Raw genomic sequence first — 55,839 nt, forward strand, 5'->3', positions numbered from 1 at the left:
AGATGCGCCGGCCCCGGGCGGCGAGATGGTCGGCCATCCGCGCGGTGAACCACGGCTGCCGGTCCGCGCCGTCCCACTCGTCGGTCGGGCACTCGTCGCCGCCGATCCCGATCAGCTCGGACGGGAACACGTCGCAGAGGTGGTCGAGCACGGCCCGGCAGAAGTTCATCGACTCCTCGCCCAGGTTGAGCACGTGCGACGAGATCCCCCAGCTGGTCCGGGTCGGCTGCGGACCCGCCCCGAGCGACGGGTAGGCCGCGATCGCCGCCTGCATGTGCCCCGGCATGTCCACCTCGGGCACCACCCGCACGTGCCGCTCCCCCGCGTACGCGACGATCTCGCGCAGGTCGCCGGTGGTGTAGAACCCGCCGTGGGGCCGCCCGTCGAACCTCGCGTGCTGCCGCGCACCGAGCATGCTCTCGGACCGCCACGCCCCGGCCTCGGTCAGCCGCGGCCACCCCGGCACCTCGAGCCGCCAGCCCTGATCGTCGGTGAGGTGCAGATGCAGCACGTTGAGCTTGTGGAACGCGGCCAGGTCGACGAACCGCAGCACGTCGGCGACCGGCATGTAGTGGCGGGCCACGTCGAGCATCACGCCCCGCCACCCGAACCGCGGCCGGTCCTCGACCGCGACGACCGGCACCGCCCAGCCGGTCGGCCCGGCCCGGCGCAACGCCGCCGGCGGCAACAGCTGGCGCAGCGTCTGGCATCCGTAGAAGACGCCGGCCGCCGACCCACCGGTGATCTCCAGCCCATGGATCGTGTACGCCTCGGGGGCCAGGCCGGGATCGACGCGGAGCTTGAGACCGCCCTCGCCGGCCGGAAACGGGCAGCGCAGCACGCCGCGCAGCCACTGCACCACCCCGGCCAGCTCGGCGGGAGAATCGACCGGGGTTTCCGGGCCGAGCCGCAACACCCCGGCGCCGGGCGTGACCGAGAGCGGCTGCGGAACTAGACCGGACACATCCATGATCACCAGGATAGGGTCGGCCTGGGAGGTGGCGTGACCTACGACCTGCTGCTGGCCGGTGGTGAGCCGTTCGACGTGGCCGTCGCCGGTGGTGTCATCGCCGCGACCGGGCCCGGCCTGCCCCGCGACGCCCGGCAGATCGTCGACGTCTCCGGCCGGCTTGTCACACCCGGACTGATCGACCTGCACACCCACGTCGGCCCCGGCTACTGGGGCATCGCGCCCGACCCCGTGGCCTGGCACACCGGCGTCACGACCTGGGTCGACGCCGGTTCCGCGGGCGCCTACACGCTCGACGGCCTGCGCCACGTCGCCGCCACGGCCGCCGTGCGGGTGCCGGTGCTGCTCAACATCGCCGCCCTCGGGCTGGCCGGGCGCACCGGCGAGAGCCGCGACCTGAGCAACTGCGACGTCCCGCTGGCCGTCGACACCGTGCAGGCCAACCGGGAGCTGATCCGCGGGATCAAGGTGCGGGTCGACCGCGACACCGTGGGCCGCAACGGCGTCGAACCGTTGCGCCGCGGCCTCGACGTCGGGGCGGCGTGCGACATCCCGGTGATGGTCCACATCGGCACCACGCCGCCCGCCCTCGACGAGGTTCTGGACCTGCTGCGGCCGGGCGACATCGTGACCCACAGCGCCAGCGGCATCGCGTCCCCGCTCGGCGCGGGGGTGCGCGCGGCGGTCGACCGGGGTGTGCTGCTCGACCTCGGCCATGGCTCCGGCGGTTTCGCCTTCGACGTGCTCGAACGCCAGCTCGACCTGGGTCTGGGCCCGCACACGATCTCGACCGACCTGCACTGCCGCTCGCAGTACGGCCCGGTCTTCGACCTGCCGACCACGATGGCCAAGGTGCTGGCGGCCGGGGTCCCGCTGGCCGAGGTGATCGAGATGGTCACCGCCCGCCCGGCCCGGGCCCTGGGCCTGCCCGGCGGCGCTCTGGAGGTCGGGGCTCCGGCTGACCTCGCCGTGTTCGAGGTGCGCAACGAGGAGCACCGGCTCGTCGACTCCCACCGGCAGACCCGGGTTTCCCCCGTACGGCTGATCAACGTCGCCACGTACGTCGGAGGAAGCCTTCTGCCGCCCGCCTGGCCGGCCGCTCCCCCGCCCTGGTCACCGCTGACCGCCGCCCAGCGCGACGCCCTCGCCCGCCGCGAATCCGCGCTGCGCGACCTGCTCAACACCCCGATCGTCGACGCCACCGGCCTCGAAGAACAGTTCCCACGCACCCCTTAGGAGAAAGCGACATGCCCAAGCGCGCCCTCAAGGCCGAGAAGGCGGCTCCGGCCGGCGGCCCCTACTCGCACGCCGTCATCGCCGGCGACTTCGTCTATCTGGCCGGCTCAGTTCCGGCCCTCCCCGACGGCACCCGGGTCACCGGCAGCTTCGCCGAGCAGGCGCACGCCGCCTTCCGCAACCTCGCCACCGTGGCCGAGGAGGCCGGCTCGAGCCTCGACCAGGCCGTGCGGGTCGGCGTCTACCTGCGCGACTTCGGTGACTTCGCCGAGATGAACGAGATCTACCAGGAATACATCAAGGGCCCGGACCTTCCCGTACGCACCACGCTGCCGGTGCCGCTGGTCGGCTTCGACATCGAGATCGACGCGGTCCTCTACACCGGCGCGTGACGGGTTTCTCCCCTGGGTAGCGCCCGCCGTCTGCTTTGATCGACATGGTGCTTCCCGTGCCGGTCGGGTAACACGTCCGAAACGTCGAGCTGCGAGCATCGCGGAGCGCTACCCAGGGGAGGTCCGTTGTTCCTCAGCCAGCACGAGCAGGAACGCCTGCTCATCCATGTCGCGGCCGATGTGGCCCGGCGCCGGCAGGAGCGGGGGCTGAAGCTCAACCATCCGGAGGCGACGGCCATCATCACCGCCTTCCTGCTCGAGGGGGCCCGCGACGGCCGTACGGTGGCCGACCTGATGGACGCCGGGCGCCGGGTGCTCACCCGCGACGACGTCATGGAGGGCGTGCCCGAGATGCTGGTCGAGGTGCAGGTCGAGGCCACGTTCCCGGACGGCACCAAGCTCGTCACCGTCCACGGGCCGATCTCATGATCCCCGGCGAGATCCTCTTCGGCGCCGGCGAGATCGAGATCAACCCGGGCCGCCCGGTCCTGACGATGACCGTCCGCAACACCGGCGACCGGCCCGTGCAGGTCGGGTCGCACTTCCACTTCGCCGAGTCGAACGAGGCCCTCGACTTCGACCGGCAGGCCGCGTGGGGTCACCGCCTGGCCGTTCCGGCCGGCACCTCCGTACGGTTCGAGCCCGGCATCCCGCGTGACGTGTCGCTCGTGGCGCTGGCCGGGGCGCGGATCGTTCCCGGGCTGCGGGGTCTGGCCGGTGGCCTGCTCGACGGCGGATCCCCTCCCTCGGCCGCGCCGGCTGAAGAGGCTCCGGCCGACGACACGCCCGAGAACGGGAGCCCGCGATGACCACGCTGGACCGTGGGCGTTACGCCGCCCTCTACGGCCCCACCACCGGCGACCGGATCCGGCTGGCCGACACCAACCTGCTGATCGAGGTCGAGGAGGACCGCAGCGCCGGTCCCCACCCCGGCGACGAGGTCGTGTTCGGCGGCGGCAAGGTGATCCGCGAGTCGATGGGGCAGTCCCGGGCCACCCGGGCCGAGGGCACCCCCGACACGGTGATCACCGGCGCGGTCGTGCTCGACCACTGGGGCATCGTCAAGGCCGACATCGGCATCCGCGACGGCCGGATCGTGGCCCTGGGCAAGGCCGGCAACCCCGACACGATGGACGGCGTGCACCCCGACCTGGTGATCGGGCCCGGCACCGAGATCATCGCCGGCAATGGCAAGATCCTCACCGCGGGCGCCATCGACAGCCACGTCCACCTGATCAGCCCGACCATCCTCGACACGGCGCTGGCGTCCGGCATCACGACCATCATCGGCGGCGGCACCGGGCCGGCCGAGGGCACCAAGGCGACCACCGTGACCCCGAACGCGTGGCACCTGGCCCGCATGCTCGAGGCGATCGACGCGTACCCGATCAATGTCCTGCTGCTCGGCAAGGGCAACACCATGTCGGCCGAGTCGATGTGGGAACAGCTGCGCGGCGGGGCCGGCGGGTTCAAGCTGCACGAGGACTGGGGCACGACTCCCGCCGTGATCGACGCGTGTCTGCAGGTGGCCGACGCGTCCGGCGTCCAGGTGGCGATCCACACCGACACGCTGAACGAGGCCGGCTTCGTCCAGGAGACGCTGCGCGCCATCGCGGGACGGTCGATCCACGCCTATCACACTGAGGGCGCGGGCGGCGGGCACGCGCCCGACATCATCACGGTGGCCGGGCAGCCCAACGTGCTGCCGTCGTCGACCAACCCGACCCGGCCGTACACCCGCAACACCCTCAGCGAGCACCTCGACATGCTGATGGTCTGCCACCACCTGAACTCGGCCGTGCCCGAAGACCTGGCGTTCGCCGAGAGCCGCATCCGCCCGTCCACCATGGCCGCCGAGGACCTGCTGCACGACCTCGGCGCGATCTCGATGATCGGCTCCGACTCGCAGGCGATGGGCCGGGTCGGCGAGGTGGTCCTGCGCACCTGGCAGACCGCGCACGTCATGAAGGCCCGCCGCGGCGCCCTGTCCGGCGACACCACGGCCGACAACAACCGGGCCAAGCGGTACGTCGCGAAGTACACGATCTGCCCCGCGATCGCGCACGGCATGGCGTCGCAGGTGGGTTCGGTCGAGCCGGGCAAGCTGGCCGACCTGGTGCTGTGGGAGCCGGCGTTCTTCGGCGTACGGCCGGCGCTCGTCCTCAAGGGCGGCATGATCGCCTCGGCCCAGATGGGCGACGCGAACGCCTCGATCCCCACCCCCCAGCCGATGCTGCCGCGCCCGATGTTCGGCGCCAAGGGCGCGGTCCCGTCCCAGACCTCGGTGGCGTTCGTGGCCGAGGCCGCGATCGACGCCCTGCTGGCCGACCGCATCGGCGTGAAGCGGGCGTTCGCTCCGGTCGAGAACACGCGCGAGGTTTCGAAGGCCGACATGCCCTGGAACGACGCCCTCCCGCACATCGAGGTCGAGCCCGACACCTTCGTGGTCCGCATCGACGGCGAGGTCATCGACCCCGACCCGGTGACGGAGCTCCCCATGGCCCAGCGCTACTTCCTCTTCTGACCATGCCCAGCGCCACCACCTCGACCTCACGCCTGCCCGGCGCACGCGCCACCACCCCGCCCGCGCGCCGTCCTTGCACCCAGCGCAGGGGCTCCCCTCACACTCCGTCCTCGGACGGCACCCACGATCTCCTCTCCGCGCGAGGCCCCCACAGCGTCCTTTCCGCGCGAGGCCCCCACAACTTCCTTTCCGCGCGAGGCCCCCACAACTTCCTTTCCGCGCGAGGCCCCCAGAACTTCCTTTCCTCGCCGGACATTTCCGGAATGTTTGATATGGGCGAAGGCGGGGCGCGATGAGCCTCGCCTCCCTTCTCGTGCTCGCGGATGGACGGCTGCCGTCCGGCGGGCACGCGCACTCCGGTGGCCTCGAAGCCCAGGTCTCGGCCGGGCGTGTGCGCGACCTCGATGCCGTCGCCGGGTTCCTGCGCGGGAAACTCGCGACCGCGGGACTCGTCGCGGCGGCGTTCGCGGCGGCCTCCTGCGCGCGACCCGGCGAGTGGGCCTCTTTAGATCAAGGGCTCGATTCCCGTACGCCCTCACCCGCGCTCCGCAAAGCCTCCCGCGCACAGGGCCGGGCGTTGCTGCGGGCCGCCCGCGCCATGTGGAGCCTCCCGCCCGTCGGCCGCGACCTGCACCAACCGGTCGCGCTCGGTGTGGTCGCCCACGCCGGCGGGCTCGGCCCCGAAGAGGCGGCCGTCGCCGCGGCGCACGGCACGACCAGCGGCGCGGCCTCGGCCGCCGTACGGCTGCTGGGTCTTGACCCCTATGCGGTGCACGGGCTGCTGGCCCGGCTCACCGCGGACTGTGACCGGATCGCGGCCGACGCCGCGGCCCGGGCCGAAAGCCCGGTCGACGATCTGCCGGCCGCGGGCGCTCCCCTGCTCGACATCGGCGCCGAGCTCCACGCCACCTGGGAGGTGCGTCTCTTTGCATCCTGAAAATCAGCATTCCGTCGCCGGTGGGGCTCTCCCCCACCCTTCGGACGGCTATGTCGCTCCGCACTCGCACGGCCCCGACGAGGTGCCGCACACCCACCCCGACCCGGGCGTCGACCCGCACGAACCGCTGAACTCCGGACCGCGGGCATTGCGGGTCGGCATCGGCGGCCCGGTTGGCTCGGGCAAGACCGCGCTGGTCGCGGCGCTGTGCCGGGCCCTGGGCGACGAGATGCGCCTGGCCGTGGTCACCAACGACATCTACACCACCGAGGACGCCGACTTCCTGCTCCGCAACGGGGTGCTGCCGGCCGACCGGGTGCGCGCGGTCGAGACCGGCTGCTGCCCGCACACGGCGATCCGCGACGACATCTCGGCCAACCTGGACGCCGTCGAGGACCTGGAGGCGGCGCTCGGCCCGCTCGACCTGGTGCTGGTCGAGAGCGGCGGCGACAACCTGACCGCCACATTCAGCAAGGGCCTGATCGACCAGCAGATCTTCGTGGTCGACGTGGCCGGCGGCGACAAGGTCCCGCGCAAGGGCGGCCCCGGCGTCACCACCGCCGACCTGCTCGTCATCAACAAGACCGACCTGGCCCCGATGGTGGGCGCCGACCTGTCGGTGATGGACCACGACGCCAAGGCCCGGCGCGGCGACCTGCCGACCGTGTTCCTGTCGCTGGTCGAGGACCGTACGGCCACACCGGTCGCCGACTGGATCCGCGGCCTCGTCGCGGCACGCGTCCCCGCCGCGTGAGAGCCCGTTCCCGGGTCGCCGCCGAGTCCGACGGACGCGGCGGCACCCGGCTGGCCGTCCTTCGCAGCGAGTCCCCGCTGCTGCTGCGCCGCACCGGCCCGCACACGGTCCACCTGGTCGGTGGCGGCGCCGGCCCCCTGCGCGGCGACGACCTGCGCCTGGACATCAGCGTCGCCCCCGGCGCAGCCTTGGAGATCCTGAGCGTGGCCGCTCAGCTCGCGCTCCCCGGCCAGGCCCACCTGCCCCAGTCCCGCCTGGAGATCCACGCGACGGTCGCTTCCGGCGGCACCCTGCGCTGGTGGCCCGAGCCGATGATCGCCGCCGCCGGCTGCAACCACCTGACCGTCACCCGGGTCGACGTAGCCGAGGGCGGCTCCCTGCTGTGGCGAGACGACCTGGTCTGCGGCCGCCACGGCGAGGACTCGGGCGACGTCCGCACCGACACCACCATCCGGTATGCGGGAAGCACCCTCTACCGCCACGAACTGTCCGTAGGCCCGCACGCCCCCGGCTGGTCAGGAGCCGCGGTGCTGGGCGACGGCCGCGCGATCGGCACCCTGATCTCCGCGCCCGGCGCCTTCCCCGCCACCGCCGGCCCCGGCGACTTCGCCGTCATGCCGCTGGCCGGCCCCGGAATGCTGGCCACCGCGGTCGCCCCCGACATCCGCGCCGTGCAGGCCGCCCTGGACCCCCTCGGCAAGCCCACCGCCACCCTGACCCACTGACACCCGCGAGGCCGACCCGAAAAGCTCAGAGTGCCGAGTTTCCGTGATGTCGCGGCGCGCCGTACCGTGGCCGATCATGAGCGCGGACAACTGGTTGGACGACACGAGGACCTCCTACGACACGGTCGCCGCCAACTACGCCGACCTGGTCCGCGACGCGCTCTCCGAGCTTGAGTACCTTCGCGCTGCTCTGACGCTGTTCGCTGACGGCGTCGTCGCTGCGGGAGGCGGACCGGTAGCGGACATCGGATGCGGGCCCGGACACGTCACCGCCCATCTACACGAACTCGGCCTCTCGCCCAGGCGGACTGTTGCAGTTGCTGTTCCACACCGGCGACCGGCCACGACTCAAGACCGAAGGCTACGGCGGCCACCCGATGAAGGTTTACGTTCATCGTCGGCAGCCGGACAAGGTGTCCGCCTGGCTGCGTGACACCGGCTTCGAGGTCGAGGCCCACCTCCTGTTCAACAATCCAGACGGCGAGGTCTCCCAGGCGGTTCTCTTCGCACGTCGCAAGCCCGGCGGATAGTTGGGGAAAGCACGAGGGCGGCGCGGTGGCCGCCCTCGCTCTATGTGGTGATCAAGCTGCTACTGCGATGGGCACTCCGTGTTCGTCGGTCAGCGCCAGCCGGGTGTGCAGGTTGCCCTGCTGGGCGACCCGGGCGAAGTACTCCGTGCGGCGGCGTTGCATGCAACCCTTGCGCGTACGCGGGCCCCCTGCGGCCACCGTCAGCAGTTCGGGCGCCAGCGAGCTGTTGAGGCCCTCGCGCAAGAGCTGGAGTGCCTCGGTCCGCAGCTGCGAGATGCGCGACTCGGTCACGCCCAGTCTTGCCGCCACGTCGCTGAGGGGCTGTTCCTGCAGGAACGACTCCGTCACCACCATGCGCAGCCGCTCCGGCAGCGCCTGGATGGCCTGGTGCAGATAGCCGAGGCGTTCCCGCTTGAGCAGCAGGTCCTCCGGCCCCTCCGACGTCTCCGGCACCATCTCCTCGGCCGCGCCCGTGGGGAAACCCTGCAGGCTGAGCAGGGCCGCCTTCTGCACGTCGTCCTCGACCGTGGCCAGTTCCGCCACGCCGATGCCGAGCAGCTCGGCCACCTCGGCGTCGGTCGGTGTCCGGCCCAGCGCCGCCGTCAGCTCCTGCCGGGCGGCCGCGCTTCGGCGGGCCCGGGCGCGCACCGAACGGCTTGCCCAGTCCTGACCGCGCAGCTCGTCGAGCAGCGCGCCCCGGATGCGAACCGCGGCGAACCGGTGGAACGGGATGCCGCGGGTCACGTCGAAGGATCGCGCCGCACCCAGCAGCGCGGCGAATCCGGCCGAGGACAGATCGTCCGCATGGACGTGACCCGGTACCCGGTTCAGAAGTTCCCGGACCAGATGGCCAACCATCGGCATGTGTTCGCGGACCAGGTCCTCGATGTCACGCGCGGACGGCGCGTCGTGGGTCGTGCCGATGGTGGCGGGGAGTTCGGTCGTGTCGGTCACGTAGTCCTCCTCGCTCATACGACCGGTTGGGTGAAAACCGGCTGACGAGGAAGACTTTTGCCGTCGAAAGGTGCGAAGGCGGCCGAACTCGGTTGCTTTTAGGGTGCTTTTCGCGAGAAAAGCTCAGGTTTCAAGCGCCTGCCGAAACAGGCACTAGTGGAACGCGGCGGCACGCCGAGGCTCCAGCACCTCGGTGAGTTCCGAGTGCACCCAATGCATGCGGCGGACCGCGTCATCCGGGTGGTCGCCGAACTCCTCGGCCACCTCGGCCGCGCAACCGTCGCTGCCGTGCAACAGAATCATGGCGGTCACAGCCCGCTCCACGACTTCGTGGCTGGGACACTGCGACGGCTGCAGGTCGGAGACGAACAGGGCCTCCGCCGCCAGATCCTTGACGATGCTGATCATGTCGTACTCCCCGATGGACGACTTGCTGTAGCGCTCTTGAGGATCTTGCCCGTTGCACGGCATTTCAGACCCATTGCACGCATCCAGTTCTGCTATCTCATCTTTTGCCCACGCACGTCCTCCGCCCGGCAGCCACGCCGGGCGAATCGGAGGAAAGTGCCGGATGCATCGGTTTCACAGTAACTCCGGATGCCGAGGCGTCGCGTCCGCTTTTGGCCGTTGACCTGTTCACCATCCGACCCGCGGACGCTCGCCGACCACGTCCGCTCGCCCCCGGCGTCTCAGAAGATGTCCGTACGAACAGAAAAAACAGGGCCGGCTCGTGTGAGCCGGCCCTGTCTTCCGTACGGATGTTTCTAAGGTTCGCAGTCCCCGGCGACCTCGTCGCAGTCATCCGGGATGTTGATCGTCGGCTTGACCGTGGTCGTCGGCGGGTCCACCACCGGCTCCGTCGTCGTCTCCGTGGTCGGCGTTGTCGGAGGCGTCGTCTCCGGGGTGCGCGGAGACGGATCCACCGGCCCGGTCGGCCCACCGTCAGGCGGGTCGGTCGTTGTGTCCGTCGTCGGACCGGTCGGTCCGCCAGGCGGGTCGGTCGTGGTGTCCGTCGTCGGGCCGGTCGGCCCACCGCTCGTCCCGCCGGGGGCCGGCGCCGTTGTCGGGGTGACGGTGATGAGCCCGTCGTCACCGATCGAGATGCCGGGGATCGGCGAGTCGGTCGGGCCCAGCCGCACCTTCCCGTTCCCCAGGTTCTCCACGAACTGCGAGGGAGCCCCAGGACTCGGCGACACGAAGGCGTCGCAGATGACGCCGTTGAGCTGGAACGCCATCGGCGGCGTGTTGCTGGCCTTGAAGCGACCGTTGATCGGCATCGTCACGGTCTGCAGCGGGTTGATCGGCTGATCGGCCGACACCGTGATGCCGCCGCCCTTGGGCCCGTCCTGGGTCAGCTGGGTTTCTCCGCCTCCGGAAAGCACCTGGTCGCCCGGCATGATGAACCAGAGCTTCCAGTCCTTGACCGGCGTGCTGTTGCGGTTGGCCACCATGACGTTGGCCTGGAAACGACCGTCTTTCTCGGCCCACACCGCATAGCTGACCACGCACTTGTTCGGGGTCAGCGGGGCAGCGATCGCGGGCTTGTTCGTTCCGCTGGGACCACTGGCCAGACTCCAGCCGTACGTTCCGAGGCCGAGCAGCGCCGCCGCGAGCGCCACGATCAAAACCCGCCGGGTCTTGGTCTGACCGACCCGAGTCCAGTTCGACCCCGTGGTGCGGCCCGGCTTCGACCCTTCCGCCGCGGGACCCTCGTTGCCGTAGGCCGGCCGCAACCCGCCCGAGCCCGCCGGAGCCGCGTTGTAGACCGGACCCGAAGGCAGGTCACCGAAGCGACTGTTACGGGCCGGAGCGACCGCCTCAGGCTCGGCCGACGCCGAAGAAACAGCCGCCCCCGAAGAAGCAGCACCCCCGGCGACAGCGCCGGCAGCGGCAGCACCGGCAGCCGCAGCCGCCGGAGGAACCGAGGCCGGCGAAACCGGAGCAGCGGCCGGCGAGACCGGCCCGGCGGCGGGCGAGACCGGAGCCGCCCCCGCACCGAGGATCTCGGCGTAGGCCTGCGGCGACGGCAGGATCGTCGTGTCCTCACCGCCGTCGGACCAGTCGGGGACATAGCCCCGCGCGGTCGCCGGCGCCCCCGACGCGAGCCCGGCCAGGATCTGCGCCAGCTCGGCGCTGGACGGCCGGTCGGCCGGACGCTTCTCGAGGCAGCGGCCCACCAGGGCGTCCACCTCGGCGGGCAACCCGTCGACGGCCGGCAGCGGCTCGGGCTCGGTGTATTGGTGCGCCCGCAGCAGAGCCGTCGTCGTGCCGACGTCCCACGGCAGTTGGCCGATCAGCGTGCGGTAGATGAGCAGACCCACCGCATAGACGTCGGTGGCCGGGCTCACCTGACCGCCCTCGAGCCGCTCGGGCGCGAGGTAGGCCGGCGTGCCGAGCAGGCTGCCGTCGGGGTCGATGTCGTTCTCACCGATCAGGGCCGAGATGCCGAAGTCGACGACCTTGGCCCCGGTCGGCGTGAGCATGACGTTGGCCGGGGTGACGTCGCGGTGCACGATGCCCCGCGAGTGTGCGGCGGCCAGCGCCGCGGCCACCTCGGCCGTTATCCGCACGGCGTGCTGCCAGGGCAGCTTGCGCACGCGCGCGAGCACGGCGGCGAGCGATTCGCCGTCGATGAGCTCCATGACGACGTACGGAACCGGCTCACCGTCGACGGTGGTCGCCTCGCCGTAGTCGTAGACATTCGTAATGTTCGGATGGCTGAGCCGAGCGGCAGCCTGAGCCTCCGCGCGGAGTCGGCGCCGGAACGCCGGGTCCGCGCTTGTCGACGGTGGCAGAACCTTCACCGCGACCTGGCGCCCGAGGACTTCGTCGAACCCTCGCCACACCACTGACATCCCGCCGGCGCCGAGCCGCTCGACCAGTCGATATCGACCGGCCAGCAGACTCGAACCCGGAAGGTCCGTCGTGCTCATGTGCCCCCACATGCGCGCTTCGAAGAAACACCGAGTTGCACCGCCATGCCCCTCGGCGTCGGGGATCGGCTTATAGCCGAACGTTCCCCATCGACGGAAGGGATGCTAGCCGATGATCGGCCCCCTCACGATCCCGCGCACACACGGTCTTACCTGCGGTTCATCACCGTGCGTTTCCGGACGGATCGCACTTGCGGCGGTCTCCCGTCCAGTACCCGAAAGTCGGATCTCCGACTGAATCCGGGAGGCATTCAACCGAGACACCCGGATATGCCCGCTTTATCGGAAGTTTCTTCAGAGACAACTTTCCCCGGGTCCAGCATGGACGGACCCACAGCTTGTCACCCCGCTGTCACACAGGGCGATAACGCGCAATAGTCGACAAAAGCTCGCCCTAGGACAACTGTTGAAGGATCTACCTGTGCAACCCCACCTGAACGGTCAGTCCCCTCGGCTGATCAGCCTATTCGGTGTGCCAATCTCCCCGGAGCGACCCTCAGGCATGGTAACCGGGGACGGAAACGCGGCCGTTCCCCATTAGCGATCTCCCCGGCGACCGTACGGCGGTGGGAGCGCGACCGGGCAGCGCCAGTGGCGCTTCCGCGGCGGAGACGGCACCAAGATCGGCAAGCAGCTCCATCACCGGCGCCAGCTTCTCGAAGATGACCAGAACCACATCGCCCGGCCGGGCCAGGCCCAGCGCCTCGGCGACGGCGTCCCGCGCGTCCTGGGCGTGCAGGGCGGTCAGCTTCGGCCGGCGCGCCCGCATCTCGCGCTCGACCAACGAGGACACCTCGCCCGGCATCCGCCCGCGGGGATCCTCGTCCTCATAGAGCACGACCCGGTCGACGCCGTCGGCGACCACCTGGGCGCAGGCGGCCAGCAGATCGTCGCGGCGGTCGCCGGGCAGGGTCAGCGCCGCCACACAGCGGTCCGGGCCCCAGAGCCGGTGCAGCGTACGCACGGTCGCGGCCAGCGCCGCCGGATTGTGTGCATAGTCGACGAACACGGAGATGTCGCCCAGGCGCACCAGGGTTCCACGGCCGGCGTTCTCCACGGCCGGGTCGAACTCGGCCAGACGCCGGCACACCGCTTCGTGGTCCGCGCCGACGGCCCGGGCCGCGGCCATCGCGGCGAGCGCGTTCGCCACGACGTGCGGCGCCGCTCCCCCGTACGCGCCGGGAAGCTCCGCCACCCGCAGCAGGGGCGTCCGCCGGGCCCCGGTCGCCTGCAGCACCCACCCGTCGTCCAGCAGATAGGCCGTGCCGCCTTTGGCCAGGTGCTCGACCACCACGGGCTGGTTCGCGTCGAGGCCGAACCACACCACCCGTTTGCGGTCGGCCCGCACCCGTGGCCGGTCGACCAGGGTCCGCACCCAGGGGTCGTCGGCGTTGAGCACGAGCGTCCCGCCGTCGCGCACCCGCTCGGCCACCAGCGCCTTCACGTGGGCCAGGTCCTCGATCGTGGCCAGGCCGTCCTGGCCCAGGTGGTCGGCCGTGATGTTGGTGAGCACCCCGACGTCGGACCAGTCGTAGCCCAGCCCGCGGTTGAGCAGCCCGCCGCGCGCCGTCTCGAGCACCGCCGCCTGCACGCCGGGGTCGCCGAGCACCATCTGCGCCGACAGCGGCCCGGTGGCGTCGGCCCGGAAGACCACGCGCCCGTCGATCCGTACGTCATCGGTCGTCGTCAGACCCACCCGCAGGCCGCTGCCGCCCAGCAGGTGGGCCGCCATCCGCACCACTGTCGTCTTGCCGTTGGTGCCGGTGACCGCGACGACCGGGATCCGCCCGTCGGAACCGGCCGGGAACATGGCGCGCACGATCGCGTCGCCCACGTCACGGGGACGACCGCTCACCGGGGCGAGGTGCATGCGCAGGCCGGGCACGGCGTTCACCTCGATCACCCCCGACGTGACCTCGGCGTCGCTCATGGCCGGGGGCACCGGCGCCGCGATGTCGGGCAGCCGCAGGTCGATGCCGGCGATGTCGAGCCCGAGCAGCGCGCTCACCCGCAGGCAGAGACGTTCCACCTCGGGATGCATCTGGTCGGTGACGTCGTGGCTGGTCGCGCCGGTGGAGAGGTTGCCGGTGCGCGCGAGCCAGACGGTCGCCCCGCCCGGCGGCACGCTGTCCCATCCGTAGCCCTGCTGGTTCACGACGGCCAGGTCGCCGGACACCCGGGTCAGCACCCGCGAGTGCCCGTCGCCCCGCCGCGGATCGGCGTTCACCTGCTCGATCAGCTCGGCCACGGTGTGCCGGCCGTCCCCGACGACGTGGGCGGCGATCCGTTCGGCGGCGGCGACGACCTCACCCGCCACCACCAGCACCCGGTAGTCGCGGCCGTCCAGGTGACGTTCGACGATCACGTCCTCGCCGGCCGCCCGGAACGCCTCCTCGACCTGCCCGGGCAGGCTCAGGTGCAGCGCCACGTTCTCGCCCTGCCGGCCGTGCCGGGGCTTGACCACCACCGGGGCGCCGAGCCGGTCGAACCAGCCCAGCGCGTCGTCCAGGGTCGCGGCGGCGCCGCCGGTGGGCATCGGCACGCCGGCCGCGGTGAGCAGCCGGCGGGTCACCTGCTTGTCGCCGGCGATGTCGATGCCGACGCCGCTGGTCCGGTCGGTCATCGCGGCCCAGGCCAGCCGCCGCCGGTTTCCCCAGCCCAGGCGCAGCAGGCTCAGGTCGTCGATGCGCTCGACCGGGATGCCGCGGCGCCGGGCGGCCGTGATGATGGCCCGGGTGCTCGGCCCGGCCGCCTCCCGTTCGGCGCGCGCCGCGAGTTCCTCGGAGGACCACGACGCCGTACGACCTCCAGCCACCGACAGCACGAGGCCGACCGCCGCCTGCAGCAGCTCACGCGGCACCCGCGAGCCGGGGGCCTCGTCCACCGGGCACTCGATGATCAGGTCGTAGCAGCCGGGATCACCGGCCGACACCGTGCGGCCGAAGCTGACGTCGCGCCCGATGAGCTGGGAGAGCTCGAGACAGACGTGCTCGGTGACGTGCCCGAAGTAGGTGCCGCCCCGCAGCCGGCTGACGAACCCGCCCGGTGCTCCGGCCGCGCAGTGGTGCTCGGCCAGGCCCGGCAGCACCCGCAGCAGCCGTTCGGGGAAGCCGGTGACGTCGGACGTCTCGACGCCGGTCAGTTCCTCCAGCCGCAGCCGGGCGACCACCGCGGGCCGGGAGAGATAGACGTTCGGCCCGCGCAGCCGGCGCAGGCTCTCGATCTTCATGACGCCTCGTTCGGGACGGCGCGGCGCCGGCGGCCCGCGGGGTGGATCGGCCCCCTGAGGTTAATCGGAACAATTAGGAAACATCCGGCTAATCGCCTTTGTCGGTCGGGAGCAGGTGGGTCACCTCGGCCGGACCCTCGGCCAGCGCCACCGCCCGGTTCTCGGCCTGCTCGTCGCTGCCGGTCAGACGACCCTCGTGCTGGCGCAGATGGTCCTCCCAGGTCGGCACCTGATAGACCTCGACGTATCGGATCGGGTCCTCGCCGTCGCGGAACAGGCCCCAGCGCGTGGCTCCGGTGCGCAGGCGCGTCAGCCGTACGGCGTCCATCGCCTCGGAGAAATCGGCCGCCTTCTCCTCCCGTACGCGATAGACCGCGGTCACCAGGATCGGCCCCTCGTCGAGATGCGGCTCCAGCATGATGTGCGGCTCGGACCAGTAGATCGCGGGACTGCGGTCGGCGTCGTCGTGCTCGTGCACCGGCAGCCAGAAGACGGTCGCCGTGCCCAGCAGCATGACGACGGCGGCCGCCACGAACGTCGCGGGCAGACCGGACACCTCGGCCACCTGACCCCACAGCAGCGCGCCCACGGCCTGGGCCCCGGCGAAGACGACCTGGTAGATGCCGAAGCCGCGGGCGCGCACCCAGTTCGGCAACAGCAGCTGCAGGCTCGCGTTCATCCGCGAGACCAGGCACATCCAGCCCGCACCGGCCGGCAAGAGCACGGCGGTGACCGCGACCTCGTCGGGCACCAGCGCCGTCACGAGCAGGGCGCCCGCATAGACCACGCCGGCCACGACGATCAGGCGGTTGGCCGGGAGCACCCGCCGGATGCGGGGCATCAGCAGGGCGCCGCCGATCGCGCCGACGCCGAGGGCGGCCAGCAGCACGCCGTAGCCGCTCGCGCCCAGCTCCAGCTCCTGGTGGGCGACGACCGGCAGCAGACCCCAGACGACACTGCCCGGCACGACGAAGAGGATCACGCGGATCAGCAGGCGGCGCACGTCGGGTGAGTAGCGGACGAACCGGCCACCGGCCCGGACGGCGGGACCGAAGCGCTCCGGATGGCTCGGGCCCTGGCGGGTGGGGCGGCGCCAGAAGAGAAGGGCGAGGGCGAAGACCCCGTACGAGAGAGCGTTGAGCCCGAACACGGCGGCCGGCCCGATGTGGGCGACGAGCAGGCCCGCCACCGCCGGACCGGCCGAGCGCGCCAGGTTGGTGTTGACCGCGCCCAGCGCCGAGGCGGCCGGGAGCTGGTCGCGCGGCACCACCTCGGGAATGACCGCCTGCCAGGTGGGCAGGGTGAGCGCCTGACCGACACCGAGCAGGAACGTGAAGACCAGAAGCAGCGGCGGCGGCACCATGTCGAGCACGGTCAGCGCGGTGAGCAGGGCGCCGGTCAGGAAGAGGGCGGTCTGCACGCCGAGCAGCAGCCGGCGGCGGTCGAGCACGTCGGCGATCGCCCCCGCGGGCAGGGCGAGCAGCAGCACCGGCAGCATGGTGACGGTCTGCACGAGGCTGGTCCAGGTGGCCGCGTCCGGCTCGTCGACGACCAGCCACTGCGCGCCGACGGTCTGCATCCAGGTGCCGACGTTGCCGGCCAGCACCGCGATCCAGAGCATCCGGAAGACGCGGCCCCGCAGCGGCGCCCAGGGTGAGTCCACCCCGGGAACTTACCGACGGCGCGCGCCCGGCCCGGGCTTAGGCAACACTTCCCTCAGCTCGCCCACGGCATGGCCGTCGTCGCAGGTGACGACCGCGTGGACGGGCGCGCCGCAGTCGCGGTGCGCGAAGACCAGCGGCGGCCCGGCCGGGTCGGCCAGGTGGCGGTCACCCCACTCGGCCAGGGCGATCAGCACCGGGTAGAGGTCGAAGCCCTTGTCGGTCAGCCGGTACTCGCTGCGGGCCCGGGCGCCCGGCTCCTGGTAGGGCACGCGGTGCAGCACGCCGTGGTCGACCAGCGTGGCCAGCCGGTTGGTGAGCACCTGGCGCGGGATATGGGTGCGCACCCGCATGTCGTCGAAGCGCCGGATGCCCGCGAACACCTCGCGCAGCACCACGATCGTCCACTTCTCGCCGAGGATCTCCATGGCCCGGCCGATGGTGCAGGCCTCGACCGACCACTGGAGCGCATCGGGCGCGGCGGGGGAACTCACGGGTCCGGCGGCGGAACTCATGTGAGAAAGGCTAGGTCCACTGGACAGACCCAGCAAGCCGATGCCAGGCTGAGTCCATGACCCAGACTCAGCAGGCGGGCGCCCGGACCCGCACCTTCAGCTGGACCGATCCCACGCTGCACGCCTCGATGATCGGCCGCAGCACGGGCCTGGAGCTGCTGCGGGCCATGGCCGACGGCTCCCTGCCGGCGCCCCCGATCATGGACCTGATCGACCTGGCCGCGATGGAGGTGACCGAGGGCTCGGTGACCCTGCGGCTCGACCCCCAGGAGTTCCACTACAACCCGCTCGGCACCATGCACGGTGGCGTGATCTCCACGCTGCTCGACACGGCCGCCGCCTGTTCGGTGCACAGCACGCTGCCGGCCGGCGTGGGCTACACCAGCCTGGATCTGAACGTGAAGTTCCTGCGCCCGGTGACCCTCAAGTCGGGTCGCCTGGCCTGCACCGGCAGCGTCCTGCAGAGCGGCCGCCGCACGGCCCTGGCCGAGGCCCGCCTGGTCGACGGATCGGGCCGCCTGGTGGCTCAGGCCATGTCGAGCTGCATGCTGTTTCCGCTGAAAGAAGACTAGGAACGGGCCAGCCGCTGGCGGCGGGCCTCCCGCTTCTCCTCGAACCGGGCGGCCTGCACCTCGAGCTCGTCCATGTGCGCGGCCAGCTCGTCGCGGGCCTTCTCACCGTCGCCCGAGAGGTCGGTGCGGGAGAGCACGTTCCACTGACGCAGCACCGGCTGCAGCACCTCGTCGCGGTGCTGGCGCAGGTCGTAGATGCCGGCCAGCGCGATCGACACCGCCTTGCGGCCGAAGCCCTCGATGTTCGCGCCCGGCATCTGGAACTTCGCCACCACGTCGGCCACTGCGCGCATCGCGTGGTCGGGGTCGAGGTCGAACGCCGCCGCCAGCAGGTTGCGGTAGAAGACCATGTGCAGGTTCTCGTCGGCCGCCACCCGGGCCAGCAACTGCTCGGCGATCGGGTCGCCGGTGGCCTTGCCCGTGTTGCGGTGCGAGATGCGGGTCGCGAGTTCCTGGAAGGCCACGTACGCGATGGAGTGCAGGATCTCGTCCGGGTGGTCGTTGGAGTATCCGGACTGCATGTGGGTCATGCGGGCCCGCTCCAGCTCGACCGGGTCGACCGCCCGGGTCACGGTCAGATAGTCGCGCAGGGCGATGCCGTGGCGCCCCTCCTCGGCCGTCCAGCGGTGCACCCACGTGCCCCACGCCCCGTCCCGGCCGAACAGCGTCGCGATCTCGTGGTGGTACGAGGGCAGGTTGTCCTCGGTCAGCAGGTTGACGATCAGCGCCGTCCGGGCCACCTCGGGCAGCGGGGAGTCCGACGGCCGCCACGCCTCGCCGCCGAGGAGACCGTCGAACGTCCGGCCCTCGCTCCACGGCACGTACTCGTGCGGGAACCACTCCTTGGCCAGCGACAGGTGGCGGTCGAGGTTCGTCGCGACGACCGGCTCGAGTTCGAGGAGCAGGGCGGTCTGGTCCAGCGGCATGACGATCACTCCCTACGGTGGCGTAACTTACGCCACCGTAGGGAAGACTACCGGCCGCGCCCGGGTCAGCCCGCGATCACGGGACGCAGGTCACCGGCCGGCGGTTCCCACGCGGCGGCGTCGGCCTCGACCTGATCGCCGGAGCGGATGTCCTTCACGGTGTCCGGCTCGCCCGGGAACCAGACGTACGGGATCCCGCGCCGGTCCGCGTACTGGATCTGCTTGCCGAACTTGGCCGCCGTCGGCGCGACCTCGGTCGGGATGCCGCGCTTGCGCAGGGCCCCGGCAATCCGGTCGCAGGCCGGACGCTGCTCCTCGTTGGGCAGCGCGACCAGCACGCAGGTCGGCACCGAACGGGAGATGTTGAGCGCGTTCTGCCCGAACAGCACGCCGAGCATGCGGGACACGCCGATCGAGTAACCGACGCCCGGGAACCGTTCGTTGCCACTGGTGGCCAGGTTGTCGTACCGGCCGCCGGAGCCGACCGAACCGAACCGCTCGTAGCCCTCGAGCAGCGTCTCGTAGACCGTGCCGGTGTAGTAGTCGAGGCCGCGGGCGATCTTCAGCTCGGCCGTGACCAGGCCCGGCGCGTGCTCGCGGGCCGTCTCGACCACCCGCAGCAGCTCGCCCAGGCCCTCGTCGAGCAGCGGGTCCTCGACGCCGAGCTTGCGGACGGCGTCCACGAAGGAGCCGTCCTCGGCCGAGATCGCGGCCAGTTCGAGGCAGGCGTCGGCCTGGGCCCGGGTCGCACCGACCGTCTCGATCAGCACCTCGGCCACCCGGGCCGGGCCGATCTTGTCGAGCTTGTCGACCGTACGCAGCACCTGAGCGGTGTCTTCCAGGCCGAGCCCGCGGTAGAAGCCCTCGCAGACCTTGCGGTTGTTGACCTGGATCCGCACCCGCGGGACCGGCAGGCCGCCCAGCGCGTCGCCGATCACCAGCGGCATCTCGCAGTCGTAGTGGAACGGCAGCTCACCACGGTTGACGACGTCGATGTCGGCCTGCAGGAACTCGCGGTAGCGGCCCTCCTGCGGGCGCTCGCCACGCCACACCTTCTGGATCTGGTAGCGCCGGAACGGGAACTGCAGTTTGCCCGCGTTCTCACCCACGAACCGCGCGAACGGCACGGTCAGGTCGAAGTGCAGACCCAGCTGATCGTCGTCCTTCGCATTGTCGTCGGCCTGCAGGCGACGAAGGACATAGACCTCCTTGGAGGTCTCACCCTTCATCAGCAACGTGTCGAGCGGCTCGACCGAGCGCGTCTCGAGGGGGGCGTAGCCGTACAGCTCGAACGTGGTGCGAATACGCTCGATCACCCGCTGCTCGATCATGCGCTGCGGCGGCATCCATTCGGGAAAGCCGGAAATGGGCATGCTCAAAGTCTCCTAGGAAAAAGGTCAGAGTCCGCGGCCGGGCGCGGCGATCAGTTCCCGCAGGTACGGGTTCTGCGCGCGCTCGCGGCCGATGGTGGTGGCCGGTCCGTGGCCGGGCAGGACGACGGTGTCGTCGGCCAGCGGCAGGATCTTGTCCCGCAGGCTGGTCAGCATCGTCTCGGTGCTGCCGCCCGGCAGGTCGGTGCGTCCGATCGAGCCGGCGAAGAGCACGTCACCGGAGAGGCAGACCTGGTCCGCGTCCCACGTGGACGTCGTGCCGGGCAGGCGGAACAGCACCGACCCGCCGGTATGGCCGGGCGCATGGTCGACCGTCACCTCGAGACCGGCCAGCGTCAGCGTGGCGCCGTCGGTCAGCTCGGCCACGTCGTCGGGCTCCGAGTAGGGCAGGCGGCCGCCGAACAGCTGCGTGAGGTCCATGCTCAGGCCCTTGGCCGGGTCGGCCAGCATCTCGCGGTCGGCCGGATGCACGTACGCCGTGATGCCGCGCGCGCCGCAGACCGGGGCGACCGAGAACGTGTGGTCGAGGTGGCCGTGGGTGAGCAGCACCGCGGCCGGGAAGAGACGGTGCTCGGCGAGCAGCTCGTCGAGCTGGTCGAGCACGCCGATGCCGGGATCGACGATCAGGCACTGCTCGCCCGGGCCGGCGGCGACCACATAACAATTGGTGCCGAAGGCTTGAGCCTCCACGCCGGTGACGAGCACAACGGGCCCTTTCTCGAAATCAAAAGGCGCTCACAGAAAAACCGGAGCGAATCGTAACGAGCCTAGCCCGGCATGCGCACACCACTTTCTCAGGAGGTACCCGTACACTCTTGCGGGCGTGTGACACAGGTCGTACGAGAGGAAAGCGTTCGGTGGCATCCAGCAGGGACCGGCAGCGCAAGCTGGCGCGGGCAAAGCTCGATCGGCAGATGGTGCGACGGGCCGCCAAGGAGCGTCGCAGGCGGCGAGTGCTGGCCGGCGTCGGTTCCGGCGTGGCGGTGCTGCTCATCGTCGCCGGCGTGGCGTGGATCGGCGGGGCGTTCGACTCCGACGACACGACGACCGACGCCGCCGACCAGGACGTCTGTCTCTGGACCCCGCAGAACGCGAGCACCAACTCGAACCTCAAGGACGTGGGCACGCCCCCGACCAAGGACATCCCGACGCTGGGCACGCAGACGATGACGATCACCACCAACCAGGGTGACCCCATCACCGTCGGCCTCGACAGTGAGCTCGCGCCGTGCGGCACGGCCGACATCACCTACCTGGCGAGCAAGAAGTTCTACGACAACACGGACTGCCACGAGATCACGACGTACGGGGCTCTGCGCTGCGGCGACCCGAGCGGCACCGGTCTCGGCGGCCCGACCTACAGCATCTACAACGAGAACGTGCCGACCGTGCCCGACCCGAGTGCGTCGCCCGCCGCGGACGCGAGCGCGAAGACGCCGCTCTACCCGAAGGGCACCGTGGCGCTGATCGGCGACCCGCCCGGCACCAACGGCAGCCAGTTCCTGATCTTCTTCAAGGACTACAGTCCGCCGACCCCCGAGTTCTCGATCGTCGGCAAGGTGGCCGGCAGCCTCACGACGCTCGAGAAGATCGGCAAGATCCCCACGTCGAACAACGACGCGGACGAGAAGGTCCGGCCGACGCAGAAGATCACGATCAAGACCCTGACCGTCGGCGACGCTCCAGCGTCCGCAGCCCCGTCGGCGAGCACCCAGTCCTAGAGAAATCCCCCAGGCCGACATATCAGCAGGAGGAACACCGTGTCGTCGATCAAGGACCGGCAGCGCGCGGCGGCGCGGGCCCGGCTCGAGAAGGAGATGGCCGAGCGCTCGGCGGCCGCTCGTAAGCGCCGGCAGAAGCAGGCCATCATCGGCTCGGCGATCGCCGTCGTGCTCATCGCCGGCGCCGCGGTCTGGATCGCGACCGCGGTCGGCGGTGACGACAATTCCGACACCCCCGCGGCCGGCGGCAGCGGGGCGCCGGTCCCGGCCGGTCAGGTTGCCTGCACGTGGACCCCGGACCAGAGCGGCGGCAAGGTGAAGGACGTCGGCACCCCGGCGGCCACCGCTCCGAACACCGGCACGGCCGTGATGACGCTCAACACCAACCTGGGCGAGGTCAAGGCCACCCTCGACAAGTCGAAGGTGCCGTGCACGGCGGCCAGCTTCGAGTTCCTGGCGAGCAAGAAGTTCTGGGACAACACGAAGTGCCACCGGATGGTCAACCAGGCCACCTTCAAGGTGCTGCAGTGCGGTGACCCGTTCGCCACCGGCAAGGGCTACCGCGACACCGACGGCCAGGGCGGCCCGAGCTACACCATGGCCGAGGAGAACCTCCCGACCGACACCAACAACCCGTACCCGGCCGGGTCGATCGCCATGGCCAACACCGGCCAGCCCGGCAGCACCGGCAGCCAGTTCTTCATCTGCTCGGAGGACACCAAACTGCCGGCCAACTACACGCTGCTCGGCAAGATCACGACCGGCCTGGACATCATCCAGGGCGTCGTCAAGGCCGGCGACGACAAGGCCTTCGAGCCCAACCCCGGCGGCGGCCACCCCAAGAAGGAGTTCGACATCAAGACGCTGACGGTCGCCGCGTCCTGATCCTTCCGTACGGCTGAAACGGCCGCCCTCCTCAGGAGGGGCGGCCGTTTTTGTCGTTCTGCGTCAGGCGCCTGAGGTCACGCGGTAGGCGTCGAAGACACCGTCGACCTTGCGCACCGCGGCCACCAGGTGGCCCAGGTGCTTCGGGTCGGCCATCTCGAACGTGAACCGGCTGACCGCCACCCGGTCGCGGGTCGTGGTGACCGTCGCCGAGAGGATGTTGACCCTCTCCTCGGACAGCACCCGCGTGACGTCGGCCAGCAGCTTGTGCCGGTCGAGCGCCTCGACCTGGATGGCCACCAGGAAGGTCGACGCGCTGGTCGGCTTCCAGGTCACCTCGACGACGCGTTCCTGCTGGTCGCGCAGGTCTTCGGCGTTGGCGCAGTCTTCCCGGTGCACGCTGACGCCGCCCGAACGGGTGACGAAGCCGAACACCGCGTCGCCCGGCACCGGGGTGCAGCAGCGGGCCAGCTTGACCCACACGTCGCTGACGCCCTTGACCACGACACCCGGATCTTGGGCGGTGCTGCGGTTGCGCGGCGGACGGGTCGCGACGGCGGTCTCGGCGATGTCTTCGACCGCGCCCTCCTCGCCGCCGAACCCGGCCACGAGTTTCTGCACGACCGACTGGGCCGACACCGTGCTCTCACCGATGGCCGCGTAGAGCGAGGCCACATCGGCCAGGTGCAGGTCGCGGGCGATCGTCGTGAGGTTCTCGTTGGTCAGCATGCGCTGCAGGGGCAGACCCTGCTTGCGCATCGCCTTGACGATCGCCTCCTTGCCCTCCTCGATCGCCTCTTCCCGGCGTTCCTTGTTGAAGAACTGCCGGATCTTCGTGCGGGCGCGGGGGCTCTTGACGAAGCCGAGCCAGTCCTGCGTCGGGCCGGCGTTCGACGACTTCGACGTGAAGATCTCGATGACGTCGCCGTTGGACAGCGTCGACTCGAGCGGGACCAGCTTGCCGTTGACCCGGGCGCCGATGCACTTGTGCCCGACCTCGGTGTGCACCGCGTACGCGAAGTCGACCGGGGTCGAACCCGTCGGCAGCGGGATGACGTCGCCCTTGGGGGTGAAGACGTACACCTCCTGGCTCGACAGGTCGAACCGCAGGGCGTCGAGGAACTCCGACGGGTCGCTCGCCTCGCGCTGCCAGTCGAGAAGCTGGCGCAGCCAGGTCATCTCGTCGATGTGCGCCGGCGGGCCGACGATCGTCGCGCCCTTCTGCTCCTTGTACTTCCAGTGGGCGGCGATGCCGAACTCGGCCGTGCGGTGCATCGCGAACGTGCGGATCTGCATCTCGACCGGCTTGCCGGTGGGGCCGATGACCGTCGTGTGCAACGACTGGTACATGTTGAACTTCGGCATCGCGATGTAGTCCTTGAACCGGCCCGGCACCGGCTGCCAGTTCGCGTGGATGACGCCCAGCGCGGCGTAGCAGTCGCGGACCGTGTCGACCAGGATGCGCACGCCGACGAGGTCGTAGATGTCGTTGAAGTCGCGGCCCCGCACGATCATCTTCTGATAGATCGAGTAGAGGTGCTTGGGCCGGCCGGTCACCTCGGCCTTGATCTTCGCGGACTTCAGGTCGAGGCCGACCCGGTTGGTCACCTGGCGCAGCAGCGCCTCACGCTGCGGCTGGTGCTCCCCGATGAGGCGGTTGATCTCTTCGAACCGCTTCGGGAACAGGGTGCCGAACGCGAGGTCCTCGAGCTCCCACTTGATCGTGTTCATGCCGAGGCGGTGGGCCAGCGGGGCCAGGATCTCGAGCGTCTCCTTGGCCTTCTGCTCCTGCTTGGGGCGCGGGAGGAAGGTGAGCGTCCGCATGTTGTGCAGCCGGTCGGCCAGCTTGATGACCAGCACCCGCGGGTCTTTGGCCATCGCGACCACCATCTTGCGGATGGTCTCGGCCTTGGCCGCGTCGCCCAGTTTCACCCGGTCGAGCTTGGTGACGCCGTCGACCAGCAGCGCCACCTCAGGACCGAAGTCGCTGCGCATCTGGTCGAGGCCGTAGTCGGTGTCTTCGATCGTGTCGTGCAGCAGGGCCGCCACCAGGGTGGTGGTGTCCATGCCGAGGTTGGCCAGGATCGTCGCCACGGCGAGCGGATGCGTGATGTAGGGGTCGCCCGACTTGCGGTACTGACCCGAATGCCACCGCGCGGCGACGTCGAACGCACGCTGCAGCATGCGGCCGTCGGCCTTGGGATGACTGGCCCGGTGGGTGGCGATCAGCGGCTCGAGAACCTCGCTGACCTGCGTGCTCTGCCACGGGGCGTTGAAGCGCGCCAGACGGGCGCGCACACGGCGGCCGGTCGGCGCACTGGCCAGCCCGAACCCACCGGCCGAACCGTCACCGGACGGCATCGGCTGGGTGGCGTCGGGCTCGGGCAGCTCAGCCGGCCGGGCCTGGTCAGCGGCCGCCGTAGCGTCCGCGCCGTTCCGTGAGTCTTCGGTCGGCTGCACCGTGCCCTCCGCCGGAGGGACGACGTCGCTGGACACCGGCCTCCTCACACCATCGCTCGGGACCCCGGTCGAATCCGGCCGGAGAAGTCCACCAATGCCAGGGTTGGTCACCTGGTTAGGAACGTCATCCTACCCGCAGACTCTTCCCCGATGGCCCGGCCGAACCTCCGAAAGAGCGGCGCCGCCCGGGCAAAGAGTCATCAAACGGTCAACAGCGCGTGGACCGTTCGCGGGTGCAACCGCTCGCGGCCCTTCAGAAACGCCAGTTCCATCAGCACCGTGAAGCCCACGACCGCGCCGCCGCCGCGCTCGACGAGTTCGAGAGCGGCCCCGGCCGTGCCGCCGGTGGCGAGCACGTCGTCGACCACCAGAACCCGCTGACCGGCGATGAACGCGTCCTCGTGCACCTCGAGGGTGGCCTCGCCGTATTCGAGCTCGTACGAGGCCGACAGGGCCTGCCGCGGCAGCTTGCCCGCCTTGCGCACCGGCACCACACCCACCCCGGCGGCGTACGCGATGGCGGCCGCCACGACGAAACCGCGCGCCTCGACGCCGGCCACCACGTCGAACGAATCGGGGCCGTAGTGGGCGACGATCCCGTCGACCACCTCGCGGAACGCCCGGCCGTCGGCGAACAGCGGCATCAGGTCCTTGAAGACGATGCCCGGCTTGGGAAAGTCGGGCACGTCGATCGTGCCGCCGGCGACAACCGCGGCAAGGTCACGACCGCTGTCGCCGATCGCACGGGGGATCTCATCAGTCACGGGCCACAGCCTAACGACAGCGGGGGCGGCCGCATCCCGGCCGCCCCCGCTGTCATGTGGAACCTAACGTCGCTTGTTGCCCCCGCTGGGCCGGTTGCCGGCGCCGCCGGGCCGCCCACCGCGGTTGGTGTTGCGCTTGGCCGTGGGCCGGCTGCCCGGGCGCGGGGCGGCCGACGCCAGCGCCGGGGCCTCCTCGTCCGAGTCGGTGGCGTTGGCGTTGCGCCCGGCACGCTCGGCGCGCGGGGCCACATCGCCCGAGCGGACCGCGGCCCGCCGGGCCAGCACCCGCGCCGTGTGCGCCTTGATCTTGGGCTCGCGGTCCTTGAGCGCGGTCAGCACCGGCGCCGCGAACATGATCGAGAAGAGCACGCCCAGGCCCATGCCGACGAACAGCACCAGGCCGAGGTCCTTCAACGTGCCCGCACCGAGCAGGCCGGCGCCGATGAAGAGCAGACCGCCGACCGGCAGCAGCGCCACCAGACCGGTGTTGATCGAGCGCATCAGGGTCTGGTTGACGGCCAGGTTCGCGGCCTCGCTGTAGGTGCGGGTGCTGCCCGCCGTGATGCCGCGGGTGTTCTCCTGAACCTTGTCGAACACCACCACCACGTCGTACAGCGAATAACCCAGAATCGTCAGGAAGCCGATCACCGTCGACGGGGTGACCTCGAACCCGACCAGCGAGTAGATGCCGGCCGTGACGATCAGGTCGAGCAGCAGCGACGAGATCGCCGCGACGGCCATCCGCCACTCGAACCGGACGACCAGATAGACCATCACCAGCACCAGGAAGATGACCAGGCCGAGCATGGCCTGCCGGGTCACCTGGCCACCCCAGGCGGCCGACACCTGGTCGTCGCTGATCGCTTCGGACGGCACGCCCAGATCCTCGACCAGGGCCGCCTTGGCCTGCTCGGCCTGCTGCGCGGTCATCGCCGAGGCGCGGACCGTGAACCGGGACTCGCCGCTGCCCAGGCCGGAGACCTCCTGGGCGGCGCCGATCTCGGCCCCCGGGTCGACCGACTGGATCGCCCGCTCGACCGCCTCGGACGCCTCGGCCTGGGTCAGCGTGCGATCGTCCCCGACCTTGGCCGGCACGCTGAACGACGTGCCACCGGCGAACTCGATGCCGAGGTGGAACTGGTTGATCGCGAAGCTGCCGATCGACAGCAGCACCAGCGCCGCCGCGACGATGAACCAGATCTTGCGCTTACCGATGATGTTGACGTTCGCCTCACCCGCGTACAAGCGGGCGGCAAGACCTTCGCGGGCCATGTCAGGCCTCCTTGGGGTCGGTCGAAGCGCGGCGCAGGACGCGGCCGAGACCACTGACCCGCGGCGACAGGAACGCCTTGGTGTTCGCGAACATCGTCATGATCGGGTGCCGGAAGAGGAACACCACGAGCAGGTCGAGAACAGTGGACAGACCCAGCGCGAAGGCGAAGCCCTGGACGGCGCCGACCGAGACGATGTAGAGCACGACCGCGGCGAGAATGGTGATCGCGTTCGCCGAGATGATCGTACGCCGCGCCCGGACCCAGGCTCGGGGCACCGCGCTCCGCGGACTTCGACCCTCGTGGATCTCGTCTTTCAGACGTTCGAAGTAGATGACGAACGAGTCGGCCGCGACACCCAGTGACACGATGAAGCCCGCGATGCCGGCCAGGGTCAGCGTGAAGCCCATCGACCGGCCCAGCACGACCAGCGCGCCGAAGGTCAGCAGACCCGAGATGATCAGGCTCAGGAAGATCACGGAGCCGAGCAGGCGGTAGTAGAAGAACGCGTAGATCGCGACCAGGCCCATGCCGATCGCGGCCGCGAGCAGACCGGCCTGCAGCTGCTGGATGCCCAGCGTGGCCGAGACGGTCTGGGCCGGACCCGAACTGAACGTGACCGGCAGCGCGCCGAAGTTGAGCTGGTCGGCCAGCTGCTTGGCCGAGCCCGCGTTGAACTGGCCGGTGATCTGCGAGGTGCCGGTCAGCACGCCCTGGATCTGCGGCGCCGAGATGACCGTCTTGTCGAGGACCACGGCGACGGCACAGTGCTCGACGCTGCCGTAGAGCGACTGGGCGGCGACGTAGCACGGGTCGCTCGAAGTGGCCTCGAACGCCTTGCGGGTCAGCGCGGCCCACTTGGTCGAACCCTCGCTCTTGAAGTCGAGCGAGACGACCCACTGGCCGGACTGCTGCTCGATCTGCGGGCTGGCCTTGGAGATGTCGTCACCGACGACCTCGGCCTTGTCGAGCAGGATCTTCGCACTCTGGTAGCAGGCGGCGGCCTCGGTCTTGACGTCGTCGATCGCGCCGTTGGGCCGGTCCTCGAGCTGCTTGCAGCTGATCGTCGGCACGTTGTACTGCATCTGCGCGGGCAGCACGGCCACCTCGGCGCCGGTCAGCTTCGCGAAGTTGGCGAACGGCTTGCCGGCCTCGGGGTTGCTGCTCAGGTCGACCGGGGCGGTCAGCTTCTCGGCCGCGGACCACGCGGCGGCGCCGACCTTCTTCTCGACGTCAGCCCGCTCGGCCCGCTCCTCGGCGGTGGCTGGAGCCGGGGCGCTCGCGGAGGCCGACGGGGCCGGAGCGCTCGCGCTCGGGGTCGGCGTCGGGGCCTTGGCGACCTCGCCACCACCCTGACCGCCGGTCGACGGGCTGCTGGTGGCGGCCGGGGCGCTCGCGCCCGACGAGGCCGGGGCCGACGCCGACGGGTTGGCGCCCGACGGGGCCGCGCTGGGCTGCGCCGACGGCGGGTTCAGCGCGACCGAGGCGACGTCACCGGTCGTGCCGATCAGCATGCGGAACCGCATCTGGGCGGCCTGCGACAGGTCCTTGAGCTGGTCGTCGGCCTTGCCGGCGAGGGAGACCACGATGTTGCGGTCACCCTGGATGACAACCTCGGCCTCCGAGACGCCGAGCGCGTTGACCCGGTTCTCGATGATGTTGCGGGCCTGCTCCATGCTTTCCTTCGACGGCACCTGGCCGCCCTGCACCGACGCGATGTACGTGGCCTGCGTGCCACCCACCAGGTCGAGGCCGAGCTTGGGGTGCAGACGGTCGGTGAAGCTGCCGCTCGCCCCGCCCGTGAAGAAAACCAGTACGTACAGGACGACGAAGATTCCGCCGAGCACGGCTAGCTGCCGTCCGGGATGCATTTGTCCCTGTGGTGGTCGTGCCACGGCCTTCGATCTCCCTGTGTCTTACGGCTTCGGTGTGGTGTGGTGCTTCCGGGCGCGTCGGTGGTGGCCGCGCACGCCCGACGAACCGGCCCGGCGACTTACCAACGCCGCGGGCCGGCCCGAGGGAACTACGTCAGTCCTTTTTACGCGTATCGGTCACCGGGTTGACGATCGGCTCCTCCACGGGAGGCTCGACCGGCTCCTCGACCGGGTCGGCGACAGCGGCAGCGGGCGTCTCAGCAGGAAGGACGCGAGCGATCGCGGGCCGGGCGAACCGCACCTCGACGCCGTCGGCGATCTCGAGGGTGACGACGTCGTCATCAACGGAGACGACCGTGCCGTGCAGACCGCCGATGGTGACGATCTGGTCGCCGGGACCGAGGGCGTTCTGCATCTGCTGCGCCTCGCGGCGGCGCTTCTGCTGCGGCCGGATCATGAGGAAATACATCACTGCGAAGAGCAGAACGATGAGGAGGAGCGGCGTGAAGCTGCCACCGCCGGATGCCTCGGCTGCCTGAATCACTTATAGAGCCTTCCGTTGGCCGCCGGTCGCGCGGATCACGCGCACCGGGGCGATAAGCACATCCCGGGTTGAACCGCGGCGAGTCTAATCGGTCAACCTGGGAAGTCCGAATGCGGCACACATCACGTTCGCATTACGAGGTTTTTCCCTTCGCGACCGGCTCAAGCACGGCGCGACCAGGCAAGGAGCACGGTCGCCGCATTATTCCCAACGACCGGGCGCGGACATTGCCCCGGCGACGGGAAATCTATCACCATATAGATAGAAATAGATGACTGGCCGTCATCTTACCTGGTGAACAGGTCGGGTTGAGCAACCGGCCCCGATCCGGACGTCGGCGGGGTCTTGCCAAGATGCAGCCAGCCGGCCTCGGTGGCGACCCGGCCCCGCGGCGTGCGGGCGAGCAGCCCCGCCCGTACGAGGAAAGGCTCGCAGACCTCCTCGACGGTGTCCGACTGCTCGCCGACGGCCACGGCCAGCGTGGACAGACCCACCGGGCCGCCCTTGAACGACTCGATCAGCGCCCGCAGCACGGCCCGGTCGAGCCGGTCGAGACCCAGAGCGTCCACGTCGTACACCTTCAGCGCCTCGCGGGCCGTCTCCTCGGTCACCACGCCGTCGGCGCGCACCTCGGCGAAGTCACGCACCCGCCGCAGCAGGCGGTTCGCGATGCGCGGCGTGCCCCGCGACCGGCCCGCGATCTCGGCCGCCCCACCCGCCGTGATCGGCACGCCGAGGATCCGCGCCGAGCGGTGCAGCAGCGCGTCGAGGTCTTCGGGCGAATAGAAGTCGAGGTGCGCGACGAACCCGAACCGGTCGCGCATCGGGCCCGAGAGCAGGCCGGCCCGCGTCGTCGCACCGACCAGCGTGAACGGCTCGACGTCGATCGGGATCGCGGTCGCCCCCGGCCCCTTGCCCACGATGACGTCGACCCGGAAGTCTTCCATCGCGCTGTAGAGCAGTTCCTCGGCCGGCTTGGCGATGCGGTGGATCTCGTCGATGAACAGCACGTCGCCGGGACCGAGGCTGGTCAGGATCGCGGCCAGGTCGCCCGACCGCTCGATCACCGGCCCGCTGGTCGTCCGGATCCCGGTCCCCAGCTCGGCCGCCGTGATGTTGGCCAGCGTCGTGTTGTGAACGACCAGGTCGTTCACCGTGAACGTGTGATCGTCGGCAACCGTAAGGCATCGGCACTCGGTCATCCCGGCCAGCTCGACGGAGGCGATGCGGTCCGGGGACAGTCGCTCGTCGAAACGGTCGCGGCGGGGCGCCCACTCCCGCAGCCGCATCCCGCGTTCGCCGATCGGGGTGACCCGCTCGGCGAACCGGGCCGCGTCGTCCTGACTGGTGATCGACAACCGCCACGACTCGTGCGGACGGCCCTGGTAGCGGCCGCGCTTGAGCTTCAACCGGGACTGGATGCCGAGCCGCAGAAGGAGATGCTGCGTGTCTTCGAGCAGGCCCCGCGAGACGCTGTAGAACTCGATAACGACGTCGTACCGGTCGCGGCCGCGCCGGCTCACCGTGCCGTCACAAGCGAAGTAAGCCGCCAGGAACGCGCTGACCTGCCAGTCGTCGCCCCGGAAGACGAAGCCGGGAACCCGCTTGAGCCACGCTGTCTTGTCAAGTAGGCCGGTCTCGGCGAGCCAGGGCTTCAGACCGGAGACGCGCACCAGCTCGCTGCGCGCAGAGTTCGGACGGCTCTTGTGCGAGTAGCCAAGCCGGTCGCAGACCGCGCGGAAGTCGTCGAGGACGACGGCGTCGCCACCCGTGAAGGTGACCTGGTTGCTCGTGCACCCATCACCGATCATGTATCCGGCCAGGCGGAACTCGTCCGTCTCTTCGGTACTGGTGGCCTCGGTCGACGGGCACAGGACGTTGGCCAAGGTGTCGTCCGGGGTCAGGTCGCCCGCCTTGACCCAGCCCTCGGTCGTCCAGAACGGGTGGTCGGGGGCGGCGACAACCTCGCGGCCGGTAGTGGTGCGGATTCGGACCGTGTCGAGTTCACCCTGTTCGTGAACGGCGAGGACGGCGGCCGGATCGCCGGTACGGGTGATCACCTGGTCACCGACGACGATGTCGCCCAGTCGGCGCCGCGACCCGTCGCCCATGAGCACCAGCGCGTCCACCGACACCGGCTTGCCCAGGCCGGGCGGGCCGGACAAAAGGATGTGGTCGGGCGGGGTGCCGCGGCCCATCGCCCCCTTCAGGAGCAGTTCGAGCTGGTCGCGGACCCGGTGCTGGGCGATGAAGTCGGCCAGGCGGCGCGGGCGGACGCTTGCCTCGGCGTCGAGGTCTTCGTCGCCCGCGTCGGGCGAGACCAGGTCGCTCATCGGGCCTTGCCCAGCAGGCGGATGGCCTGGCGCAGCAGCACGGGCACGGGCGGCGTCTCGCCGTCGATGCTCTCGGCGACCGCGGCCACCGCCTGGTCGGCCTGGGCGGCGGACCAGCCGAGCGCGAGCACACCCTGGCGCACCTGCTCCTGCCAGGCGCCGTTGAGCACCCCGGCCGGGGCGCCGTCGGCCAGCGGCATCGGGCCGATGCGGTCGCGCAGCTCGAGGACCATGCGCTCGGCGCCCTTCTTGCCGATGCCGGGCACCCGGGTCAGCGTGGCCAGGTCGCCCCCGGCGATCGCGCGGCGCACCGTCTCGGGCTGGTGCACGGCCAGCACGGCCTGGGCCAGGCGGGGGCCGACGCCGCTCGCGGTCTGGAGCAGCTCGAACAGGTGCTTCTCGTCGTCGTCGGCGAAGCCGTAGAGGGTCAGCGAGTCTTCCCGCACCACCATGCTGGTGGCGAGCCGGGCCTCGGCGCCCGCCTTGAGGCCGGCCAGGGTGCCGGGGGCGCACTGCACCTGCAGGCCGACGCCGCCGACCTCGATGACGGCGCCGTCCGGCATGATCGCGGCGACCACGCCCCGCACACTGGCGATCATCCGCGGACTCTCCCTCGTCGTGCGGCCGCGACGGCCGCGGCCTGGATGCGGGCGCGGGTTCCGCCGCGCCAGATGTGGCAGATGGCGAGCGCGAGCGCGTCGGCCGCGTCGGCCGGTTTGGGTGGCGCGTCGAGCGAGAGCAGACGCGTGACCATCGCCGTCACCTGAGCCTTGCCGGCCGTTCCGGAGCCGGTGACGGCCGCCTTGACCTCGCTCGGCGTGTAGGTCTGCACGGGCAGTCCGGCCCGGGCCCCGGCCAGCACCCCGACCGCGCTGGCCTGGGCGGTGCCCATCACCGTACGGACGTTGTGCTGGGAAAAGACCCGCTCGACGGCCACACTCTCGGGTTTGTGCTCGGCCACCAGTTCGGCCAGCGACTTGTCGAGGTGCAGCAGGCGGAGCGAGATGTCGTCGTCGGGCTCGGTGTAGACCACGTAGTAGCCGATCAGCTTGCACGGCCGGCCGGGCACGCCCTCGACGACACCGACCCCGCAGCGGGTGAGACCCGGGTCGATGCCGAGTACGCGCACCACGGACCTCCCCTGTCTCACGTACGTGTGTTCGACACCCTAATACGCGGCCCTCTTGCGCCCGGCAGCGACACGCCTCGACGATGGGGCGGGGGTGTGTGAGCCATGTATCTCGTTCCGCCCATGGACGACGAGCCGCCACCGGCGTACGTCGCCTTCGTCGCCACCCATCTCGACGACCTGCGCCGTGAGACGAACCGGCTGGTCGGCGGGGACACCGAGGCCGCCCATCTCTACATGGACGTGCTGGCCGATGTCGCCGGCCACTGGCGCCGTCTGTCGTGGCGCCGCCGGCTGCTGGGCCGGCCCTACGCCGTGCCCGATTACATGCGACACCGATTGGCCGTACGCACGAAGCAGTGGCGTGACGAGCAGATCTACGAGGTGGACGTCCGTGTGCTGCGGCCGCCCGCCTACTCCCCCTCGTTCTATGGCCGGGGCGGCAGTCTGGCCCTGCGCAAGGCGGGCCTGATCCCGGGCACCGTGCGCGGGAGCGTGGTCGCCCGGGCCGACGCCGGCATCGCGTGGTGCCAGGCCTATCGGCGTCAGCAGTGGCACGCGGTGGGCCGCCGGATCGTCTTCGGCATCCTTCTCATCGCCACCCTGATTCAGTCCATGCAGTGGCTGTCGGTGGATTACTGAGAATGGCCTGAGCCATCGACGGGCGACATTCAGCCGACCGCGATGTCGGGGTATTCGGCTTCCAGTTCGGACAGCAGCACGTTGCGTTCCCGGCCATAGATCGGTTCGCCGCCCGCCAGCAGCAACCGGTGGACGAGAACGAAGGCGTCGTGCTCGGCGTGGTCGGGGGTGCGGTCGACGATCCAGTACTCCGGGATGCCGTGCTCGGCGTACCAGGCCGCCTTGTCGGTGTATTCGCCGTTGGCCGCGTCCTCCGAGACGATCTCGACGACGAGGCTGAACGAGCTGGCCGGCAGGTTGGAATAGGTGCCCAGGCCGGGCGGCAGGCGCGTGACGACGCCGAGGTCGGGGACACGGTTGTCGCGCGGCCGGTCACCCCGTACGCCGGGATCGGTGAAGACGTTGTGGCCCGAGGCGTGCAGCATGAGCAGCACCCGGCGCGCGATGACCTTGTGCCAGAAGCTGGAGGGGGCCGCGATCACGAGATTGCCCTGGCGAAGCTCGTAGCGGTAGGGCTTGGGCAGCGACGCGAGGTCGTCGACGTCGAGATCTTCGATGGGCGGTAGCGAGAGGCCGGACATGGCGGGTCACACCTCCCGGAAAGGCGAAGCGGGGCCGATCACTGACCGGCCCCGCCACCATACTGTCTGTGTTCCTAAGCGTCGATGGCCGCCATGACCTCGTCGCTGATCTCCGCGTTGGGGTAGACCTCCTGGACGTCGTCGCAGTCGTCGAGGGCGTCGACCAGCTTCATGAGCTTGCGCGCGCCTTCCTCGTCGAGCGGGACGGACATCGTCGGGAGCAACGGGCGCTCGGCCGAGTCGTACTCCATCCCGGCGTCCTGCAGGGCGGTGCGCACCGCGACCAGGTCGGCCGGCTCGCTGACCACCTCGAACGAGTCGCCGAGGTCGTTGATCTCCTCGGCGCCGGCGTCGAGGACGGCCAGCATCAGGTCGTCCTCGCTGAGGCCGGCCTTGGGGACGACCACCACGCCCTTGCGGTTGAACAGGTAGGACACGCTGCCGGCGTCGGCGAACGTGCCGCCGTTGCGGGTCAGGGCCGTGCGCACCTCGGTGGCGGCGCGGTTCCGGTTGTCGGTGAGGCACTCGATCAGCAGGGCGACACCGTTGGGGCCGTAACCCTCGTACATGATCGTCTGCCAGTCGGCGCCGCCGGCCTCGAGACCGGAGCCGCGCTTGACCGCGTTGTCGATGTTGTTGTTGGGCACCGAGCTCTTCTTCGCCTTCTGGATGGCGTCGTAGAGCGTCGGGTTACCGGCCGGGTCTCCGCCGCCGGTGCGGGCCGCGACCTCGATGTTCTTGATGAGCTTGGCGAACATCTTGCCGCGCTTGGCGTCGATGACGGCCTTCTTGTGCTTGGTCGTCGCCCATTTTGAGTGGCCGGACATGCGAAACCTCCGTGTCGTACCTAAGCGTCTACGGCCTGGCGGACCATCTCGACGAAGTACCGGTGGACGCGGAGGTCGCCGGTGAGCTCCGGGTGGAAAGCCGTGGCGAGCAGGTTCCCCTGCCGAACGGCGACAATCCTACCGGCGGCCGGCCCGTCCTTGACGCGGCCCAACACCCGCACGTCGTCGCCGACCTCTTCGACCCATGGCGCCCGGATGAAGACGGCGTGAAAATCCCCGCCCTCGATCTCGTCGATCGGCACCGCGCCCTCGAACGAGTCGACCTGCCGGCCGAACGCGTTGCGACGCACCGTCATGTCGATTCCCTGGAACGATTCCTGGTCGGGCCGCCCGTCCAGCACCGTCGTGGCCAGCATGATCATGCCCGCGCACGAGCCGTAGACCGGCATGCCGTCGGCGATCCGCTTGCGGATCGGGTCGAGCAGCCCGAACGACACCGCCAGCTTGCTGATCGCGGTCGATTCGCCACCCGGGATGACCAGGGCTTCGACGTCGCCGAGCTCGTCGGGCCGACGGACCGGCCGGGCCAGGGCGTCGCTCTCGGCCAGCGCCGCGAGGTGTTCCCGCACGTCGCCCTGCAGGGCCAGCACTCCGATGTTCACGCACCCCAGCTTAGGCTCGGGGCGTGTTCGCCTTGCGCAGGGTGCGCGACCACATCGACCGCCACAGCTCGGCGGCGCTCACGCTGAGCGACCTGGCCGCGCTGGGTGGCATGTCCCGGTTCCATCTCGTACGCACCTTCCGCGCGGCGTACGGGGAAACTCCCATGCGCTACCTGTCCCGCCGGCGCGTCGCCCAGGCCCAGGAGCTTCTGCGGTACGCCAACCTGACCGTCACCGAGGTCTGCATGGCGGTCGGCTACACGTCGCTGGGCTCGTTCTCGTCCCGCTTCACCGAGCTGGTGGGCGAGAGCCCGACCGCGTATCAGCGCCGCTGGGCCGCCGCGACGCCGCACATCCCCGGCTGCTGGTTGTTCATGCACGGAGTGATTGCAATTCTGGATAAGCAGCCTCCGGTCGGCGGTTCTAGCGTCGAGCCATGATTCTCAACGTCTCGCTGATGACCGTGTACTGCCTCGACCAGAACGCCACCCGCGACTTCTACGTGCGCCACCTGGGTTTCGAGCCGCGCGTGGACGCCACGATGGGCGAGCTGCGCTGGGTGACGCTGGCCCATCCCAACCAGCCCGAGCTGGAACTGACCCTGATGGTGCCCGGGCCGCCGCTCTCCCTCGAGGCGGCCGCCTTCGTCCGGGGCCAGCTCGAGGCGGGCCAGATGGGCGGGTTCGGTCTGCGCGTCGACGACTGCCGCAAGACCTTCGCCGAGCTGTCCGGGGCCGGTGTCGAGTTTCTCCAGGAGCCGGCCGACCGCCCGTACGGGGTCGAGGCCGTGATGCGCGACAACACCGGGAACTGGCTGGTGCTCGTCGAGAAGAAGGACTTCCGCCCCGAGGACCTGGCCTGACCGGTGGCGGCAGCCGGCGCGGGCACCTGCCCCGGCGGTCGCGAGCACATCCGGCAGCGGGCGCGGGCGTTGTCCACAATTCCACGCTGTCCACAGGGGCGGCCCCGGACGGCTCCAAAGATCGCTGATCCGCGCCACAATGACGCCGTTGGGAGGAGGCCCCCGGTTGGGGTGGGCCATGAGGTCGGTAACTCCTAGGGCGAGATGATCGGCGAATCCCGCGGGCGTGGCGATCGGCAACTCCTAGGGCGCGGGACCGCCGCCGGGGAAAGTGGGACGAAAGGGTTGCCGAGGCAGGCCACCGGGGGGTCGATTGGCCATCGGCCGGAGGGGTCGACGTGGATACGATCCGGACGAAACCAACCCCGTCCGAGGAGCCGAATCACCATGTCTGAGGAGAACCAGTCCGCCGTCGGGACCGCCCGGGTCAAGCGCGGCATGGCGGAGATGCTCAAGGGCGGCGTGATCATGGACGTCGTCACGCCGGAGCAGGCGAAGATCGCTGAGGACGCCGGGGCGGTGGCGGTCATGGCTCTGGAGCGGGTGCCGGCCGACATCCGCGCCCAGGGCGGCGTGTCCCGAATGTCCGACCCTGACATGATCGACGGCATCATCAACGCCGTGTCGATCCCGGTCATGGCCAAGGCCCGCATCGGCCACTTCGTCGAGGCGCAGGTGCTGCAGGCGCTCGGCGTCGACTACGTGGACGAGTCCGAGGTGCTGACCCCGGCCGACTACGCCAACCACATCGACAAGTGGAACTTCACGGTGCCGTTCGTCTGCGGCGCCACCAACCTGGGCGAGGCGCTGCGCCGCATCACCGAGGGCGCCGCGATGATCCGGTCCAAGGGCGAGGCCGGCACCGGCGACGTCTCGAACGCGACCACCCACATGCGCAAGATCCGTCAGGAGATCCGCCGGCTGCAGACGCTGCCCGAAGACGAGCTCTTCGTGGCGGCCAAGGAGCTTCAGGCGCCGTACGAGCTGGTCCGTGAGGTGGCCGAGCGGGGCAAGCTGCCGGTGGTGCTGTTCACCGCGGGTGGCATCGCGACCCCGGCCGACGCGGCCATGATGATGCAGCTGGGCGCCGAGGGGGTGTTCGTCGGCTCGGGCATCTTCAAGTCGGGCAACCCGGCCCAGCGGGCGGCCGCGATCGTCAAGGCGACCACGTTCCACGACGACCCCGACGTGCTGGCCAAGGTGTCGCGCGGGCTGGGCGAGGCCATGGTCGGCATCAACGTCGAGGACGAGCCGGTGCCACACCGTCTTTCCGAGCGCGGCTGGTAAGAGCGCGGCCGGTAAGGGGGTCTCAGACCGGCTCGAGCGGAGCCGCCGGAACCGGCGCCGGGGCGGGGATCGCCGGCGGCATCGGCGGCTCCTCGATGTCGAAATACTGCGGTCGCGGATAGCGCCGGGCCATCCGCAACGCGCGCACGAGCAGCCGGCGACGAGCGGTCAGAGCATCGCGGACGAGGTCGGTGTGCACCTGCCGGGCGAGCACCACCCGCCGGCTGGAGGCGACGAGCGTGCGGGTCGCGGAATCCGCGCCGGAGAGCGTGACCGCCTGCAGCTGGCGGGTCAGGTCGTTCTCGGCCGACTCGCGCTCGTCGGCGCCGGCGTCGAGCGCGAGTCGCGCCGCCGCGTAGAGCTCGACGATGTCGCCCTGTTCGGCCACCACCGCCGCCGCGGCGGCCCGGCGCATCAGATGGGCGTCGAGGGCCCGCTCGGCCGACTGGGCGCGCAGGTGCACCCGCTCGACCCGGTGGGCCGTCCAGCCGAGGTAGGCCGCGAGCAGCACGACGGCCGCGACGGCACCCAGGACCCACCACATGGCGGGAATGGTAGTGCCCGCAGGCACCCGATGGTCAGGCGCCGGAACGTGGTTCGGCCCACTCGTCGTCCATGACCCGGCCGTCGGTGGCCTCTATCGCCGTTGCGTAGACCTCGAGGACACGCTGCGCCACGGTCGTCCAGTCGAAGGCCATGACCGCCTCCGCGGCCGCCCGGGACAGCTCGGCCCGGCGGGCGGGGTCGTCGAGCAGCGCATCGAGCAGAACACACAGCGCATCGGCATCACCGGTGGTGAACAACGCCCCGGCCCGGCCGCCGTCGAGCACGCGCCGGAACGCGTCGAGGTCGCTGGCCGCGATCGCCGTGCCGGCCGCCATCGCCTCGGTCAGGATCATCCCGAAGCTCTCGCCACCGGTGTTGGGCGCCACATAGATGTCGACGCTCCGGAGCATGCGCGCTTTGTCCGCTTCCGACACCAATCCGAGAAATGTCACCCGATCGTGCAGATCAACCGGAATTTCGGCATAAAGGTCCTGAGAAGCGCCCGGCCCAGCCACCAGCAGACGCAGTCCGGGACGTCGCCGCGCCAAAACCACGAAGGCCGCCCGCAGAAGATCGAACCCTTTGCGCGGCTCGGTGAAACGGCCGAGGAAACCCAACGTCCCGCCGCCCCCGGGCCACCCGTCCAGCGCCGAGGCGGAGGCGAACTTCGACACGGCCACCCCGTTGGGGATCTCCACCGCTCCCCCGCCGAGGTGTTCCACCTGCACCTTGCGGGCCAGCTCACTGACCGCGATCCGCGCCGTGATCTTCTCGACGACCAGCTGCAGCATGCCCTGAGCAGCGGAGAGGGCTCGAGAGCGGGTCATCGCGGTGTGGAACGTGGCCACCACCGGCCCGCGTGCGGAGAGCACGGCCAGCAGCGACAGGCTCAGCGTCATGGGTTCGTGCACGTGGAGCACGTCGAACTGGCCGGCCTTGAGCCAGCGCCGCACCCGCGCGGTCGACACCGGGCCGAACGCGATCCGGGCGACCGAGCCGTTGTAGGGCAGCGGCACGGCGCGACCGGCCGAGACCACGTACGGGGGGAGCTCCGCGTCCTCGTCGGCCGGGGCCAGCACGCTGACCTCGTGGCCGAGACTGATCAGCGCCTCGGACAGGTCCATGATGTGGTTCTGCACGCCGCCGGGCACGTCGAACGAGTAGGGCGAGACGATCCCGATCCGCATGTCCCGACCCCCTAGAGCCACAGTTTCTGCAGCATGTGCCAGTCCTGCGGGTGGTCCGCGATGCCGACGGCGAAGGCGTCGGCGATCAGTTGGGTGGTCATCTTGACCCGCACGTCGAGCGCGCCCTCGGTGGGCGGCGTGATGCGGCGCAGCACCGCGCGCGTCTGGGTCTCGGTGAAGAAGAGGTCAACCGCGAACAACGGCGCCCCGGTGCGGATGGCCAGGATCGCGGGCCCGGCCGGCATCTTGGTGCGCCCGCCGAAGAACTCGACCTCGACGCCGTTGCGGGACAGGTCACGGTCGCCCAGCAGGCACACGGCGTAGCCCTCCTGGAGCCGCTCGGCCAGCACCTCGATCGGGGCCCGCGGGCCTCCGGTGTGCGGCAGCACCTCCATCCCGAGCTTTCGCCGGTATGCCAGGAACTGCTCGCCGACACCCTCGGGTTTGAGCCGCTCGGCCACGGTGACCATGCGCCAGCCGTTCGAGACCACCCAGGCGGCAGCCGCGTCCCAGTTGCCGACGTGCGGCAGCACGAGAACGACGCCGTTGCCGTCGGCGATCGCCGATTTCAGCTCGGCGTAGTTCTCGTCGGACATGCCGAAACTGTCGAGGAAGAACTGCTTGCTCTGTGCGGTCAGGCGGAACGCCTCGAGCCAGTACCGCGCGTACGAGCGCAGGCCGTCACGGACCAGAAGGTCGTCCATGTCCGGCTTGACCCGCTGCAGGTTGCGCCGCAGCCGCTGGGTGCCGGGACCATTGCGCGCGTACGCCCGGTCGGCCGCGGCCCGGAACAGCCGGCGCGCGACCGGCAACGGCAGCGTCCGCACGAACCGCCACCCGGCCCGGTAGCCGAACTCGATCAGCCGGTCCTTCACGCAGCCGGTTCCTTCGTGTCATCCGGCGCGGGCTCGGTGCGCGCGGCGTGGATGAGCCGCTGGAACACGGTGACGATGGAGAGCGCGGCCAGGACCCAGAGCGCGGCCGGCAGACCCCAGTCGAGACCGGCCCCGCCCAGCAGACCGCCGATGCCGACGATCACGAGGCGTTCCAGGCGCTCGGCGATGCCGACGTCGGCGTTCAGGCCGAGGCTCTGGGCCCGCGCCTTCACATACGAGACGACCTGGCCCGCGGAGAGGCTGATCAGGGCGGCGACCATTCCCCCGTACGGGTTGCCTTCGCCGGCCAGGTAGTAGACGACCGCACCGAAGACCGCGGCGTCGGCCAGCCGGTCGAGCGACGAGTCGAGCAGGGCGCCGAACTTGCGGTTGTTCGGGGCCATCCGGGCCATCGTGCCGTCGAGCGCGTCGGTCAGGGCGAACGCGGTGACGATCACCGTGCCCCAGATGAGATGCCCCATCGCGCCGAAGTAGGAGCCGATCAGCACGCCGACGAGGCCGGCGATGGTGACGGCGTTGGGGGTGACCCCGAGGCGCAGCAGAAAGCGTGCGGTCGGGTTGACGCCGTATGCGATGACGGCGCGCGCAGGTACTTGGACGATCTTTGCCATGGCCGTCCCACCTTATCGGCGCTGAGCTGGTCCTGGCTCCTGGGCAGTATGCCGTGGCCGTATCGTCATCCATCCCACCGCCCCGCCCACCGCCCCGCCCGCCACCCCGGACCGGAACGAAGGCATTCTTAGAACGTTCTGCGACTACAAAGGGTTGCTCTCCCACCACCGGCGGGTGTGGGATTCAGGAACAGCGTCGTAACAGTCATGAAATGGACAGGAGCGGTCGCATGGCGTCGAAGACCTCGGAGAAGGGGCTCAACGGCGCTGCGGCGCCGGTGGTGACCGAGCCCGGCAGAGTACGCAACGTGGTGCTGGTGGGGCACTCCGGCGCGGGCAAGACCACCCTGGTCGAAGCCCTGCTGGCGGCCACCGGGACGATCTCCCGGGCCGGCTCGGTGACCGACGGCACCACGGTGTCGGACCACGACCCGGCCGCGATCCGCCAGCAGCGCTCGGTCGCGCTGGCGTGCGCGCCCCTCGTGCACCAGGATGTCAAGATCAATCTGCTCGACACCCCCGGCTACGCCGACTTCGTCGGGGAGCTGCGCGCCGGCCTGCGGGCCGCGGACGCCGCGCTCTTCGTCGTCTCGGCGGTCGACGGCGTCGACGACGCCACGGTCTCGCTCTGGGAGGAGTGCGCCGCGGTCGGCATGCCCCGCGCCGTGACGATCACCCGCCTCGACCACCCCCGCGCCGACTACGAGGACACCCTGGCCACCATCCAGGAGGCGTTCGGCGAAAATGTCATGCCGATCTACCAGCCCATGCTGGGTGACGACGGCGTGTCCGTGGTGGGCCTGATCGGCCTGGTCACGCTGCGGGTCCTCGACTACTCCGAGGGCTACCCGCCGCGGGCCGGCGAGGCCGAGCCGGAACACCTGAACCCGATTGCCGACGACCGCAACGCGCTCATCGAGGGGATCATCGCCGAGAGCGAGGACGAGTCCCTGATGGACCGCTACCTCGGCGGCGAACTGATCAGCACCGACACGCTGCTGCCCGACCTCGAGAAGGCGGTCGCCCGCGGCAACTTCTACCCGGTCATCCCGGTCTGCGCCGAGACCGGGGTGGGGCTCGACGCGCTGCTCGACGGCCTGGTCAGCGGCGCGCCGTCGCCGCTGGAGCACGACCTTCCGGTGGTCACCGGCGTCGACGGCTCGGCCCGCCCGCCGCTGACCTGCGACCCCGACGGCCCGTTGGTGGCCGAGGTGGTCAAGACCACGATCGACCGCCACGTGGGCCGGGTCTCGCTGGTGCGGGTGTTCTCGGGCACGCTGCGCCCCGAGCAGACGCTGCACGTGTCGGGGCACGGGCTGGCCGACCGCGGCCACCCCGACCACGACGCCGACGAGCGGGTCGCCCACGTCTATTCACCGCTCGGCGCCACCCTGCGCGAGGTGCCGCAGTGCATCGCCGGTGACATCTGCGCGATCACCAAGTCGGGCAGCGCCGAGACCGGGGACACGCTCAGCGGCAAGGAACAGCCGCTGCTGATGGAGCCGTGGGCGATGCCCGAGCCGCTGCTACCGATCGCCGTGGTCGCCAAGACCCGCTCGGACGAGGACGCGCTGGCCAAAAACCTGGCCCGGCTCGTGGCCGGCGACCCGACGATGCGGCTGGAGCGCAACCCCGACACCCACCAGCTGGTGCTGTGGACCATGGGCGAGTCGCACGCCGACGTCGTGCTCGACCGGCTGCGCTCGGGCGGGGTCGAGCTCGACACCGAGCCGGTCAAGGTCGCGCTGCGCGAGACGTTCGGCTGCGGGTCGCAGGGCCACGGGCGGCACGTCAAGCAGTCCGGCGGCCACGGGCAATATGCGGTCTGCGACATCCGGGTCGAGCCGCTGCCCCGCGGATCCGGGTTCGAGTTCGTCGACAAGGTGGTGGGCGGCTCGGTGCCGCACAACTACATCCCCTCGGTCGAGAAGGGGGTGCGGGCCCAGCTCGAGCGCGGGCTGGTGGCCGGCTATCCGGTGATCGACCTGCGGGTGACGCTCTATGACGGCAAGGCGCACAGCGTCGACTCGTCGGACGCCGCGTTCCAGACCGCCGGGGCCCTGGCGCTGCGCGAGGCGGCCGCGGCCGGGCAGGTCACGCTGCTCGAGCCGATCGACGAAATTGTCGTACGGGTCCCCGACACGTACGTGGGTGCGGTCATGAGCGACCTCTCCGGCCGCCGGGGTCGTCCCCAGGGCAGCGAGGCCGACGGCGACGGGATCCACAGCCTGGTGCGGGCCGAGGTGCCGGCCACCGAGCTGGTGCGCTACGCGGTGGAACTGCGCGCCCTGTCCTCCGGCGCGGGCACGTTCACCCGCACCTACGCTCGCCACGAGCCGATGCCCCCTCATATGGCGGAAACGGTCAAGAAGGATTTCGACCGTCGATGACTTGGGCCCCGGAAACGGCTAGCGAAGCGAAGTCGTTTTCGGTGTCCAAGTCATCGACCTTCCGGGGCGAAATCCCGGAGCCGCGGAGCGGCGACCAGATGCTCAGCGTTGGCTGCCTCGCGCAAGGGGGCCAGCACCTTCTCGATCACCTGCTCCTTGCGCGGGTGGAACTTGAGCGTGCGCATCCCGTAGTTGCGGAACGCGATCGCCAGACGGCCGCCGGGCACCATGTCCTTGACCATCCGGCGGCCGAACGCCATGTTCTTCGCCACGTAGGGCCGCATCCTCTCCTCGTACGCCCCGGCGTGTCCGGTCTTGGCGATCTCGTCGGCCAGCACGTACGCCCCGACCAGCGCGAGGCTCGTGCCCTGCCCCGAGGAGGGGGCCGGGCAGTGCGCCGCGTCGCCGAGCAGCACGACCCGCCCCGATGACCAGCGTGAGATGTAGCCCCCGAGGTGGGACAGCGGCACGTCGCCGAAGGCCCGCCGCCGGGTCGCCGAGTGCAGACCGTCGGCCGCGACGACCAGGTCGTAACGCCCGCTGCGACCGCCGGAGAAGGTGACGTCGACGCCGTCGGGACCCTCCCGCAGCTGGGCACCGGGAAGACCTGCTGGACGGCGCGAAACGTGCGCTCTACGAGAAGGGCTACGCCCGCACGACGGCGCGCGACATCGTCGCCCTGTCCGGGACGAACCTCGGCTCGATCGGCTACCACTACGGCTCGACCGAGGCGCTGATGACCGCGGCGATGCTGGGCGCGATGGAGGACTGGGGCGACGAGATCGCCCGGGCGCTGGCCGGCGAGCCCGAGCAGGACGGCGGTGACCCGGTCGTCGACTTCTGGCGACGGGTGATCCACTCGATCACCACGCACCGCGAGCTGTGGCTGGCCAGCGTCGAGGTGATGATCCAGGCCGAGCACAACCCGCACCTGCGGGCCCAGCTCGCGGGCGGTCTGCAGGCGGGCCGGCGCGGCATGGCGGCGCTCGCCACCGGCACCCCGGAGGACCAGCTGGACGACCGGACCGTTCGTACGGTGGGCTCGGCTCAGATGGCCCTGATGTCGGGCGTGGTGACGCAGTGGCTCACCGACCCCGGCTCGGCACCCGGACCGGAGGAGATCGCCGAGGGCGTACGGCTGCTGGGCCGCTGACGCCTGTTGTCGAAGCTCGGCCCGGCCTCAGCCGACCGGCGCGATCTCGGGCACGCCGTGCAAGTGCAGGCCGCCCCCGCCGCGGCGCTTCGCCTCGTGCATGGCGCCGTCGGCCAGGCGCAGCAGGTCGTCCGGGCCGTCGAGGCCGGAGTGCGACAGGGCGACGCCGACGCTGGCCGGGGTCCGCAGCCGCTTCTGCCCCACCACGATCACCTCGCCCAGGGACGCCACGATCCGCTCGGCCACCACCAGCGCGTCGCGGGCCGAACTCAGGTCCTCGGTGAGCACCACGAACTCGTCGCCACCGAGCCGGCTGACGGTGTCCTCCTCGCGGACGCATTCGCGCAGCCGCTCGGCCACCGTACGCAGCAGCTGGTCGCCCACGTCGTGCCCGTGCAGGTCGTTGACCTGCTTGAAGCCGTTCAGGTCGAGCAGCAACGCGCCGACCGGGCGGCCGCTGCGGCGGGCCCGGGCGATCGCGCCGGACAACCGCTCCCGCAGCATCGCACGGTTGCCGAGCCCGGTCAGCGGGTCGCGCAGGGCCCGGTCGGTCAGCTCTCCGTTCAGGGCCACCCCGGTCAGCGCCAGCACCGCCTGGGTGTGCAGGGCCCGCAGCGCCGGGAGAACCTCGGCCGGCAGCTCGCCGTCGGAGGTGACGTGGAACCCGTCGGCGTCGAGGCCGGTCACGGTCGCGCGCACCCCGGGCAGGTCGGCCAGCAGGGTCTCGGCCGCCCGGACGGCCAGGCGCCGGACCTCCTCCCGGTCGGTGGTGGTGATCAGGGCCGCTCCCAGCTCGCTGAGCACCTGCTCGCGGGCGACGGCACGGCGCAGCGCGCGCAGGTCGGCGTCGCGACCGTGCCGCATGCGGACGACCACCAGCATCACGACCAGGATGACCGCGGCCGGCAGGAAACCGATCCACGTTTGGTGCAGACCGGACCACGCCGCGGCGACGGCGAGACCACCGACGACGAAGAGACTTGCAGCCCTGGGCATGACCCCGGATTCGGCCCGGCGGCCGCCGATCTGAGCCGGAAGCCGGTAACAGGTCGGTTATTCCACCACGCTCAACCAGCCGGGCAGGGGCTCGCGGGCGGCCAGCCAGGCCGGTGGGATGCCGCCGAGGCCCGTGTACGCGGCCACGATGCCCCCGGCGATGGCACAGGTGGTGTCGACGTCGCCGCCCGCGCGCACGCAGGCCGCGATCGCGCCCGGATAGTCGTCGAGGAACCGGTCGGCCACCCAGACCGCGAACGGCACGGTGTCGCGCGCCATCGCCCGGGTGCCGTTTCCCAGTTCGTACGAGGCCTCGCCGGGTTCGGAGAAGCGGGCCGCGGCCACCAGGCCGTCGCGCACGTGGCCGTCCGGGGTGTGCGCGGCCACCGCGCCCAGCAACGCCGGTCGCTGCCCGTCGAGCCGGCCCGCCGCCGCCACGGCCGCGGCCACCGTCACCGCCACTCCCCCGGCGATGCCCTCGGCGTGCGCGTGGGTGACCTCGGCCGCGCGCGCACCCTGAGCCGCGGCGTGGGCCAGCGAGTCGGCGTGCCAGGCGCCGAGCGGGGCCGCGCGCATGGCGGCGCCGTTGCCGGCCGAGCCCTCCCCGTCGAAGGCGGCCGCGGCGGCGATCGGCCACGGCAGCCCCTCGCGGATCTCGCGCAGCATCACGACGGCGCCCGGGCCGTAGCCGCGGTAGGGGTCGTGGTGGCGGCCCAGCAGGTCGGCGAAGGCGTCGCGGTCGAAGTCACCCTCCGCTAACACGGCGACGAGGCAGCAGGCCTCCTCGGTGTCGTCGGTCCACGGCCAGGGCGCGGGCGGCGGGTCGGCGAGATCAACCCGCGATACGAAATCTTGGGCGCCCAGCGCGTCTCCGACGCTCAGGCCGGCCAGGCTCTCGAGCGCCAGCGCGAGGCGCGTACTAGGAAAGAGTGTGAACGACATCGGCTCAACAGATGGTATTCCCCGTCCGACCACCCCGGCCACCACCCCTAAAACGGCCTAAAGGCAATTACACTCAGTGATCGAAGGGTGTCCCTCCATCACCGGTTAGGCCCTGGCTGCCGAGGGCAGTACCTTCTTCGCATGGCCACGGTGTTGCTCGTCGAAGACGATCACGTCGTGCGCGGCGCCATGCTCCGATCGCTCGCCGACCGGGGGCATGCCGTGCACGCCGTCGGCACGGCGCTCGACGCGCTCCGGCGGGTCGCCGCCGAGACGCCCGATCTCGTCGTGCTCGACCTCGGTCTGCCCGACCTGGACGGTTCCGACGCGCTGCGCATGCTCCGGGGCATCACGGACGTGCCGATCATCATCGCCACCGCGCGGGACGACGAGCAGACCGTGGTGCGGCTTCTCCGGGCCGGCGCCGACGACTACATGGTCAAGCCGTTCACCGGCGCCCACCTCGACGCCCGCATCGCCACCGTGCTGCGGCGCGTGGGCCGGGCCAGCCGCACCGCCCAGCCGGCCGTGCACGAGGTGGGCGAGCTACGGGTCGACGTGGGCGAGCGCAGCGCCACCCTGGCCGACCAGGCCCTGGCGCTGACCCGCAAGGAGTTCGACCTGCTGGCATACCTGGCCGCCCGCCCGGGCCGGGTCGTTTCGCGACGGGAGCTGTTGGAGGAGGTATGGCGACAGCCATCGGTCGGCGAGGATCAGACGATCGACGTTCATCTGTACTGGCTGCGTCGGAAACTGGGCGAGTCCGCGGCGAAGCCTCGCTACCTGCGCACCGTGCGGGGGGTCGGATTCCGGTTGGTGGCGCCGGACTGAGGGCCCGTCTGGCCTGGATCACCGCCGCGACCACCGCCGTCGCCGCCCTCGCCTTCCTCATCCCCCTCGGCTGGGAACTGCGCAACGACCATCGCGACCAGGCCATCGGCGCCGCCGAACGGCAGAGCGCCAAGGTGGTCGGCGCGATCTCGGCCGGCGCCGGCGCCAAGGGACTCGCCGCCGCCATGGCCGGTTCCGGCGGCCGGGTCAAGGTCTACGCGCCCGGCCAGACGGCCGGGGGTCGCGCCGCCGGCGACGAGGTTCAGCACGCCGCGACCAGCGGTTCGACCGTGACCCAGGAGGTCGACGGCGGTCTCGTGCGGCTCGAACCGGTGACGGTCGGCGCCCGTACGTCCGTGGTCGAGGTCTTCGTGCCCGACAGCGAGCTCAGCGAGGGCACCGCGAACGACTGGTGGCTGCTCTTCGGCATCGCGCTGGTGCTGGTCGCCGGCAGCGTCGTCGTGGTCGACCGGCTGGCCCGCGGCGCCGTCAACTCGGCCCGCAACCTGGTGCACGCGGCGATGGCGGTCGGCGGCGGCGACCTGGGCGTGCGCATCCAGCCCTCGGGCCCGCGCGAGCTGGCCGAGGCCGGCTACGCGTTCAACCGCATGGCCGACCGGCTGGTCACCTCGCGCACGAGCGAACGCGAGATGGTCGCCGACCTGTCGCACCGCCTGCGCACCCCGCTGACCGCGCTGCGCCTGGACGCCGAGGCGCTCGACCCGGACGACACCCAGATCATCGATCTGAGCGCCGACGAGATCGACCGGCGGCGTGGCATCCGGCGCATCCGGCAGGCCATCGTGACGCTCGAGGGCGAGGTCAACGAGCTGATCAACACGACCCGCCAGGCGATCGGGGCCCAGGTGGCGGCCGCGCCGGAGCCCGGTGTCTGTGACGCCAGCGAGGTGGTCCGCGAGCGGATGATGTTCTGGTCGGCGCTGGCCGGCGACCAGAACCGCAGCTACCGGGTGGCCGGGGCAAGTGTTCGCATTCCCGTACCCGTTGCGAGGGCCGAACTGGCTGCCGCGCTCGATGCCATTCTGGGTAATGTGTTCCGCTACACCCCCCAGGGAACGGCGTTCGAGGTGGGCATTTCGCGGCGTGACGGATGGGTTGCGGTGCGTGTCGACGACGCCGGTCCCGGCATCGGAGATCCGGAGAAGGCAATGCAGCGTGGCCAGAGCAACCAGGGCTCGACCGGGCTCGGGCTCGACATCGCCCGGCGCGCGGCCCAGTCCGCGGGCGGCTCGGTCAGCCTCGACCGCGCGGCCCTGGGCGGCGCGAGCGTGGTCATGCTGTTCTCCGACGCCGAGGCGACGCCCAAGCAGGCGAGCCGTTTCGGCCTGGTCGGTCGCCTGGCCCGGGAGCGTGGCAGCCGACCCACCCGTTCCGAGTGAAGCGGACCATGTTCTTGCTTAGATCTGTATTAAAGGCGTTCCGCTCCCGGAGCCGGGCTGGCAGTGTTCCCCCCGATCCCATCCGGCTTCCCGGTTCGACGCCCGCACCTCGGAACCGGCGAAGCTCCCGCGCGGTGAGAGGTGGCTCCCCCATAACCACCTCCCACCGCGCCCCCGCAAGGCAGTTCCCGGCAACGCTAGGAGAGGGTTTGTCCACGCACCGCCGCACACCGGCCCCGCGTGGTCACCGCCGGGCCGTATCCCGGCGGCCGCACCGGCTGGTTCCGGTGGGCCTCGGGCTGGCGCTGCTCGGCGTCGGCGGGGTCGTCGGCCCGAGCGTGGTCGACAACGTCGCCGGCAGCAACGCGTCGCGCAACTTCGCCCTCACCGCCCTGCCCGCCGACAAGCCCGACCAGGGACTGGTCTACGACGGGCTCAAGCCGGCCAAGGCGGGCTCGCTCTGCGCGGGTTCCTACGAACTCGACAAGATCACCTGCACCCACGGCCCCGACGAGGCGCCGGCCGGTCTCAAGGTGCGCCGCGCCGTCACCCCGGTGACCGCGAAGGCGCCCGAGCCGAAGCAGCCGGCCCGCGAGTCCGCGGCCGCGACGCCGTCCGACGCCGAGATCGCCCGCGACGAGGGCGGCAGCGCGCTCACCGCCGACGCCCCGGCGCTGGTGCCCGACGCCGCGCCCGGCGACGCCGACTTCATCATGGGCGCCCACGACGTGGCCTGCGAGGGCGACGGGCGCAGCGGCAAGCGCGTCCAGGTGCTCTACCTGCACGAGTACGGCACGCCCAGCCGCTACACCGACTTCCTGGGATCGATCCGTACGTGGTCGACCGGCGTCGACCAGATCTTCGACGAGAGCGCGGCCGAGACCGGCGGCTCGCGGCACGTGCGCTTCGTGACCACGCCGCAGTGCCGGGTCGACGTCTCCGAGGTGCAGATGCCGACGGGCGCGCTCGGGTCCTTCACCCGCAACATCGACGCGCTGCAGAAGCTCGGCTACAACCGCACCGACCGCAAATACCTGATCTTCGCCGACTCCACCGTCTATTGCGGCATCGCGACCTACATCGCCGACCGCCGCCCCGGGCTGGGCAACCGCAACAACGGCGGCCCCTCCTACGGCCGGGTCGACTCGGGCTGCTGGAGCGCGGCGATGGCGGCGCACGAGCTGACCCACACGCTCGGCGCGACGCTGATCGACTCGCCCAACTCCAGCGGCGCCGGCGGCTGCCTCGACGACTTCGACCTGCTCTGCGGCCCCGACCGCTCGGGCAAGGCGGTGCGCAAGGTCTGCCCCCGCAAGCAGGAGGCGCGGCTCGACTGCGGCAAGGACGACTATTTCAACACCAACCCGAAGCCGGGCAGCTATCTCGACAAGAACTGGAACATCGCGCGCAGCGAGTTCCTGCTGCGCAGCGACGGCGGCGATGACATTCCCGACGCCGAGGGCGCGCCGCAGCCGGCCGAGTCGCCCAGCGCCGACCCGGCCGAGCCCACCCCGAGCGCGAGCGTCGAGCCGACCCCGACCGTGACCAACCCCGGTGAGGCCGACGGCGGCGGCGATGCCCCGCCGTCGCCCGAGGTCACGCCGTCCGAGTCAGCGACCGCGGGCGAGCCGGGTGCGGCCGAGCCGACCGCGCCCGCCGAGGACGGGGGCGACGGCGTGCCGTCGCTGCCGGTCGCGGCCACCACCCCGGTTCCGACCGAGCCGGCCAACGGCGTGCAGGCCGACCCCGTGCAGGCCGTCGTCGAGGTGCGCGACGGCACCAGCAGTTCGGTGCGGCTCACCTGGAGCGCAGCCTCGGCCAAGGCGACCTACCAGGTCTGGGTCGACGGTCAGCCGGTCGCCACCACGCAGGCCACCCGGGCCCGGCTGATCGGCCTCAAGCCCGCCACGAAGTACCAGGTGACGGTGAAGTCCGGCCCGCAGTACACGGCCCGCAACACGGCCGAGACGGCGCCCGCGGCCCGCCCGGCGCAGAACTCCTGGTTCACGCTGACGAACGCGCTCACCGGCAGCGCGGCCAATCTCTATGCGGCCCGCACGGTGAACGGCACGCCGATCACCCTGAGCGGCACCGACGGCGACGCCCAGCAGCAGTGGCAGCTCGTGCCGGCCGACGGAAACAGCTACAAACTGGTCTCGCGGGCCTCCGGCAAGTGTGTGGGCCCGCTCGGCGGCAACGCGGCCACGGGCGTCCCGCTGGTGCAGGCCGACTGCAACGGCGACGCTTCGAAGTGGACGTTGCAGTTCTCACCGTACGGCTTCACCCTGCGCACCACGGACGGCGGCCTCGTGGCCGGCGTCGGCGACCAGCGGTTCGGCGCCCACCGGGTGCTCGTTCTGCAGGCCGGCAACGACCAGCGCTATCAGAGCTGGACGGCGGTACCCGACTAGACGGGAGGCAAGGCTGTGCGCGACACCCTGGAACGGCGGTTGACCGAGCCCGAGGAAGGCCCGGCCAGGTTCAACAAGCGGCGGCTGGTGCGCTGGATCGCGGTGCTGACCATCGGCATCGTCGTGGTCCTGGCGATCTGGCAGGAACCGCTCTACGCGCTGCGTTAGGCGTCGGCGGGCGCCTTTGTCAGGCGCCCGCTGTGGGGCGCACGGCCAGGCGCCCGCTGTGGGGCGCTCGCTCAGGCGCCCGCTGTGGCCGCTCGCCCAGGCCGCCCGCTTTGGGCCGCTTGCTCAGGCGCCGGCCGTGTACGCGTCGATCTCGGCGAGCAGGGCGGTCTTGCCGGCCGTGGGCAGGAAGCTCTGCTCGACCGCGGCCCGGGCCAGACCGGCGACGCCCCGTGCGTCGAGGTCGAGCAGCCGCGCCGCGACCGCGTACTCCTCCTCGAGCGTGGTGCCGAACATCGGCGGGTCGTCCGAGTTGATGCTGACCGGCACGCCCGCCGCGACCAGCCGGGCCAGCGGGTGCTCCTCGATCGCGGCGACCGCGCGGGTGCGCACGTTCGAGGTCGGGCAGACCTCGAGCGGGATCCGGTGCTCGGCCAGATAGGCCATCAGCTCCGGGTCCTGGGCGGCCGAGATGCCGTGCCCGATCCGCTCGGCGCCGAGGTCGCGGATTGCGTCCCAGATGGTCTGCGGCCCGGTGGTCTCGCCGGCGTGCGGCGCGCTGCGCAGCCCGGCCGCGCGGGCCTGGTCGAAGTACGGCTTGAACTGCGGCCGGGGCACGCCGATCTCGGGGCCACCCAGGCCGAAACTGATCAGGCCTTCGGGCCGCTCCTCGAGCGCGACGCGCAGCGTCTCCTCGGCCGCGGGCAGACCGGCCTCACCCGGAATGTCGAAGCACCAGCGCAGCTCGATGCCGAACTCCGTGGCGGCCGAGCGGCGGGCGTCCTCGATGGCCTCGCAGAACGCCTTGGCCGGGATCCCGCGCTTGACGCTGGAGTACGGCGTGATCGTCAGTTCGGCGTACCGGACCTGCTGGCGGGCCAACTCGCGGGCGACCTCGAAGGTCAGCACGCGCACGTCCTCGTCGTCGCGGATCAGGTCGACGACGGTCAGATAGACGTCGACGAAGTGGGCGAAGTCGCGGAACGCGAAGTAGTCGGCGAGCGCGGCCGGGTCGGCCGGCACCGGGGAGGCGCCCTCGTGCCGGGCGGCCAGCTCGGCCACGATGCGCGGCGAGGCCGAGCCCACGTGGTGCACGTGCAGCTCGGCCTTCGGCAGTCCGGCGATGAACGAGGTCAGCTCGGTCACCTCAGGTCCCTTCTCAGCGGGCGGTCCGCGCCACCACGAAGATGCGGCGGAACGGGAACGCGACGTACGCGCCGGTCGCCGGGTAGGCGCCGGACAGCTCCCGCGCGAGGTCGGCGCGGAAGGACTGCCAAGCATTCTCGTCCAGCGCGGCCTTGACGGGCCGCAACGCCGTGCCTTCCATCCACCGCAGCACGGGGTGATCGGCACCCGCGACCGCATGATCGGCGCTCTCGACCGGGTGATCGGCGCTCTCGGCCGCGTGATCGGCGCTCTCGGCCGCGTGATCGGCGCTCTCGGCCGCGTGATCGGCGCCCGCGGCCGGCAGCAGATGCAGGTACGTGGTCTCCCAAGCGTCGACCTCGGCCCCGGCCGCGGTGAGCAGGGCCGCGTAACCAGCCGGATCGTCGACGGGCGCCTCGCGCAGCACGTCGCTCGCGCCGTAACGCTTGCCGACCTCGCGCAGCAGCACGTGTGAGGGCGCCCCGAAGTTGCCCGGCACCTGCATGGCGATCCACGCGCCGGCCGGAAGGTCGCGGGCCCAGCGGGTCAGCAGGTCGCGGTGTTCCGGAACCCACTGCAGGGTCGCATTGGTGACGAGCACGTCGGTGTCGGGCCCGGGCTGCCACTCGCGGACGTCGCCGACCCGGAACTCGGCCGGTCCGCCGTGCGCGACCGCCTTCTCGATCATCTCGGGCGACGAGTCGACGCCGGTCAGGTGAGCGCCGGGCCAGCGCTCGGCCAGCGTGAGGGTGAGCTCGCCGGGGCCGCAGCCCAGGTCGGTGACGGCCCGCGGCTTCTCGGCGCCGACCCGGTTGACCAGGTCGAAGAACGGACGCTGACGTTCGGCGCCGAAACGGCGGTACACGGCCGGATCCCACATGATCGTTCCTCCCAAACCGTACGTACGTCTTGCAAGAAAGATAGCAGTAGCACTTTGCCGGCTCCATCGCACTTCGCCGCCGCGACTCACCACCGCATTGCACCACCGCATCGCACCGCCGCGCTTCTCCACCGCCGCGAGCGGGCCGCGCCGGACGAGTAGGGTCTGCTTCCGTGGAGAATCGCAAATTCGGCAGGATGGGCCGCTCGGTCGGCGTGGTGGGACTGGGTGCCTGGCAGCTCGGCGCCGACTGGGGCGACGTGAGCGAGGCCGACGCGCACGCGACCCTGCAGGCCGCGGTCGAGGGTGGCGTCACGTTCATCGACACCGCCGACGTCTATGGCGACGGCCGCAGCGAGCAGATCGTCGGGTCGTTCATCAAGGGCCGCCCCGAGCTGACCGTGGCCACCAAGATGGGCCGCCGCATGGCGCAGGAGCCCGGCAACTACACGCTCGACAACTTCCGCGCGTGGACCGACCGGTCCCGGGCCAACCTGGGCGTCGACACGCTCGACCTGGTGCAGCTGCACTGCCCGCCGACCCCGGTCTTCTCCTCCGACGCGGTCTACGACGCGCTCGACACGCTCGTCGAGGAGAAGCGCATCCGCGCGTACGGCGTCAGCGTCGAGAAGGTCGAGGAGGCGCTGGCCGCCATCGCCCGCCCGGGCACCGCCAGCGTGCAAATCATCCTCAACGCGTTCCGGCTCAAGCCGCTGGAGCGGGTGCTGCCGGCTGCCGCCGAGGCCGGCGTGGGCATCATCGCGCGGGTGCCCCTGGCCAGCGGCCTGCTTTCCGGCCGCTACGACGAGCACACCACGTTCGCCGCCGACGACCACCGCAACTACAACCGGCACGGCGAGGCCTTCGACGTCGGCGAGACGTTCTCGGGCGTCGACTTCGCGACCGGGCTCGAGGCCGTCCGGCGTCTGCGTCCGCTGGTCCCCGAGGGCTGGACGATGGCCCAGTTCGCGCTGCGCTGGGTGCTCGACCAGGCCGGCCTCACGGTCGTCATCCCCGGTGCCCGCAACCCGGAGCAGGCCACCCGCAACGCCGCCGTGGCCGGCCTTCCGCCGCTCACCGAGGAGGCCGCGGCCGGGGTCCGCGAGGTCTACGACGAACTGATCCGCCCGCAGGTGCATGACAAATGGTGAACGAACCGGCACCCGCCCCTAAAAGGCTCAAGGGCTGGCTCTCCATGGCGGTTGGGGTATTGGCCGTGGTGGTCGGTGCTCTGTGGACTCTGCAGGGTTTCGACATTCTCACCGACAGCCGGATGAGCGGGGTCGGGATCTGGTCGGTCATCGGTCCGGTCGTGGTAATCGCGGGACTGATTTTGATCATTCTTGGGGAACGCGCGAGAGCCCGTTTCAAGCGGTCGGAAGTGCTGGCCGTGGCACCGTTGCATGATGCACCGCCGCACGCCGACGGTACTGTCCAGGATCAATGACTGATCACGCCCACCAGAGGCAATGACAAAACCCCCGCACCCTCGATGAGGATGCGGGGGTTTCTGCGCTAGAGCCGATCTCCGCCAGGCGATCGGCGGCCGGCCTCAGGCCGGCGTGGTGGGACTCAGAGCGGGCGAACCTGCTCCGCCTGCGGGCCCTTCTGGCCCTGGGCGATCTCGAACTCGACCCGCTGGTTCTCTTCCAGAGTGCGGTAGCCGCTCGTCTGGATGGCCGAGAAGTGGACGAACACGTCAGCACCCCCGCCGTCGACGGTGATGAAGCCGAAGCCCTTGTCTGCGTTGAACCACTTCACGGTTCCTTGCGCCATGCTGAACTCTCCTTCTGAAAATGCCGGCCCCGTGATGCCCCGGGCCGATGACCGTTTTCGAGCAGCGGCGCCGTGAGGCGGCCTTTCAGAGGACGTCCCATCCACTCGACCTCGAGGCCCCGGCTGGTGACCGGCTTCCCTTGATCAGGCGGAAGCAGCGAACCACGTACGCAAAAACTGGGCACACTGTACCCGAAAAACGGGTCACAAAGCTGCCCCTCGGGAGAATCGAATAAACCGCGGCAGATATGGAAAAGGCCCCCCACTTCGCTCTCGCGATGTGGGAGACCAGTGACTGTTAACCTAACTTCACGAAGGCCATTGACCAGTCATTTTCCGAACTCCGACGGCGCCGCCCCGATCGACGGCCGCCTTCACGAGAGCGAAGATAGCGCCTTGCAGGGCGGCCGCAGCGAGAATCTCGCCCCAGCCCCGATCCTCGTCGGTCGCGTTCGGG

At 70.8% G+C, this 55,839-nt stretch carries 53 protein-coding genes and 5 pseudogenes (1 of these 58 only partly in view); 25 read left to right on the forward strand and 33 right to left on the reverse strand.

Annotated elements, in window-relative coordinates:
• On the reverse strand, positions 1-970 hold a 970-nt coding region (locus JIG36_RS42995), incomplete at its 3' end, for a beta-N-acetylhexosaminidase (RefSeq protein WP_203382658.1).
• Between the two features lie 33 nt (positions 971-1,003).
• Between JIG36_RS42995 and JIG36_RS43000 the strand changes: the two genes are divergently transcribed.
• The 9 genes and pseudogenes from JIG36_RS43000 to JIG36_RS54845 all read left to right on the forward strand — a co-directional run bounded on the left by JIG36_RS43000 (position 1,004) and on the right by JIG36_RS54845 (position 8,068).
• The gene (locus JIG36_RS43000; RefSeq protein ID WP_203382659.1) at positions 1,004-2,206 is read left to right on the forward strand and encodes an amidohydrolase/deacetylase family metallohydrolase; all 1,203 of its coding nucleotides are present in this window, start codon (positions 1,004-1,006) and stop codon (positions 2,204-2,206) included.
• 11 nt (positions 2,207-2,217) lie between these two features.
• Positions 2,218-2,598: a RidA family protein gene (locus JIG36_RS43005; protein ID WP_203382660.1), complete on the forward strand. Its 381-nt coding sequence runs from the start codon at positions 2,218-2,220 to the stop codon at positions 2,596-2,598.
• Between the two features lie 126 nt (positions 2,599-2,724).
• Positions 2,725-3,027, forward strand: coding sequence for an urease subunit gamma (locus JIG36_RS43010; RefSeq protein WP_203382661.1), 303 nt, complete (start codon positions 2,725-2,727; stop codon positions 3,025-3,027).
• Entirely contained in the window at positions 3,024-3,407 is a 384-nt protein-coding gene (locus JIG36_RS43015) for an urease subunit beta (RefSeq protein ID WP_203382662.1), read from the forward strand. Before JIG36_RS43010 ends, JIG36_RS43015 begins: the two co-directional genes overlap by 4 nt.
• Entirely contained in the window at positions 3,404-5,122 is a 1,719-nt protein-coding gene (locus tag JIG36_RS43020) for an urease subunit alpha (RefSeq protein WP_203382663.1), read from the forward strand. Before JIG36_RS43015 ends, JIG36_RS43020 begins: the two co-directional genes overlap by 4 nt.
• Before the next feature lie 292 nt (positions 5,123-5,414).
• On the forward strand, positions 5,415-6,059 hold the full coding sequence (locus JIG36_RS43025; protein ID WP_203382664.1) for an urease accessory protein UreF: 645 nt from the start codon (positions 5,415-5,417) through the stop codon (positions 6,057-6,059).
• Positions 6,060-6,141: 82 nt separating this feature from the next.
• Positions 6,142-6,813, forward strand: coding sequence for an urease accessory protein UreG (gene ureG, locus JIG36_RS43030; protein ID WP_203382786.1), 672 nt, complete (start codon positions 6,142-6,144; stop codon positions 6,811-6,813).
• On the forward strand, positions 6,810-7,538 hold the full coding sequence (locus JIG36_RS43035) for an urease accessory protein UreD (RefSeq protein ID WP_203382665.1): 729 nt from the start codon (positions 6,810-6,812) through the stop codon (positions 7,536-7,538). The genes ureG and JIG36_RS43035 overlap by 4 nt, the downstream gene beginning before the upstream one ends.
• Positions 7,539-7,614: 76 nt before the next feature.
• Positions 7,615-8,068 (forward strand): annotated as a pseudogene (locus JIG36_RS54845) (hypothetical protein).
• Positions 8,069-8,119: 51 nt separating this feature from the next.
• Here the strand turns inward: JIG36_RS54845 and JIG36_RS43045 are convergent.
• The 6 genes from JIG36_RS43045 to JIG36_RS43070 all read right to left on the reverse strand — a co-directional run bounded on the left by JIG36_RS43045 (position 8,120) and on the right by JIG36_RS43070 (position 17,360).
• Positions 8,120-9,022: a sigma-70 family RNA polymerase sigma factor gene (locus JIG36_RS43045; RefSeq protein WP_203382666.1), complete on the reverse strand. Its 903-nt coding sequence runs from the start codon at positions 9,020-9,022 to the stop codon at positions 8,120-8,122.
• Between the two features lie 153 nt (positions 9,023-9,175).
• On the reverse strand, positions 9,176-9,430 hold the full coding sequence (locus JIG36_RS43050; RefSeq protein WP_203382667.1) for a hypothetical protein: 255 nt from the start codon (positions 9,428-9,430) through the stop codon (positions 9,176-9,178).
• Positions 9,431-9,786: 356 nt separating this feature from the next.
• Entirely contained in the window at positions 9,787-11,955 is a 2,169-nt protein-coding gene (locus JIG36_RS54480) for a serine/threonine-protein kinase (protein WP_307873142.1), read from the reverse strand.
• A 496-nt stretch (positions 11,956-12,451) separates the two neighbouring features.
• A complete protein-coding gene (cphA, locus tag JIG36_RS43060) occupies positions 12,452-15,184 on the reverse strand; it encodes a cyanophycin synthetase (RefSeq protein WP_203382669.1) in 2,733 nt (910 codons plus the stop codon).
• An 88-nt stretch (positions 15,185-15,272) separates the two neighbouring features.
• Positions 15,273-16,847 (reverse strand): MFS transporter, encoded by a 1,575-nt coding sequence (locus tag JIG36_RS43065; RefSeq protein WP_203382670.1) that lies wholly within the window; start codon positions 16,845-16,847, stop codon positions 15,273-15,275.
• 9 nt (positions 16,848-16,856) lie between these two features.
• Complete coding sequence (locus JIG36_RS43070) at positions 16,857-17,360, reverse strand: winged helix-turn-helix transcriptional regulator (protein WP_203382671.1); 504 nt, start codon at positions 17,358-17,360, stop codon at positions 16,857-16,859.
• A 29-nt stretch (positions 17,361-17,389) separates the two neighbouring features.
• On the opposite strand from JIG36_RS43070, the pseudogene JIG36_RS43075 reads away from it, so the two are divergent.
• Positions 17,390-17,932, forward strand: a pseudogene (locus JIG36_RS43075) (PaaI family thioesterase); the annotation flags it as partial.
• Here JIG36_RS43075 and JIG36_RS43080 read toward each other — a convergent pair.
• The 3 genes from JIG36_RS43080 to JIG36_RS43090 all read right to left on the reverse strand — a co-directional run bounded on the left by JIG36_RS43080 (position 17,929) and on the right by JIG36_RS43090 (position 20,954).
• The gene (locus JIG36_RS43080) at positions 17,929-18,858 is read right to left on the reverse strand and encodes an acyl-ACP desaturase (protein WP_203382673.1); all 930 of its coding nucleotides are present in this window, start codon (positions 18,856-18,858) and stop codon (positions 17,929-17,931) included. The pseudogene JIG36_RS43075 and the gene JIG36_RS43080 sit on opposite strands and share 4 nt — an antisense overlap.
• Positions 18,859-18,923: 65 nt before the next feature.
• Positions 18,924-20,231, reverse strand: coding sequence for a histidine--tRNA ligase (gene hisS, locus JIG36_RS43085; protein WP_203382674.1), 1,308 nt, complete (start codon positions 20,229-20,231; stop codon positions 18,924-18,926).
• A 24-nt stretch (positions 20,232-20,255) separates the two neighbouring features.
• Positions 20,256-20,954 carry an MBL fold metallo-hydrolase gene (locus tag JIG36_RS43090; protein WP_203382675.1) on the reverse strand — a complete coding sequence of 233 codons (699 nt, stop codon included), beginning with the start codon at positions 20,952-20,954 and terminating at the stop codon, positions 20,256-20,258.
• Positions 20,955-21,106: 152 nt separating this feature from the next.
• Between JIG36_RS43090 and JIG36_RS43095 the strand changes: the two genes are divergently transcribed.
• Positions 21,107-21,970 carry a peptidylprolyl isomerase gene (locus JIG36_RS43095; RefSeq protein WP_203382676.1) on the forward strand — a complete coding sequence of 288 codons (864 nt, stop codon included), beginning with the start codon at positions 21,107-21,109 and terminating at the stop codon, positions 21,968-21,970.
• Between the two features lie 96 nt (positions 21,971-22,066).
• Positions 22,067-22,855, forward strand: coding sequence for a peptidylprolyl isomerase (locus JIG36_RS43100; protein WP_203382787.1), 789 nt, complete (start codon positions 22,067-22,069; stop codon positions 22,853-22,855).
• A gap of 63 nt (positions 22,856-22,918) precedes the next feature.
• Here the strand turns inward: JIG36_RS43100 and JIG36_RS43105 are convergent, their stop codons facing one another.
• The 9 genes and pseudogenes from JIG36_RS43105 to ruvC form a co-directional block, all read right to left on the reverse strand.
• Positions 22,919-25,351, reverse strand: coding sequence for a RelA/SpoT family protein (locus tag JIG36_RS43105; protein WP_203382677.1), 2,433 nt, complete (start codon positions 25,349-25,351; stop codon positions 22,919-22,921).
• Between the two features lie 164 nt (positions 25,352-25,515).
• Entirely contained in the window at positions 25,516-26,079 is a 564-nt protein-coding gene (locus tag JIG36_RS43110) for an adenine phosphoribosyltransferase (RefSeq protein ID WP_203382678.1), read from the reverse strand.
• Positions 26,080-26,142: 63 nt separating this feature from the next.
• Positions 26,143-27,351 (reverse strand): protein translocase subunit SecF, encoded by a 1,209-nt coding sequence (secF, locus tag JIG36_RS43115; RefSeq protein ID WP_203382679.1) that lies wholly within the window; start codon positions 27,349-27,351, stop codon positions 26,143-26,145.
• A 1-nt stretch (position 27,352) separates the two neighbouring features.
• Positions 27,353-29,221: a protein translocase subunit SecD gene (gene secD / locus JIG36_RS43120; protein WP_203382680.1), complete on the reverse strand. Its 1,869-nt coding sequence runs from the start codon at positions 29,219-29,221 to the stop codon at positions 27,353-27,355.
• Between the two features lie 157 nt (positions 29,222-29,378).
• A complete protein-coding gene (gene yajC / locus JIG36_RS43125; protein WP_203382681.1) occupies positions 29,379-29,768 on the reverse strand; it encodes a preprotein translocase subunit YajC in 390 nt (129 codons plus the stop codon).
• Positions 29,769-30,055: 287 nt separating this feature from the next.
• Positions 30,056-30,937, reverse strand: a pseudogene (gene ruvB / locus JIG36_RS52840) (Holliday junction branch migration DNA helicase RuvB); the annotation flags it as partial.
• 153 nt (positions 30,938-31,090) lie between these two features.
• Positions 31,091-32,101: pseudogene (locus JIG36_RS54850) on the reverse strand (LAGLIDADG family homing endonuclease); the annotation flags it as partial.
• Positions 32,098-32,700 carry a Holliday junction branch migration protein RuvA gene (ruvA, locus tag JIG36_RS43140; protein WP_203382682.1) on the reverse strand — a complete coding sequence of 201 codons (603 nt, stop codon included), beginning with the start codon at positions 32,698-32,700 and terminating at the stop codon, positions 32,098-32,100. The gene ruvA and the pseudogene JIG36_RS54850, both read right to left, overlap by 4 nt.
• Positions 32,697-33,230 carry a crossover junction endodeoxyribonuclease RuvC gene (ruvC, locus tag JIG36_RS43145; protein WP_203382789.1) on the reverse strand — a complete coding sequence of 178 codons (534 nt, stop codon included), beginning with the start codon at positions 33,228-33,230 and terminating at the stop codon, positions 32,697-32,699. The genes ruvA and ruvC overlap by 4 nt, the downstream gene beginning before the upstream one ends.
• 105 nt (positions 33,231-33,335) lie before the next feature.
• On the opposite strand from ruvC, the gene JIG36_RS43150 reads away from it, so the two are divergent.
• Positions 33,336-33,872: a DUF3830 family protein gene (locus JIG36_RS43150; RefSeq protein WP_236049376.1), complete on the forward strand. Its 537-nt coding sequence runs from the start codon at positions 33,336-33,338 to the stop codon at positions 33,870-33,872.
• Between the two features lie 29 nt (positions 33,873-33,901).
• Here JIG36_RS43150 and JIG36_RS43155 read toward each other — a convergent pair whose 3' ends face one another.
• The 3 genes from JIG36_RS43155 to pdxT all read right to left on the reverse strand — a co-directional run bounded on the left by JIG36_RS43155 (position 33,902) and on the right by pdxT (position 35,903).
• The gene (locus JIG36_RS43155; RefSeq protein WP_203382684.1) at positions 33,902-34,453 is read right to left on the reverse strand and encodes a Uma2 family endonuclease; all 552 of its coding nucleotides are present in this window, start codon (positions 34,451-34,453) and stop codon (positions 33,902-33,904) included.
• Positions 34,454-34,527: 74 nt separating this feature from the next.
• Positions 34,528-35,280: a YebC/PmpR family DNA-binding transcriptional regulator gene (locus tag JIG36_RS43160; RefSeq protein ID WP_203382685.1), complete on the reverse strand. Its 753-nt coding sequence runs from the start codon at positions 35,278-35,280 to the stop codon at positions 34,528-34,530.
• Positions 35,281-35,300: 20 nt separating this feature from the next.
• Positions 35,301-35,903 carry a pyridoxal 5'-phosphate synthase glutaminase subunit PdxT gene (gene pdxT / locus JIG36_RS43165; protein ID WP_203382686.1) on the reverse strand — a complete coding sequence of 201 codons (603 nt, stop codon included), beginning with the start codon at positions 35,901-35,903 and terminating at the stop codon, positions 35,301-35,303.
• A gap of 23 nt (positions 35,904-35,926) precedes the next feature.
• Between pdxT and JIG36_RS43170 the strand changes: the two genes are divergently transcribed.
• From JIG36_RS43170 to pdxS, 3 genes are all read left to right on the forward strand, one after another.
• The gene (locus JIG36_RS43170; RefSeq protein WP_203382687.1) at positions 35,927-36,343 is read left to right on the forward strand and encodes a helix-turn-helix transcriptional regulator; all 417 of its coding nucleotides are present in this window, start codon (positions 35,927-35,929) and stop codon (positions 36,341-36,343) included.
• Positions 36,340-36,765, forward strand: coding sequence for a VOC family protein (locus tag JIG36_RS43175; protein WP_203382688.1), 426 nt, complete (start codon positions 36,340-36,342; stop codon positions 36,763-36,765). Before JIG36_RS43170 ends, JIG36_RS43175 begins: the two co-directional genes overlap by 4 nt.
• Positions 36,766-37,152: 387 nt before the next feature.
• Complete coding sequence (gene pdxS / locus JIG36_RS43180; protein WP_203382689.1) at positions 37,153-38,052, forward strand: pyridoxal 5'-phosphate synthase lyase subunit PdxS; 900 nt, start codon at positions 37,153-37,155, stop codon at positions 38,050-38,052.
• 22 nt (positions 38,053-38,074) lie between these two features.
• On the opposite strand, the gene JIG36_RS43185 is transcribed toward pdxS, so the two are convergent.
• The 4 genes from JIG36_RS43185 to pgsA are packed head-to-tail and all read right to left on the reverse strand — an operon-like array spanning position 38,075 to position 41,292.
• A complete protein-coding gene (locus tag JIG36_RS43185) occupies positions 38,075-38,605 on the reverse strand; it encodes a hypothetical protein (RefSeq protein ID WP_203382790.1) in 531 nt (176 codons plus the stop codon).
• A gap of 25 nt (positions 38,606-38,630) precedes the next feature.
• The gene (locus tag JIG36_RS43190; RefSeq protein ID WP_203382690.1) at positions 38,631-39,785 is read right to left on the reverse strand and encodes a glycosyltransferase family 4 protein; all 1,155 of its coding nucleotides are present in this window, start codon (positions 39,783-39,785) and stop codon (positions 38,631-38,633) included.
• Positions 39,786-39,796: 11 nt separating this feature from the next.
• Positions 39,797-40,660 (reverse strand): phosphatidylinositol mannoside acyltransferase, encoded by an 864-nt coding sequence (locus JIG36_RS43195; protein ID WP_203382691.1) that lies wholly within the window; start codon positions 40,658-40,660, stop codon positions 39,797-39,799.
• A complete protein-coding gene (pgsA, locus tag JIG36_RS43200) occupies positions 40,657-41,292 on the reverse strand; it encodes a phosphatidylinositol phosphate synthase (protein WP_203382692.1) in 636 nt (211 codons plus the stop codon). Before pgsA ends, JIG36_RS43195 begins: the two co-directional genes overlap by 4 nt.
• Before the next feature lie 230 nt (positions 41,293-41,522).
• Here pgsA and JIG36_RS43205 point away from each other — a divergent pair, with 230 nt between their 5' ends.
• On the forward strand, positions 41,523-43,682 hold the full coding sequence (locus JIG36_RS43205) for an elongation factor G-like protein EF-G2 (RefSeq protein ID WP_203382693.1): 2,160 nt from the start codon (positions 41,523-41,525) through the stop codon (positions 43,680-43,682).
• A 50-nt stretch (positions 43,683-43,732) separates the two neighbouring features.
• On the opposite strand, the gene JIG36_RS43210 is transcribed toward JIG36_RS43205, so the two are convergent.
• Positions 43,733-44,152 (reverse strand): FAD-dependent oxidoreductase, encoded by a 420-nt coding sequence (locus JIG36_RS43210; RefSeq protein WP_307873143.1) that lies wholly within the window; start codon positions 44,150-44,152, stop codon positions 43,733-43,735.
• A gap of 140 nt (positions 44,153-44,292) precedes the next feature.
• Here JIG36_RS43210 and JIG36_RS52850 point away from each other — a divergent pair.
• Positions 44,293-44,367, forward strand: a pseudogene (locus JIG36_RS52850) (TetR family transcriptional regulator); the annotation flags it as partial.
• Positions 44,368-44,418: 51 nt separating this feature from the next.
• Entirely contained in the window at positions 44,419-44,835 is a 417-nt protein-coding gene (locus JIG36_RS43215; RefSeq protein WP_236049379.1) for an acyl-CoA-like ligand-binding transcription factor, read from the forward strand.
• A gap of 27 nt (positions 44,836-44,862) precedes the next feature.
• On the opposite strand, the gene JIG36_RS43220 is transcribed toward JIG36_RS43215, so the two are convergent.
• A complete protein-coding gene (locus tag JIG36_RS43220) occupies positions 44,863-45,831 on the reverse strand; it encodes a GGDEF domain-containing protein (RefSeq protein ID WP_203382694.1) in 969 nt (322 codons plus the stop codon).
• Positions 45,832-45,888: 57 nt separating this feature from the next.
• Complete coding sequence (locus tag JIG36_RS43225) at positions 45,889-46,773, reverse strand: ADP-ribosylglycohydrolase family protein (protein WP_203382695.1); 885 nt, start codon at positions 46,771-46,773, stop codon at positions 45,889-45,891.
• A gap of 141 nt (positions 46,774-46,914) precedes the next feature.
• On the opposite strand from JIG36_RS43225, the gene JIG36_RS43230 reads away from it, so the two are divergent.
• From JIG36_RS43230 to JIG36_RS43245, 4 genes are all read left to right on the forward strand, one after another.
• On the forward strand, positions 46,915-47,604 hold the full coding sequence (locus JIG36_RS43230) for a response regulator transcription factor (RefSeq protein ID WP_203382696.1): 690 nt from the start codon (positions 46,915-46,917) through the stop codon (positions 47,602-47,604).
• A 134-nt stretch (positions 47,605-47,738) separates the two neighbouring features.
• Positions 47,739-49,004 carry a HAMP domain-containing sensor histidine kinase gene (locus JIG36_RS43235; protein ID WP_307873144.1) on the forward strand — a complete coding sequence of 422 codons (1,266 nt, stop codon included), beginning with the start codon at positions 47,739-47,741 and terminating at the stop codon, positions 49,002-49,004.
• A 287-nt stretch (positions 49,005-49,291) separates the two neighbouring features.
• On the forward strand, positions 49,292-51,415 hold the full coding sequence (locus JIG36_RS43240) for an RICIN domain-containing protein (protein ID WP_307873145.1): 2,124 nt from the start codon (positions 49,292-49,294) through the stop codon (positions 51,413-51,415).
• A gap of 15 nt (positions 51,416-51,430) precedes the next feature.
• The gene (locus tag JIG36_RS43245) at positions 51,431-51,583 is read left to right on the forward strand and encodes a hypothetical protein (RefSeq protein ID WP_203382801.1); all 153 of its coding nucleotides are present in this window, start codon (positions 51,431-51,433) and stop codon (positions 51,581-51,583) included.
• 123 nt (positions 51,584-51,706) lie between these two features.
• Here the strand turns inward: JIG36_RS43245 and JIG36_RS43250 are convergent, their stop codons facing one another.
• Both JIG36_RS43250 and JIG36_RS43255 read right to left on the reverse strand, forming a co-directional pair.
• Positions 51,707-52,726, reverse strand: coding sequence for an adenosine deaminase (locus JIG36_RS43250; RefSeq protein WP_203382697.1), 1,020 nt, complete (start codon positions 52,724-52,726; stop codon positions 51,707-51,709).
• A 13-nt stretch (positions 52,727-52,739) separates the two neighbouring features.
• On the reverse strand, positions 52,740-53,606 hold the full coding sequence (locus tag JIG36_RS43255; protein ID WP_203382698.1) for a methyltransferase domain-containing protein: 867 nt from the start codon (positions 53,604-53,606) through the stop codon (positions 52,740-52,742).
• 173 nt (positions 53,607-53,779) lie between these two features.
• On the opposite strand from JIG36_RS43255, the gene JIG36_RS43260 reads away from it, so the two are divergent.
• Positions 53,780-54,757 (forward strand): aldo/keto reductase, encoded by a 978-nt coding sequence (locus JIG36_RS43260; RefSeq protein ID WP_203382699.1) that lies wholly within the window; start codon positions 53,780-53,782, stop codon positions 54,755-54,757.
• A complete protein-coding gene (locus tag JIG36_RS43265) occupies positions 54,751-55,053 on the forward strand; it encodes a hypothetical protein (RefSeq protein WP_236049381.1) in 303 nt (100 codons plus the stop codon). The genes JIG36_RS43260 and JIG36_RS43265 overlap by 7 nt, the downstream gene beginning before the upstream one ends.
• A 125-nt stretch (positions 55,054-55,178) precedes the next feature.
• Here JIG36_RS43265 and JIG36_RS43270 read toward each other — a convergent pair whose 3' ends face one another.
• Positions 55,179-55,382: a cold-shock protein gene (locus tag JIG36_RS43270; protein WP_011905669.1), complete on the reverse strand. Its 204-nt coding sequence runs from the start codon at positions 55,380-55,382 to the stop codon at positions 55,179-55,181.
• Between the two features lie 309 nt (positions 55,383-55,691).
• Positions 55,692-55,839, reverse strand: the 3' portion of a protein-coding gene (locus JIG36_RS43275) for a DUF4235 domain-containing protein (RefSeq protein ID WP_184956266.1). It continues 125 nt past the right edge of the window; the window shows 148 of its 273 coding nt (coding positions 126-273); its start codon lies off the right edge, out of view — the gene reads right to left on this strand; its stop codon occupies positions 55,692-55,694.

Source organism: Paractinoplanes ovalisporus, from assembly GCF_016834655.1.
In the GTDB taxonomy this organism is placed as follows: domain Bacteria; phylum Actinomycetota; class Actinomycetes; order Mycobacteriales; family Micromonosporaceae; genus Actinoplanes; species Actinoplanes ovalisporus.

Excerpts from the sequence above, each read along its gene's own strand:
- JIG36_RS43005 (WP_203382660.1), top strand. The coding sequence starts at position 2,218 with ATGCCCAAGCGCGCCCTCAAGGCCGAGAAGGCGGCTCCGGCCGGCGGC.
- JIG36_RS43015 (WP_203382662.1), top strand. The coding sequence starts at position 3,024 with ATGATCCCCGGCGAGATCCTCTTCGGCGCCGGCGAGATCGAGATCAAC.
- JIG36_RS43020 (WP_203382663.1), top strand. The coding sequence starts at position 3,404 with ATGACCACGCTGGACCGTGGGCGTTACGCCGCCCTCTACGGCCCCACC.
- JIG36_RS43025 (WP_203382664.1), top strand. The coding sequence starts at position 5,415 with ATGAGCCTCGCCTCCCTTCTCGTGCTCGCGGATGGACGGCTGCCGTCC.
- JIG36_RS43050 (WP_203382667.1), bottom strand. The coding sequence starts at position 9,430 with ATGATCAGCATCGTCAAGGATCTGGCGGCGGAGGCCCTGTTCGTCTCC.
- JIG36_RS54480 (WP_307873142.1), bottom strand. The coding sequence starts at position 11,955 with ATGAGCACGACGGACCTTCCGGGTTCGAGTCTGCTGGCCGGTCGATAT.
- cphA (WP_203382669.1), bottom strand. The coding sequence starts at position 15,184 with ATGAAGATCGAGAGCCTGCGCCGGCTGCGCGGGCCGAACGTCTATCTC.
- JIG36_RS43070 (WP_203382671.1), bottom strand. The coding sequence starts at position 17,360 with ATGAGTTCCGCCGCCGGACCCGTGAGTTCCCCCGCCGCGCCCGATGCG.
- JIG36_RS43080 (WP_203382673.1), bottom strand. The coding sequence starts at position 18,858 with ATGCCGCTGGACCAGACCGCCCTGCTCCTCGAACTCGAGCCGGTCGTC.
- hisS (WP_203382674.1), bottom strand. The coding sequence starts at position 20,231 with ATGCCCATTTCCGGCTTTCCCGAATGGATGCCGCCGCAGCGCATGATC.
- JIG36_RS43100 (WP_203382787.1), top strand. The coding sequence starts at position 22,067 with ATGGCCGAGCGCTCGGCGGCCGCTCGTAAGCGCCGGCAGAAGCAGGCC.
- secF (WP_203382679.1), bottom strand. The coding sequence starts at position 27,351 with ATGGCCCGCGAAGGTCTTGCCGCCCGCTTGTACGCGGGTGAGGCGAAC.
- secD (WP_203382680.1), bottom strand. The coding sequence starts at position 29,221 with ATGCATCCCGGACGGCAGCTAGCCGTGCTCGGCGGAATCTTCGTCGTC.
- ruvA (WP_203382682.1), bottom strand. The coding sequence starts at position 32,700 with ATGATCGCCAGTGTGCGGGGCGTGGTCGCCGCGATCATGCCGGACGGC.
- JIG36_RS43150 (WP_236049376.1), top strand. The coding sequence starts at position 33,336 with ATGTATCTCGTTCCGCCCATGGACGACGAGCCGCCACCGGCGTACGTC.
- JIG36_RS43155 (WP_203382684.1), bottom strand. The coding sequence starts at position 34,453 with ATGTCCGGCCTCTCGCTACCGCCCATCGAAGATCTCGACGTCGACGAC.
- JIG36_RS43160 (WP_203382685.1), bottom strand. The coding sequence starts at position 35,280 with ATGTCCGGCCACTCAAAATGGGCGACGACCAAGCACAAGAAGGCCGTC.
- JIG36_RS43175 (WP_203382688.1), top strand. The coding sequence starts at position 36,340 with ATGATTCTCAACGTCTCGCTGATGACCGTGTACTGCCTCGACCAGAAC.
- pdxS (WP_203382689.1), top strand. The coding sequence starts at position 37,153 with ATGTCTGAGGAGAACCAGTCCGCCGTCGGGACCGCCCGGGTCAAGCGC.
- JIG36_RS43190 (WP_203382690.1), bottom strand. The coding sequence starts at position 39,785 with ATGCGGATCGGGATCGTCTCGCCCTACTCGTTCGACGTGCCCGGCGGC.
- pgsA (WP_203382692.1), bottom strand. The coding sequence starts at position 41,292 with ATGGCAAAGATCGTCCAAGTACCTGCGCGCGCCGTCATCGCATACGGC.
- JIG36_RS43205 (WP_203382693.1), top strand. The coding sequence starts at position 41,523 with ATGGCGTCGAAGACCTCGGAGAAGGGGCTCAACGGCGCTGCGGCGCCG.
- JIG36_RS43215 (WP_236049379.1), top strand. The coding sequence starts at position 44,419 with ATGACCGCGGCGATGCTGGGCGCGATGGAGGACTGGGGCGACGAGATC.
- JIG36_RS43220 (WP_203382694.1), bottom strand. The coding sequence starts at position 45,831 with ATGCCCAGGGCTGCAAGTCTCTTCGTCGTCGGTGGTCTCGCCGTCGCC.
- JIG36_RS43225 (WP_203382695.1), bottom strand. The coding sequence starts at position 46,773 with ATGTCGTTCACACTCTTTCCTAGTACGCGCCTCGCGCTGGCGCTCGAG.
- JIG36_RS43230 (WP_203382696.1), top strand. The coding sequence starts at position 46,915 with ATGGCCACGGTGTTGCTCGTCGAAGACGATCACGTCGTGCGCGGCGCC.
- JIG36_RS43255 (WP_203382698.1), bottom strand. The coding sequence starts at position 53,606 with ATGTGGGATCCGGCCGTGTACCGCCGTTTCGGCGCCGAACGTCAGCGT.
- JIG36_RS43265 (WP_236049381.1), top strand. The coding sequence starts at position 54,751 with ATGGTGAACGAACCGGCACCCGCCCCTAAAAGGCTCAAGGGCTGGCTC.
- JIG36_RS43270 (WP_011905669.1), bottom strand. The coding sequence starts at position 55,382 with ATGGCGCAAGGAACCGTGAAGTGGTTCAACGCAGACAAGGGCTTCGGC.